This window comes from Arenibaculum pallidiluteum (assembly GCF_017355985.1).
Taxonomy (GTDB): Bacteria; Pseudomonadota; Alphaproteobacteria; order Azospirillales; family Azospirillaceae; genus Arenibaculum; species Arenibaculum pallidiluteum.
In genome coordinates this window covers 55,198-97,617 of the sequence record NZ_JAFIQU010000021.1, presented here as the reverse complement: position 1 = coordinate 97,617, position 42,420 = coordinate 55,198, and the positions used below count along the sequence as shown (strand labels likewise).

Annotated in this window: 45 protein-coding genes (1 of these 45 only partly in view); 27 read left to right on the top strand and 18 right to left on the bottom strand. The window is 70.9% G+C overall.

The annotated features are described in order from the left end of the window. From JUB13_RS27735 to JUB13_RS27670, 14 genes are all read left to right on the top strand, one after another. The coding region (locus tag JUB13_RS27735; protein ID WP_207485136.1) for a methionine adenosyltransferase domain-containing protein at positions 1-342 on the top strand (342 nt) is incomplete at its 5' end. Between the two features lie 4 nt (positions 343-346). Further along, on the top strand, positions 347-1,066 hold the full coding sequence (gene trmB, locus JUB13_RS27730; protein ID WP_207485134.1) for a tRNA (guanine(46)-N(7))-methyltransferase TrmB: 720 nt from the start codon (positions 347-349) through the stop codon (positions 1,064-1,066). Further along, positions 1,063-2,304, top strand: a complete 1,242-nt coding sequence (locus JUB13_RS27725) for an MFS transporter (RefSeq protein WP_207485132.1) — start codon at positions 1,063-1,065, stop codon at positions 2,302-2,304. The genes trmB and JUB13_RS27725 overlap by 4 nt, the downstream gene beginning before the upstream one ends. A 193-nt stretch (positions 2,305-2,497) precedes the next feature. Then, positions 2,498-3,064: a ribosome maturation factor RimP gene (gene rimP / locus JUB13_RS27720; protein WP_207485130.1), complete on the top strand. Its 567-nt coding sequence runs from the start codon at positions 2,498-2,500 to the stop codon at positions 3,062-3,064. A 52-nt stretch (positions 3,065-3,116) separates the two neighbouring features. After that, positions 3,117-4,628 (top strand): transcription termination factor NusA, encoded by a 1,512-nt coding sequence (gene nusA, locus JUB13_RS27715; protein WP_207485128.1) that lies wholly within the window; start codon positions 3,117-3,119, stop codon positions 4,626-4,628. Positions 4,629-4,642: 14 nt separating this feature from the next. Further along, positions 4,643-5,344, top strand: coding sequence for an RNA-binding protein (locus JUB13_RS27710; RefSeq protein ID WP_236025264.1), 702 nt, complete (start codon positions 4,643-4,645; stop codon positions 5,342-5,344). A 10-nt stretch (positions 5,345-5,354) separates the two neighbouring features. After that, positions 5,355-8,093, top strand: a complete 2,739-nt coding sequence (gene infB / locus JUB13_RS27705; protein ID WP_207485124.1) for a translation initiation factor IF-2 — start codon at positions 5,355-5,357, stop codon at positions 8,091-8,093. A 22-nt stretch (positions 8,094-8,115) separates the two neighbouring features. Beyond that, complete coding sequence (locus tag JUB13_RS27700; RefSeq protein WP_207485122.1) at positions 8,116-8,406, top strand: antibiotic biosynthesis monooxygenase family protein; 291 nt, start codon at positions 8,116-8,118, stop codon at positions 8,404-8,406. Between the two features lie 25 nt (positions 8,407-8,431). Next, the gene (rbfA, locus tag JUB13_RS27695) at positions 8,432-8,935 is read left to right on the top strand and encodes a 30S ribosome-binding factor RbfA (RefSeq protein WP_207485119.1); all 504 of its coding nucleotides are present in this window, start codon (positions 8,432-8,434) and stop codon (positions 8,933-8,935) included. Beyond that, a complete protein-coding gene (truB, locus tag JUB13_RS27690) occupies positions 8,925-9,866 on the top strand; it encodes a tRNA pseudouridine(55) synthase TruB (RefSeq protein ID WP_207485117.1) in 942 nt (313 codons plus the stop codon). Before rbfA ends, truB begins: the two co-directional genes overlap by 11 nt. Positions 9,867-9,881: 15 nt before the next feature. After that, a complete protein-coding gene (rpsO, locus tag JUB13_RS27685; protein ID WP_207485114.1) occupies positions 9,882-10,151 on the top strand; it encodes a 30S ribosomal protein S15 in 270 nt (89 codons plus the stop codon). 275 nt (positions 10,152-10,426) lie between these two features. After that, complete coding sequence (gene pnp, locus JUB13_RS27680) at positions 10,427-12,541, top strand: polyribonucleotide nucleotidyltransferase (protein WP_207485112.1); 2,115 nt, start codon at positions 10,427-10,429, stop codon at positions 12,539-12,541. 191 nt (positions 12,542-12,732) lie between these two features. Further along, positions 12,733-12,984 (top strand): hypothetical protein, encoded by a 252-nt coding sequence (locus JUB13_RS27675; protein ID WP_207485110.1) that lies wholly within the window; start codon positions 12,733-12,735, stop codon positions 12,982-12,984. A 479-nt stretch (positions 12,985-13,463) separates the two neighbouring features. After that, the gene (locus JUB13_RS27670; RefSeq protein WP_207485108.1) at positions 13,464-13,991 is read left to right on the top strand and encodes a PAS domain-containing protein; all 528 of its coding nucleotides are present in this window, start codon (positions 13,464-13,466) and stop codon (positions 13,989-13,991) included. Positions 13,992-14,045: 54 nt separating this feature from the next. Here the strand turns inward: JUB13_RS27670 and JUB13_RS27665 are convergent, their stop codons facing one another. Both JUB13_RS27665 and JUB13_RS27660 read right to left on the bottom strand, forming a co-directional pair. Beyond that, entirely contained in the window at positions 14,046-15,035 is a 990-nt protein-coding gene (locus JUB13_RS27665) for a pyridoxamine 5'-phosphate oxidase family protein (RefSeq protein ID WP_207485106.1), read from the bottom strand. A 7-nt stretch (positions 15,036-15,042) separates the two neighbouring features. After that, positions 15,043-15,690: a glutathione S-transferase family protein gene (locus tag JUB13_RS27660; protein WP_207485104.1), complete on the bottom strand. Its 648-nt coding sequence runs from the start codon at positions 15,688-15,690 to the stop codon at positions 15,043-15,045. A 118-nt stretch (positions 15,691-15,808) separates the two neighbouring features. On the opposite strand from JUB13_RS27660, the gene JUB13_RS27655 reads away from it, so the two are divergent. Beyond that, positions 15,809-16,735 carry a LysR family transcriptional regulator gene (locus tag JUB13_RS27655; protein WP_207485102.1) on the top strand — a complete coding sequence of 309 codons (927 nt, stop codon included), beginning with the start codon at positions 15,809-15,811 and terminating at the stop codon, positions 16,733-16,735. A gap of 64 nt (positions 16,736-16,799) precedes the next feature. Here the strand turns inward: JUB13_RS27655 and JUB13_RS27650 are convergent, their stop codons facing one another. Continuing rightward, complete coding sequence (locus JUB13_RS27650; protein WP_207485100.1) at positions 16,800-17,654, bottom strand: LysR substrate-binding domain-containing protein; 855 nt, start codon at positions 17,652-17,654, stop codon at positions 16,800-16,802. A gap of 98 nt (positions 17,655-17,752) precedes the next feature. On the opposite strand from JUB13_RS27650, the gene JUB13_RS27645 reads away from it, so the two are divergent. Further along, the gene (locus JUB13_RS27645) at positions 17,753-18,166 is read left to right on the top strand and encodes a tautomerase family protein (RefSeq protein ID WP_207485098.1); all 414 of its coding nucleotides are present in this window, start codon (positions 17,753-17,755) and stop codon (positions 18,164-18,166) included. A gap of 7 nt (positions 18,167-18,173) precedes the next feature. Here JUB13_RS27645 and JUB13_RS27640 read toward each other — a convergent pair whose 3' ends face one another. The 7 genes from JUB13_RS27640 to JUB13_RS27610 form a co-directional block, all read right to left on the bottom strand. After that, positions 18,174-18,536 carry a hypothetical protein gene (locus JUB13_RS27640; RefSeq protein WP_207485096.1) on the bottom strand — a complete coding sequence of 121 codons (363 nt, stop codon included), beginning with the start codon at positions 18,534-18,536 and terminating at the stop codon, positions 18,174-18,176. A gap of 20 nt (positions 18,537-18,556) precedes the next feature. Continuing rightward, positions 18,557-19,120 (bottom strand): carcinine hydrolase/isopenicillin-N N-acyltransferase family protein, encoded by a 564-nt coding sequence (locus JUB13_RS27635; RefSeq protein ID WP_207485094.1) that lies wholly within the window; start codon positions 19,118-19,120, stop codon positions 18,557-18,559. A 98-nt stretch (positions 19,121-19,218) separates the two neighbouring features. Then, complete coding sequence (locus JUB13_RS27630; protein WP_207485092.1) at positions 19,219-19,968, bottom strand: sulfite exporter TauE/SafE family protein; 750 nt, start codon at positions 19,966-19,968, stop codon at positions 19,219-19,221. Continuing rightward, complete coding sequence (locus JUB13_RS27625) at positions 19,968-20,381, bottom strand: antibiotic biosynthesis monooxygenase family protein (protein WP_207485089.1); 414 nt, start codon at positions 20,379-20,381, stop codon at positions 19,968-19,970. The genes JUB13_RS27630 and JUB13_RS27625 overlap by 1 nt, the downstream gene beginning before the upstream one ends. A 35-nt stretch (positions 20,382-20,416) precedes the next feature. After that, positions 20,417-20,965, bottom strand: a complete 549-nt coding sequence (locus JUB13_RS27620) for a Fur family transcriptional regulator (protein ID WP_207485087.1) — start codon at positions 20,963-20,965, stop codon at positions 20,417-20,419. 38 nt (positions 20,966-21,003) lie between these two features. Continuing rightward, the gene (locus JUB13_RS27615; protein WP_207485085.1) at positions 21,004-21,312 is read right to left on the bottom strand and encodes a hypothetical protein; all 309 of its coding nucleotides are present in this window, start codon (positions 21,310-21,312) and stop codon (positions 21,004-21,006) included. Between the two features lie 105 nt (positions 21,313-21,417). After that, complete coding sequence (locus JUB13_RS27610; RefSeq protein WP_207485083.1) at positions 21,418-21,594, bottom strand: hypothetical protein; 177 nt, start codon at positions 21,592-21,594, stop codon at positions 21,418-21,420. A gap of 227 nt (positions 21,595-21,821) precedes the next feature. Here JUB13_RS27610 and JUB13_RS27605 point away from each other — a divergent pair, with 227 nt between their 5' ends. Then, the gene (locus JUB13_RS27605; protein WP_207485081.1) at positions 21,822-23,558 is read left to right on the top strand and encodes a catalase; all 1,737 of its coding nucleotides are present in this window, start codon (positions 21,822-21,824) and stop codon (positions 23,556-23,558) included. Between the two features lie 93 nt (positions 23,559-23,651). Here the strand turns inward: JUB13_RS27605 and JUB13_RS27600 are convergent, their stop codons facing one another. The 3 genes from JUB13_RS27600 to JUB13_RS27590 all read right to left on the bottom strand — a co-directional run bounded on the left by JUB13_RS27600 (position 23,652) and on the right by JUB13_RS27590 (position 26,274). Beyond that, complete coding sequence (locus tag JUB13_RS27600) at positions 23,652-24,599, bottom strand: c-type cytochrome (protein ID WP_207485079.1); 948 nt, start codon at positions 24,597-24,599, stop codon at positions 23,652-23,654. Continuing rightward, positions 24,596-25,054 carry a c-type cytochrome gene (locus tag JUB13_RS27595; protein WP_207485077.1) on the bottom strand — a complete coding sequence of 153 codons (459 nt, stop codon included), beginning with the start codon at positions 25,052-25,054 and terminating at the stop codon, positions 24,596-24,598. The genes JUB13_RS27600 and JUB13_RS27595 overlap by 4 nt, the downstream gene beginning before the upstream one ends. Positions 25,055-25,185: 131 nt before the next feature. Beyond that, entirely contained in the window at positions 25,186-26,274 is a 1,089-nt protein-coding gene (locus tag JUB13_RS27590; protein ID WP_207485075.1) for a lysine-2,3-aminomutase-like protein, read from the bottom strand. 101 nt (positions 26,275-26,375) lie between these two features. Here JUB13_RS27590 and ugpQ point away from each other — a divergent pair, with 101 nt between their 5' ends. From ugpQ to JUB13_RS27575, 3 genes are all read left to right on the top strand, one after another. Next, complete coding sequence (gene ugpQ / locus JUB13_RS27585; protein ID WP_207485073.1) at positions 26,376-27,110, top strand: glycerophosphodiester phosphodiesterase; 735 nt, start codon at positions 26,376-26,378, stop codon at positions 27,108-27,110. Positions 27,111-27,265: 155 nt separating this feature from the next. Then, positions 27,266-28,663, top strand: a complete 1,398-nt coding sequence (locus tag JUB13_RS27580; protein ID WP_236025263.1) for an NAD(P)H-dependent flavin oxidoreductase — start codon at positions 27,266-27,268, stop codon at positions 28,661-28,663. A gap of 144 nt (positions 28,664-28,807) precedes the next feature. Continuing rightward, entirely contained in the window at positions 28,808-29,629 is an 822-nt protein-coding gene (locus tag JUB13_RS27575; RefSeq protein WP_207485071.1) for a universal stress protein, read from the top strand. A 43-nt stretch (positions 29,630-29,672) separates the two neighbouring features. Here JUB13_RS27575 and JUB13_RS27570 read toward each other — a convergent pair whose 3' ends face one another. Together JUB13_RS27570 and JUB13_RS27565 are read right to left on the bottom strand one after the other, a co-directional pair. Continuing rightward, positions 29,673-30,368, bottom strand: a complete 696-nt coding sequence (locus JUB13_RS27570) for a CBS domain-containing protein (RefSeq protein ID WP_207485069.1) — start codon at positions 30,366-30,368, stop codon at positions 29,673-29,675. Positions 30,369-30,465: 97 nt separating this feature from the next. Beyond that, positions 30,466-30,879 carry a hypothetical protein gene (locus JUB13_RS27565; protein ID WP_207485067.1) on the bottom strand — a complete coding sequence of 138 codons (414 nt, stop codon included), beginning with the start codon at positions 30,877-30,879 and terminating at the stop codon, positions 30,466-30,468. Positions 30,880-31,330: 451 nt separating this feature from the next. Between JUB13_RS27565 and JUB13_RS27560 the strand changes: the two genes are divergently transcribed. From JUB13_RS27560 to JUB13_RS27545, 4 genes are all read left to right on the top strand, one after another. Continuing rightward, on the top strand, positions 31,331-33,082 hold the full coding sequence (locus JUB13_RS27560; protein ID WP_207485065.1) for an ABCB family ABC transporter ATP-binding protein/permease: 1,752 nt from the start codon (positions 31,331-31,333) through the stop codon (positions 33,080-33,082). A gap of 154 nt (positions 33,083-33,236) precedes the next feature. Continuing rightward, positions 33,237-33,656, top strand: coding sequence for an iron response transcriptional regulator IrrA (irrA, locus tag JUB13_RS27555; protein ID WP_207485063.1), 420 nt, complete (start codon positions 33,237-33,239; stop codon positions 33,654-33,656). 13 nt (positions 33,657-33,669) lie between these two features. Then, positions 33,670-34,209: a DUF3501 family protein gene (locus JUB13_RS27550; RefSeq protein ID WP_207485061.1), complete on the top strand. Its 540-nt coding sequence runs from the start codon at positions 33,670-33,672 to the stop codon at positions 34,207-34,209. A gap of 34 nt (positions 34,210-34,243) precedes the next feature. Further along, positions 34,244-35,650, top strand: a complete 1,407-nt coding sequence (locus JUB13_RS27545) for a M20/M25/M40 family metallo-hydrolase (protein WP_207485059.1) — start codon at positions 34,244-34,246, stop codon at positions 35,648-35,650. A 74-nt stretch (positions 35,651-35,724) separates the two neighbouring features. Here the strand turns inward: JUB13_RS27545 and JUB13_RS27540 are convergent, their stop codons facing one another. Next, a complete protein-coding gene (locus JUB13_RS27540; protein WP_211115655.1) occupies positions 35,725-36,246 on the bottom strand; it encodes an SH3 domain-containing protein in 522 nt (173 codons plus the stop codon). Positions 36,247-36,431: 185 nt separating this feature from the next. Between JUB13_RS27540 and JUB13_RS27535 the strand changes: the two genes are divergently transcribed. The 3 genes from JUB13_RS27535 (at position 36,432) to JUB13_RS27525 (ending at position 39,317) form a co-directional block, all read left to right on the top strand. Next, complete coding sequence (locus tag JUB13_RS27535) at positions 36,432-37,421, top strand: 2-hydroxyacid dehydrogenase (protein ID WP_207485057.1); 990 nt, start codon at positions 36,432-36,434, stop codon at positions 37,419-37,421. A 44-nt stretch (positions 37,422-37,465) separates the two neighbouring features. Further along, positions 37,466-37,765, top strand: coding sequence for a hypothetical protein (locus tag JUB13_RS27530; protein WP_207485055.1), 300 nt, complete (start codon positions 37,466-37,468; stop codon positions 37,763-37,765). 139 nt (positions 37,766-37,904) lie between these two features. Next, positions 37,905-39,317 carry an FAD/NAD(P)-binding protein gene (locus JUB13_RS27525; RefSeq protein WP_207485053.1) on the top strand — a complete coding sequence of 471 codons (1,413 nt, stop codon included), beginning with the start codon at positions 37,905-37,907 and terminating at the stop codon, positions 39,315-39,317. A 47-nt stretch (positions 39,318-39,364) separates the two neighbouring features. On the opposite strand, the gene JUB13_RS27520 is transcribed toward JUB13_RS27525, so the two are convergent. Then, positions 39,365-42,061, bottom strand: coding sequence for a bifunctional acetate--CoA ligase family protein/GNAT family N-acetyltransferase (locus JUB13_RS27520; protein WP_207485051.1), 2,697 nt, complete (start codon positions 42,059-42,061; stop codon positions 39,365-39,367). A gap of 207 nt (positions 42,062-42,268) precedes the next feature. Next, positions 42,269-42,420, bottom strand: partial view of a response regulator gene (locus JUB13_RS27515; protein WP_236025273.1) — the 3' portion only. 217 nt of this gene lie beyond the right edge of the window; 152 of the gene's 369 nt are visible here — the last part of the coding sequence; its start codon lies off the right edge, out of view; its stop codon occupies positions 42,269-42,271.

Sequence of the window (42,420 nt, the reverse complement as noted above, 5' to 3'; positions counted from 1 at the left end):
GCGGCCTATGCGGCGCGCTATCTCGCCAAGAACGTTGTGGGGGCGGAGCTGGCGGACCGCTGCACGATCCAGGTCGCCTATGCGATCGGCGTCTCGAAGCCGCTGGCGGTGTACATCGACACCCACGGCACCGGCCGGGTCGACGAGGACAAGCTCTCGGCGGTGCTGCAGGAGCTCGTGAACCTGAGCCCGCGCGGCATCCGCGAGCATCTCGGCCTGAACAAGCCGATCTATGCCCGCACCGCCGCCTACGGCCATTTCGGCCGCGCTCCCGAGATCGACGGCGGCTTCTCCTGGGAACGCCTCGACCTCGTCGACCAGCTCAGGTCCGCCTTTGCCTGAGCGCATGCCCGGCCGGCGCGAGGACGCGCCGGCCGGTCCCCTCGAGAAGGTCTATGGCCGCCGGCGCGGCCGCCCGCTCCGAGTCAACAAGTCCCGCCTCGTCGAGACGGTCCTGCCCCCGCTGCGGATTCCGCGGCCGGAACGCGGCACCGTGCTGGACCCGCGCGGCCTGTTCGACCCGCCGGTCTCGGAATGCTGGCTGGAGATCGGGTTCGGCGGCGGCGAGCACCTCGCATGGCAGGCCGCGACCCATCCCGGCATCGGACTGATCGGCTGCGAGCCTTTCGTGAACGGCGTCGCGAGCCTGCTCGAGCATGTGGAGCGGCAGGATCTGGGCGCGCGCGTGCGCATCCTGGACGATGACGCGCGGCCGCTGCTCGACGCCCTGCCCGAGGCCAGCATCGGCCGCTGCTTCGTCCTGTTCCCGGACCCCTGGCCCAAGGCCCGGCACGCCGAACGCCGCTTCATCGGCCCAGCGAACCTGCCGCGCCTCTCCCGCATTCTCCGGGACGGCGCCGAGCTGCGCCTTGCCAGCGACGACCCCACGCTGATCCCCTGGATGTTCGAGCACGCCTGGCGCCACCCCGATTTCGAATGGCTCGCCCGGGGGCCCGCCGACTGGCGCGAGCGTCCGTCGGACTGGCCCGAGACGCGCTACGAGCAGAAGGCCCGGGCCGCCGGCCGCAAGCCGGTCTTCATGCGCTTCCGGCGGCGCGCGCGATGACGGCGCAGGCGGAAGAGGTCCGCCGCCCGGGCGCGCTGCGGCACCGGTCCTTCCTGCTGTTCTGGCTGGCGCGCCTGTGCGCGACGCTGGCGGTCCAGATGCAGGTGGTCGCCATCGGCTGGCACCTCTATTCGGTGACCGGCAGCGCCTTCGCTCTGGGGCTGGTCGGGCTCGTCCAGTTCGTCCCGAACGCGCTGCTGCTGCTGGTCTCCGGCACCGTCGCCGACCGCTTCGATCGGCGGGTGATCCTGCGGCTCTGCTACCTGACCGAGGGGGTCGGGATGCTGATCCTGCTGGGGCTGGTGGTTTCCGGCGACACGCGGACATGGCCGATCTACGCCGTCGTCGCCCTGCTGGGGGCGGCGCAGGCCTTCGTGATGCCCTCGGCCTCGGCGCTGGTGCCGAACCTGGTCCCGGCGCGCGACTTCCCGAACGCCGTGGCGCTGAACTCCTCGGCCGTGCAGGGCGCCAGCATCGCGGGCCCGGCGCTGGGTGGCCTTCTCTTCGCCTTCGGGGCGGGCACCGTCTTCGGCCTGTGCGCGCTGCTGCTCCTGGGTTCGGCGCTGCTGGTCTCGCTGATCCGCATGACGCCCCAGGTCATCGAGCGGCGCCCCGCGACCTGGAGCGAGCTGGTCGCCGGCATCGCCTTCGTGCGCTCCAAGCCGGTCGTGCTGGGCGCCATCTCGCTGGACATGATGGCGGTTCTGCTGGGCGGGGCGACCGCGCTGCTGCCCATCGTGTCGGCCGAGGTGCTGCACGCCGGGCCCTTCATGCTGGGGCTGCTGCGCAGCGCCCCGGCGGTGGGAGCCCTCGCGGTCGGGCTCTGGCTCGCGCGCTTCCCGCTGCGGCGCCGGACCGGGCCGCTCATGTTCTCGGCCGTGGCGGTCTTCGGCGTCGCGACCATCGTCTTCGGCGTCTCGGAATCGGTCTGGGTCTCGATGGCGGCGCTGACCGTGCTGGGCGCCGCCGACATGGTCTCGGTGGTGATCCGCCAGACGCTGGTCCAGCTCGCGACGCCGGACGTGATGCGCGGACGGGTCTCGGCGGTCAACGCGCTGTTCATCGGGACTTCCAACCAGCTCGGCGAGTTCGAGTCCGGCGCCACGGCCGCCCTCTGGGGCGCGGTGCCGGCCATCGTGGTCGGCGGCATCGGAACGCTGGCCGTGGTGGCGGCCTGGATCGCGATCTTTCCGTCCCTGCGCCGCATCGACCGGCTGGAGCCGGAATCCCTGGCCTGATCCCCCGCAGGAACGCACCGCTCCGCGCAAGAGTGGGGGATGGTGGAATTGCCTTGCTCCGGGACCGCGAATGACTATATTTCCGGTCCGTGATCCCATACGACCCGCCGGACTGAAAAGTTCGGACGGCGGTGTCGCTTTGCGGGTGGGCCACTGGCCCACTTTTTTATTTTCAGCAGGTAGCCCTGACGGCATGGACGCAACAGACCGGCTAGAGAAGCTCATCACGCCGACGATCGAGGACATGGGGTTCGAGATCGTGCGGGTGCAGATATCGGGTGCGCAACGCCCGGTGCTGCAGGTGATGGCCGACCGGTCCGACGGTGCGCCGATGACCGTGGACGACTGCGCGGACATCAGCCGTGCCCTCTCGGCCCTGCTGGACGTCGAGGACCCGATCAGCGGGGCCTACACCCTCGAGGTCAGCTCCCCCGGAATCGACCGCCCCCTGACCCGGCTGAAGGACTTCGCGCGCTTCGCGGGGTTCGAGGCGCGGGTCGAGATGCGCCTGCCCGTGGACGGGCGCAAGCGGTTCCGCGGCATGATCCGCGGCGTCGAGGGCGAGAACATCCTGTTGGACATGCCCGAGGGGAACGTTCTCCTCCCCTGGGTCGAGGTGCAGCGGGCCAAGCTGGTTCTGACCGACGCGCTGATCGAGGCCGCGAAGAAGCGGTATGCGGCACATGCCGGCGACGGGGCTGACGACGGGGCTGACGACGGGGCGGATGACGGGACCGAGGACGGAACCGGGCCCAACTGAGGCCGGCCGGAAGGCCGGAACGAAACGAAGGACAAGGCTGGGAAGCGCTCTGATGGAACTCCTGACTGTAGCCGACGCGGTTGCCCGCGAGAAAAGCATCGACCGGGAACAGGTCCTGGAAGCGATGGAGCAGGCTATCCAGAAGGCCGGCCGGTCCAAGTACGGGCACGAGCACGACATCCGCGCGCGGATCGACCGCAAGACCGGCGACATCCGGCTGATGCGCTTCATGGAGGTCGTGGAGCAGGTCGAGAACGAGGCGACCCAGCTGACGCTGGACCAGGCGCGCCGCATGAAGCGCGACGCCGAACTCGGCGAGTTCCTGATCGACGAGCTGCCGCCCATCGATTTCGGCCGCATCGCCGCCCAGACCGCCAAGCAGGTCATCGTCCAGAAGGTCCGCGAGGCCGAGCGCGAGCGCCAGTACAACGAGTACAAGGACCGCGTCACCGAGATCGTGAACGGCCTGGTCAAGCGCGTCGAGTACGGCAACGTGACGGTGGACCTCGGCCGGGCCGAGGCGATCCTGCGCCGCGACGAGCTGCTGCCGCGCGAGAACTTCCGCAACGGCGACCGCGTCAGGGCCTACATCTACGACGTCCGCAAGGAGGCGCGCGGCCCGCAGATCTTCCTGTCGCGGACCCATCCCGGCTTCATGGCGAAGCTGTTCGCCCAGGAAGTCCCGGAGATCTACGACGGCATCATCGAGATCAAGGCGGTCGCCCGCGACCCGGGCTCGCGCGCCAAGATCGCGGTGGTCAGCCACGACAGCTCCATCGACCCCGTCGGCGCCTGCGTCGGCATGCGCGGCAGCCGTGTCCAGGCCGTGGTCGGCGAGCTGCAGGGCGAGAAGATCGACATCATCCCGTGGTCCCAGGACGCCGCCACCTTCGTGGTGAACGCCCTGGCCCCGGCCGAGGTGTCCAAGGTCGTGCTGGACGAGGAAAACAACCGCATCGAGGTCGTGGTGCCGGACGACCAGCTTTCGCTGGCCATCGGCCGCCGCGGCCAGAACGTGCGGCTTGCCAGCCAGCTCACCGGCTGGGACATCGACATCATGACCGAGGCCGAGGAGTCGGAGAAGCGGTCCGAGGAGACCCGGACGCGCAGCCAGCTCTTCATCCAGGCCCTGGACGTTGACGACGTGATTGCCCATCTGCTGGTGGCCGAAGGCTTCACCACGGTCGAGGAGATCGCCTTCGTCGACACCGACGAGCTCGCCGAGATCGAGGGCTTCGACGCCGACGTGGCGGCCGAGCTCCAGGAGCGCGCCCAGGCCTGGCTCGCGGTCCAGGACGAGGAGATGACCGAGCGGCGCAAGCAGCTCGGCGTCAGCGACGAAGTGGCGGAGCTGGTGGACGGCAAGCTGACGCCGACCATGCTGGTCAAGCTCGGAGAGAACGGGGTGAAGACCCTGGACGACCTTGCGGACCTGGCCGGCGACGAGCTGCGCGACATCGTGGGCAAGGATGCGGTATCGCCCGACGAGGCCAACGAGATCATCATGGCCGCCCGGGCGCACTGGTTCGCCGATGACGGCGCCGGGACGGGCGCCACGGCCTGATGCCGGGATCCGGAATGGACCCGGCCGGCGACGGACCGGGGCCCGAGGGCCCCGAGGACGAGCCGGAGGCGGTCGGTGGAAGGAACAGTCCCCTGCGGCGCTGCATCGCCACGGGGACGGTCCAGGCGAAGGACGGCATGGTCCGCTTCGTCGTCGGGCCCGACGGCACGGTGGTGCCGGACGTGGAGGAGCGGCTTCCGGGCCGCGGGTTTTGGATCACCGCCGACCCGGCGCTGATCCGCAAGGTTGCCGACCGGGGTGGCTTCTCCCGGGCGGCGCGCCGGACGGTTCGGGCGGAGCCCGATCTGGCCGAGCGGGTAGGGAAGCTGCTCGAGGCCCGTTGCCTCGCGCTGCTGGGCATGGCCCGGCGGAGCGGACAGGCGCTGGCGGGGTTCGAGAAGGTGCGCGAGGCGCTCCGGGCCGGCGAGGCCGCGGTGCTCCTTGCGGCCAAGGACGGAGCGGAGGACGGCAAGGCCAAGCTCCGGGCGCTCGCGGCGAACGCGGCACCCGGAATCGCGCTGGTCGAGCTGTTCGAGGCGGCGGCCATCGGGGCGGCATTGGGGCGCGACATCGCGGTCCATGCCTGCGTGTCCCGCGGCAGGCTGGCCAAGGGGTTCCTGGCGGATTGCCGGCGCTACGCCGCCTTCGCCGGGGGCCGCGTGGACATGGTGATGCCGGGTCCGGTGACCGGGCAGCGGGACGAAACGACCAATTAGTCGGATACAGATGACGGACCATAGCGATCAGGACCGGAAGACCTTGAGCCTCGGGAACCGGGGCAAGCTGGAGCTGAAGAAGCCCATGGACGCCGGTTCGGGATCGGTGCGCCAGAGCTTCTCGCATGGGCGGTCCAAGACCGTGACGGTCGAGGTCAAACGCAAGCGCACATTGGAGAAGGGCGCCGTCCCCGGCATCGCGGACGGCGGCGCCGCCGCGCGCCGTGCGGCCGAGGGCCTGCCCGCGCGGCCCGCCCAGGGCCAACGCGGCGGCCAGCGCGGCCAGGCGCCTGCGCGCCAGCTCACCAGCGAGGAGCGCGAGGCGCGGATCCGCGCGCTGCAGGACGCCGCCGCGCGCCGCAGCGAGGAGGAGGTCCGTCACCACGACGCCGAGCTGGCCATCGAGGACGTGCTCGAGCACGACCTGGTCGCCGAGGAGGCCGCGCCCGTCGTCGAGGAGCCGGTGATCCTCGACGCCGAGGCGCTGCGCAAGCGCGAGCTCGACGAGCTGCGCCAGATTCAGGACGAGCAACGCCGCGCGGCCGAGGAGGCCGAGCGCCGGCGCCAGGAGGAAGAGGCCAAGCGGCGCGAGGCCGAGGCCGCCCGTCGGGCGGCGGACGGCGATGCGCGCCGTCCCGACGGCGCGCGCCCCGGTGGCGTCGCGGCACGTCCGGGTCAGCCGGCCCGCCCCGGCGCCCCGGCCCGCCCCGACGACGTGGCGGCCCGCCCGGCTGCGGCCGTTCCCGGCCGCGCCGTGGAGGACGAGGACGAGGACAGCCGCCGCAAGCGCGGACGTGGCGGCGCGCCGGCCAAGGCCCCGGCTCCCGCCAAGCCTCCGGCACGCGGCGCCGACAAGCGCCGCGGCGGCAAGATGACCGTCACGCAGGCGCTCTCCGACGAGAGCGAGCGCCAGCGTTCCGTCGCGAGCTGGAAGCGGCAGCGTGAGCGCGAGCGGCTGCGCATGGCTGGCCGCCAGGAGACCCAGAAGGTGACTCGCGACGTCGTTATCCCCGAGGCCATCACGGTGCAGGAGCTCGCCAACCGCATGGCCGAGCGCGGCGCCGACGTCATCAAGGCGCTGATGCGCATGGGCGTGATGGCCACCATCAACCAGACCATCGACGCCGACACGGCCGAGCTGGTGGTGACCGAGTTCGGCCACCGCATGCGGCGCGTCTCGGAGGCGGATGTCGAGCTCGGCATCGGCGGGGACGAGGACGTCGCGGAGAACCTGATCCCGCGGCCGCCGGTCGTCACCATCATGGGCCACGTCGACCACGGCAAGACCTCGCTGCTCGACGCGCTGCGCCAGACCGACGTCGCCTCCCGCGAGGCCGGCGGCATCACGCAGCACATCGGCGCCTACCAGGTGACGCTGGAATCCGGCGCGCGCATCACCTTCATCGACACCCCCGGCCACGCGGCCTTCACCGAGATGCGGGCGCGCGGCGCCAACGTCACGGACGTGGTCGTGCTGGTGGTGGCGGCCGATGACGGCATCATGCCGCAGACGGTGGAGGCCATCCACCACGCCAAGGCGGCCAAGGTTCCGATCATCGTCGCGATCAACAAGTCCGACCTGCCGACGGCCAACAGCGCCCGCGTGCGCCAGGAGCTGCTGCAGCACGAACTCGTGGTCGAGGAGCTCGGCGGCGACATCCTGGCGGTCGACGTCTCGGCCAAGACCAAGCTGAACCTGGACAGGCTGGAGGAGGCCATCCTCCTGCAGGCCGAGCTGCTCGAGCTGCGCGCCAACCCGGACCGCGCCGCCCTGGGAACCGTGATCGAGGCCAAGCTGGAGCGTGGCCGCGGCTCGGTCGCGACGGTGCTGGTCCAGAAGGGCACGCTGCATGTCGGCGACACCTTCGTGACCGGGTCCGAATGGGGCAAGGTTCGCGCGCTGATCAACGATCGCGGCCAGAACGTCACCGAGGCCGGCCCGGCCACCCCGATCGAGGTGCTGGGCCTGAACGGAACGCCGCTTGCGGGCGACGACTTCACCGTCGTCGAGAGCGAGGCGCGGGCCCGCGAGATCGCGGAGTTCCGCCAGCGCAAGAAGCGCGAGGTCGCGAACGCGGCGACGCGCGGCACGCTGGAGCAGATGTTCAACCGCATCCAGGCGGGCGAGGCGAAGGAGCTGCCGGTCGTCATCAAGGGCGACGTGCAGGGCTCGATCGAGGCGATCGCCGGTGCGCTGGAGAAGCTCACCAGCGACAACACCGAGGTCAAGGTCCGCGTCCTGCACAGCTCGGTCGGCGCCATCAACGAGTCCGACGTGACGCTGGCCAACGCGTCGAAGGCGATGATCATCGGCTTCAACGTGCGCGCCAACCCGCAGGCCCGCGACATGGCCAAGCGCGACGGCATCGAGATCCGGTACTACTCCGTGATCTACGACGTCATGGACGACGTGAGGGCGGCGCTCACGGGCATGCTCTCGCCGATCCTGCGCGAGCGCTTCCTGGGCCATGCCGAGATCCGGGACGTGTTCAACATCACCCGCGTCGGCAAGGTGGCGGGCTGCTTCGTCACAGATGGCGTCGTCAAGCGCGGCGCCGGCGTCCGCCTGCTGCGCGACAACGTGGTGATCCATACCGGCACGCTGAAGACGCTCAAGCGCTTCAAGGACGAGGTCCGCGAGGTGCGCGAGGGCTACGAGTGCGGCATGGCCTTCGAGAACTACGACGACATCAAGACCGGCGACGTGATCGAGGCCTACGAGATGGAGGAGGTGGCGCGCGAGCTCTGAGGCTCGCCGCCCACCCCATCGCATGATCCTCGAGATCGCGATCCTGCAGGTCGTGCCCGGCCGCGAAGCCGCCTTCGAGGCAGCCTTCGCCGAGGCACGGCCGCTGATCGCGCGACAGAAGGGTCATGTCCGCAACGCGCTGCTGCGCAGCGTCGAAAGCCGCCCGGGACGCTACCTGCTCCAGGTCTGGTGGGAGACGCTGACGGACCACACAGAGGGGTTCCGCGGCTCCGCGGACTACCAGGAGTGGAAGCGGCTCCTGCATCATTTCTACGACCCCTTCCCCGAGGTCGAACACTACGCCCTGGACTGACACCGGGCGCGGACGAGGGATACGCATGGCGACGAAACGGGGCACCGGCCATCAACATGGGCCGTCCCAGCGCCAGCTGCGCGTCGGCGAGGAGATCCGGCACGAGCTGGCAGACCTGCTTCGGCGGGGCGATTTCCGCGACCCCGAGCTGGCCAGCCTGAACGTCACGGTCACCGAGGTGCGGATCAGTCCGGACCTGCGCAACGCGACGGCCTTCGTGACGCCGCTGGGCGGCAGCGGCGCCGAGGCCGCGGTGAAGGCGCTCAAGCGCGCGGCGCCCTTCCTGCGCGGCCAGATCGCCCGGTCCATGCGGCTGCGCATGGCCCCGAACCTGTTCTTCGAGGCCGACACCTCCTTCGACTACGCCAGCCACATCAACGACCTCCTGCACGACCCGGCGGTCCAGCGCGACCTGCGCGACGGCCCGCCGGCCGGTTCCGACACGGAGGCGGAGGATGCCGGGGCGGATGAGGATGGCGCGGATGGGGGCGGCGCGGACGGCGGCCGCGGGGACAAGCTTGGCCCGTAAGCGCCGCGGCCAGCCCATCCATGGCTGGCTGGTGATCGACAAGCCGCTGGGCGTTACCTCGACCCAGGCGCTCGCGCGGGCGCGCCGGATCCTCGACGCCGAGAAGGCCGGGCATGGCGGCACGCTCGACCCGCTCGCGACGGGTGTCCTGCCCATCGCCCTGGGCGAGGCGACCAAGACGGTCGCCTGGGCCATGGACGGGGCCAAGACCTACCGGTTCCGCGTGAAGTGGGGCGAGGAGACCACGACCGAGGACGCCGAGGGCATGGTCTGCGCCACCTCGCCCGTGCGCCCGGACGAGGCGGCGATCCGCGCTGCGATCCCCGCCTTCGTCGGAGAGATCGAGCAGGTGCCGCCGCGCTATTCCGCGATCAAGCTCGACGGGGAGCGGGCCTACGATCTCGCCCGTGGGGGCGAGGTCTTCGAGCTGGCGTCCCGGCGCGTGCGCATCGACGCGCTGCGCCTCGTCGGCATTCCCGACGCGGAGCATGCCGAGTTCGAGGTCGACTGCGGCAAGGGCACCTATGTGCGCTCGCTCGCGCGGGATATCGGCAGGGCGCTCGGCGGCTGTGCGCATGTGGTCGCGCTGCGGCGGCTCTCGGTCGGGAAATTCACGCTTGAATCGGCGATTCCTCTGGACGATCTGGCCGCCATGGAGCAAGGTGCGGCCGTCGAAAGACACCTGCTTCCCATCGAGACCGCGCTGGACGACATCCCGGCGCTGGCCCTGACGGAGCAGGAAGCGCAACGGCTGAGACTCGGACAGACGGTGGCGTTGCTGCGGCGCCAGGATCGGGAACGGCTCGACGAGCTGAACCAGGTCCTGACGGACGCGGGCAGCGTCGCTTTGGCCATTTCCGGCGGCAAGCCGGTGGCACTCGTCCGTGTCGAGGGCGCGGAGATCCGCCCGATGCGCGTTCTCAACATCTGACACCAGGAGACTGCGATGTCGATCACGCCTGAGCGCAAGACCGCGCTCGTCGAAGAGTACCGGACCAAGGAAGGCGACACCGGTTCGCCCGAGGTGCAGGTGGCGATCCTCTCGGAGCGCATTCGGAACCTGACCGAGCACCTGCAGACCCACAAGAAGGATTTCCACAGCCGCCGCGGCCTGCTGATGATGGTCGGCCAGCGTCGTCGCCTGCTGGACTATCTGAAGCGGAAGGACAACGGCCGCTACGAGGCGATCATCAACCGCCTGGGCCTGCGTCGCTGACCGGCCGGACCCCCTTGTCGCCGAGGCCGCACGACCGAAACGGTTCGTTGCATGGCTCCCTTCCCCGTTCGCGGGGAAGGGCGGCGCGGGGGGTCGCCCCCGGGGCGCGACCAGCGCCCCTCCGTCCTGTTGCACATTGGATTCGACTTTCGTGCCGGCCGGCCTGCGCATCGCGGGCGCGGCCCTTTTGTCATTTTCACGCGGGGTAGAACGACATCAGCCCCGGCCCATCCCTCAATCCGGAGCGGACGGGTGTCGGAAGGAAGGAAACGACGATGTTCAAGGTTTTTCGGAAGGAACTGGACTGGGGCGGGCGCAAGCTGGTCCTCGAGACCGGCAAGATCGCGCGGCAGGCCGACGGGGCCGTGATCGCGACCTATGGCGAGACGACGGTCCTGTGCACCGTTGTCTTCGCGAAGACGCCCAAGCCGGGGGTGGACTTCTTCCCCTTGACGGTGAACTACCAGGAGAAGGCCTTCGCCGCCGGCAAGATCCCCGGTGGCTTCTTCAAGCGCGAAGGCCGGCCGACCGAGAAGGAGACCCTCGTCAGCCGCCTGGTCGACCGGCCGATCCGCCCGCTCTTCGCGGACGGCTTCAAGAACGAGACGCAGGTCATCTGCACCGTCCTCAGCCACGACCTTGAGAACGACCCCGACATCGTCGCCATGGTCGGCACCTCGGCGGCGCTGACCATCTCGGGCGTGCCCTTCCTGGGTCCGATCGGCGCGGCGCGCGTCGGCTACAAGGACGGCCAGTTCATCCTGAACCCGACCGCCGACCAGATCGAGGGCAGCGCGCTCGACCTGGTGGTCGCCGGCACGACCGAGGGCGTGCTGATGGTCGAGTCCGAGGCCAAGGAGCTGCCCGAGGACGTGATGCTCGGCGCGGTGATGTACGGCCACCAGCACTTCCAGCCGGTGATCCGCGCGATCATCGAGCTCGCCGAGATGGCGGCCAAGGACCCCTGGGAGATGCCCGAGCCGTCCTACGACGCGCAGGCCGTGAAGCGCCGCGTGGTCGAGGTCGCCGGCGCCGACATCCGCGCGGCCTATACCGAGACGCTGAAGCAGGCCCGTCACGAGAAGCTCGGTGCCGCCAAGGTCCGCGCGCTCGAGACCCTGATGGCCGAGGGCTTCGCGCCCGAGGCGATCGGCGCGCAGTTCAAGGAGGCCGAGGCCGACGTCCTGCGAGGCGCCGTCCTCGACACGCAGAAGCGCATCGACGGCCGCGGCACGGCGGACATCCGCCAGATCGTGGCCGAGGTCGGCGTGCTGCCCCGGACCCACGGCTCGGCCCTGTTCACCCGCGGCGAGACCCAGGCGCTGGCCGTGACCACGCTGGGCACCGCCCAGGACGAGCAGATCGTGGACGCGCTCGAGGGCGAGTACCGCGAGCGGTTCATGCTGCACTACAACTTCCCGCCCTACTCCGTGGGCGAGGCGGGCCGCATGGGCTCCCCCGGCCGGCGCGAGATCGGGCACGGCAAGCTCGCATGGCGGGCGATCCGTCCGCTGCTGCCGAGCAAGGAGCAGTTCCCCTACACGCTGCGCGTCGTCTCCGAGGTCACGGAGTCCAACGGCTCCTCGTCCATGGCGACGGTCTGCGGCACCTCCCTCTCGCTGATGGATGCGGGCGTACCCCTGCCCCGCCCCGTCGCCGGCATCGCCATGGGCCTGATCAAGGAGGGCGACCGCTTCGCCGTGCTCTCCGACATCCTCGGCGACGAGGACCATCTCGGCGACATGGACTTCAAGGTGGCCGGCACCGAGAAGGGCGTCACCTCGCTCCAGATGGACATCAAGATCACCTCGATTACCGAGGAGATCATGCGCATCGCCCTAAACCAGGCCAAGGACGGCCGGATGCACATCCTGGGCGAGATGGCCAAGGCGCTGACCGGCGCCCGCGAGGCGGTGAACCAGAACGCCCCGCGCATCACGGTCATCTCCATCCCCAAGGAGAAGATCCGCGACGTGATCGGCTCCGGCGGCAAGGTGATCCGTGAAATCGTCGAGCAGACCGGCGCCAAGATCGACATCGAGGACGACGGCACGGTGAAGGTCGCGGCGGTCGACGCCTCGGCCAGCCAAGCCGCCATCGACTGGATCAAGGGCATCGTCGCCGAGCCCGAGGTCGGCGAGATCTACAACGGCAAGGTCGTCAAGATCGTCGATTTCGGCGCCTTCGTGAACTTCCTGGGATCCCGCGATGGCCTCGTCCACATCTCGGAGCTCAAGAACGAGCGTGTGGCCAAGGTCTCGGACGTGCTGAAGCAGGGCGACACCGTGAAGGTGAAGGTCCTCGGCTTCGACGACCGCGGCAAGGTCAAGCTGTCCATGAAGACGGTCGACCAGGAGACCGGCGAGGACCTCAGCAAGAAGGCGAGCTGACCTCCGGGACAGGCTCGCGTGCTGCGGCGGGGACCCTTCGGGGTCCCCGTTCGCTTTCCAGGGCTCCGTTCAGCAGATTAGTACAGATAGACTAATCCATTGGATTGATTTGCTTACCCGGATGCAGGGCGCTGCGGGCGTGGCGACGGCCTACCGTTACGGCTGAAGCAATGCTGCCACGGGAGGTCGCCATGGGCATCCGGATCGTTCATGAAGCCGAGCCCTACCGCATGATCGCCGATGCGCTGGGCCGCTGCGCGGTGATCGAAGCCCGCAACGGGCGGGTCTACTCGCTGGACTGCCCCGACCGCCGCGAGGCCGACGACACGCCGGAAGGCATGGCCCTGGTGGCCGCCGGCGCTTGGCGCAGCCACGAGCAGGCCGCGGAGCGCTTCCTGTTCATGGCGCGTGGCGAGAAGCACTACGCCGAGACCCTCTGGTAGGATCGGGCAGGGCGGAAACGGCACGGGCGCCGGTCTCGTTTCACGCCGCGAGGATTGCCGCCGGGCCGTCGTCAGGACGGCTCCGGCATGGGCGGAGTTCCGAGATCCTGCCGCCCTGGCGCTGCCCGTCATTCCCGCCGCCCGGCCGACTCATCGATGCGACTCGGCACGCCGTTCCTCGCCATGAATACCTCTGAGCCCTATGCCAAAATGTCGGCATTGACCTCGGACTAGGCAGAAAATTGCGCCGCAGCCCGCGAATCTCGGGCCGGATGGTGTCGGACCGGGCTGATTCCGCGTCCGGGAGCCCGGCTTTTCAATTCCAGCTTGCAGCCGATCGCGCGTCAGGGCGTTCTATGGATGCGCCGGATTGCAGAATGATCCGGACGGTTCGGCAGCGAGAATGAGTTGCCGCACCGGCGCGACGCTCCCGCATGGGATGTCGCGGCATTTCGAGCGTCCGATGGAGAAGCCGGACAATGGTGCGAGATTCGATGTTCTCGCGGATCCATGGGATTCGCGAGGAGACGGTTGGTGCCGACACGGCTTTCCTGACGCGGAAGGCTGGCCGGCTGCATTCATGGTGGCACCGCACGGCGGCGGGGCGGCTTCCGCTGCGCCGTGAATTCGACGTACTGGACCACTGGGACATGGCCCCCAACCTCTTTCTGGTCGAGGCGCTGCCCGGCGGGCAGTTCCTGATGCGCCTGCAAGGCGAATCCGTGATCAGCCTTTTCGGCGCCAACAGCACCGGGCAGCTGATTTCCGAGGCTGCAGCGCTGGGGGAATTCGGCCAGGCCATCCACGAGCACTATAGCGGGACCGCGACGCGGTCGACGTGCCGCCGTTGCGTAGGAACCCTGGAGCGCGTCGGCGAGCGGTCGTGGATCTCGTTCGAATCCCTGGACTGCCCCCTGTCGCGTGACGGGACGGGGACGGACTTCATCCTCGGCGTCGTCGAGGTGATCGAGCAGACGACCCGCGCTCCACGGCTGACCGGCGATTGAGCCCGCATGGCCACCGGCCTCTGCCGCAAAGGCCGGTGGCGCGTACCGCAGGGCCTACCAGATGCCGGTGGCGAGCGTGGCAGGGGAGAACTCGGCGAGGTCCCAGCGCAGCGGGATCGCCGCGCGGCGCCGGATTGCGCCGTGAGTCTCGAACCGCCAGAACCGCTCGGCGCCTGTGGGAAGGCCAGGTGCGGGGGCCCAGTCGGTGGAGACCCGGCCGCGCAGATGCAGAAGGTCGCCCGTGCCGAAATCCACGAACAGCAGCCCCGCCCGCGGATCGGCAAGCAGGTTGCCGAGCGTGTTGTAGAAGCGGTTGCCGCGGAACTCGGGGACGAGCAGGTCTTCCCCGGACACCCGGACGAAGCCGGGCCGCCCACCCCGGTGCGAGACGTCCATGCCGCCATTGGCCGTGGCGCCGGAATGGCCCGACGCGGCGAAGCCCGATGCGACGAAGCCCGATGCGACGAAGCCCGATGCGACGAAGAAGGTGTCGGCGCCCCGGATCAGGGCGACGGCCTCGGCATCGAGCCCGGACAGCGGCTCGACTGCCCCGGCCCCCGGCCCGAACTCCGACCCCGGTCCCGGCGCGGCTGTTTCCCGCAGACTGCGCGTCTGGATGTATTTGGGACAGTTGCCGAAGCTCTGCGTGACCGCGACGCGGAACCCCGCGCCATCCGCCTCCATGACCGTTCCGTTGGCGCGGTTGCGCCGCCGCGTCGCGAAATCGAGCCCGAGCAGGCCGACAGGGCTGCCTGGGCCGATCCGGCCGGCGGCAGGGTCGCCGGGGCGGGGCGTCGCCGCGATATGCAGGGTGGTGGCATCGGGGCTTGATACGAAGCCGCGGGGTCCCGTCAGCATGGTGGCGACGGGCCACCCGTCCGCGTCGGGGATCCCGACGAGGATCATGGGCAGCAGCGCGAAGAAGTCGCGGTGCTGGTCCGGCATGAAGGTCCGGATGGCGGCTCCGGAAGGCCCCCCGCCGGCCAAGGCCTGCGCGCGACGCTCGCCCTGGTGGAATGGCCCTTCGCCGTACGGCACGTCCATGGCGGCCTCACGCCCGCTCCGCGAGCGGCTCGAGAAGCGGTTCCGGCAGCGGCGAGGCCGGCATCGCCTGGAACCAGGGCTGCGCCTCCACCATGCTGATCCACTTCCGCACGAAGGGATAGGGCGACAGCGGAATTCCGCCTTCCGGCGCGTGGGCGACGTAGGAATAGCAGGCAAGGTCGGCGAGCGTGACGTGGTCGGCAGCCAGCCAAGTCCTTCCCGACAGGTGCTGGTCCATGAAGGCCAGGAGGCGCCTGGCGATGCCCGCGGCGGCCACCGGGTCGCCGGGCCCTCCCCATTGCAGGGTGATCCGCGCCATGGAGGGGCCGTAGCGGACCTCGCCCGCCGCGATGGAGAGCCAGCGCTGGACGGACGCCGCCGCCGCCGGCTCCTCAGGCAGCCAGGACGAGTCCGGCGCGTAGCGCCTGACGAGATAGACCAGGATGGCGTTGCTGTCCGCCAGGATCAGGCCGCCGTCCTGCAGCACCGGGATCTGGCCCAGCGGGTTCAAGGCGCGAAACTCCGCGCTGGCGCGGCGGGCCCCATCCGCGACCTCGAACCGGTAAGGCAGGCCGAGCGCCCGCAGCAGTAGCACGACGCGGTGCGTGTGCCCGGACAGTTCGGTCCCGTGCAGGACGATTGCGCTCTGGTTCATCGCATTTCCTCCGTTCCGCGGGACGCCCCGCTGCCTCTGCACCGATCATCGCCCTTGCACGGATCGACGGAAACGGGACAGATCCGAAGACAGAATTTCGCAAAACGGAAGGATGGCCATGGACCGCATCGACGAGCTGGAGATCCTGGTCGCGGTCGTCGAGACAGGCAGCCTCGCCGGTGCGGCGCGCCGGCTCGGACGCTCCGCGCCGGCCGTGACCCGGGGGCTCGCGGCGCTCGAGCGGCGCGTCGGCCTGCGCCTGGTCGAGCGCACGACACGGCGCCTCGCGCCCACCGAAGCCGGACGGGAGCTGGCGGACCAGGGGCGCCGGCTCGCGTCCGAGTACGAGGGCGCGATCAGCGCCGCGTCGTCCGCGCCCCTGCGCGGCCTTCTGCGCATCACGGCGCCGCTCGCTTTCGGGCGCCGGCACGTGACGGCTGCCGTCGCGTCCTTCCTGGACCTTCATCCCGGGATCGACGTCGAGCTCAACCTTCACGATCGCAACCTGGACCTGATCGAGGAGCGGCTGCATATCGCGGTCCGCATCGGGAGGCTCTCGGATTCGGGCCTCGTCGCGCGCCGGGTGGGATCGGTCCGGCGGGTGGTGGTGGCCGCGCCGGACTATCTCGCGCGGCGCGGCAGCCCGCAGGCGCCGGAGGACCTTCTGGGGCACGACACCATCGTGGCGACCGGGGTCACCACGGTCAGCGAATGGCGTTTCGGCCCCGGAGCGGATATCGGCGCCGCCCTCGGCAAGGGAGGCCGCTCGGTCCGGCTGGCCCCGCGCCTGCGCGTCAACGACGTGGACGCGGCGCTTCAGGCCGTGCGCGCCGGCCGCGGCATCGCCCGGGCGCTGTCCTACCAGGCAGCCGAGGATCTAGCCGCCGGCCGCATGGTCCGCCTGCTTCGGGCCTTCGAGCCCGACCCGCTGCCGGTCCAGGTCGTGGTGCCCAGCGGGGGAGCGCTGCCGCCGAAGGTGCGGGCCTTCCTGGACCATGCGGTCCGCTGCTTCGAGGCCCTGCCCGAGATCCAGGACGAGGGTTAGCGCGGAGCCGCCGCGCCCAGCCCCGCGTCCAGATCCGCGTCCAGATCCGCGTTTGGACCCGCGCTCAGACCGGCCGGCCGTTGAGCGCGCGGCGGGCGATCTCGACGAGGTCGTCCAGGGCAGCCCCGCCGGCCGAGGCCGGGCGGTAGGCGGCGAAGGCGACCGTCGGCAGGGCCGGCAGGCCCGCGACCTCGGTCAGCCCCGGGGCCAGGAAATGCGCGGTCCGGGCGGTGACGCCGAGCCCCGCCGCCACTGCCGAGCGCAGGCCCGGCAGGCTGGGGCTGGTGAAGCGGATCCTGTAGTCCCGCCCGGCGCGGGACAGGGCGTCGAGCGCCGCCGCGCGGAAGCTGCAGGGCGCCTCGAAGAGGACCAGCGGCAGGCCGGATTCCGGCTCCGGCCGCCCCTCGCGCCCGATCCAGAGCATCGGCGCCTCCAGGAGCGTCTCGCCCAGCGTGGCGTCCTCGCGGCGGATCGCAACGGCCAGGTCGAGCTCGCCCCCGTGCACCCCCGCGATCAGGGCGGCGGAGCGGTCGACGCGCAGGGTCAGCTCGACCCGCGGATGCTCGCGCGCGAAGCGGCCCAGGATGTCCGACAGGATGCCCTCGGCGAAATCCTGGGTGATTCCGAAGCGGATCGGCCGGTCCTCGGCCGACGGGCGGAAGCCCGCAACCGCCTCGTCGTTGATCCGGACGAGGCCGCGGGCGAGGCCGAGGAACCGCTCGCCGGCAAGCGTCAGGCTGGTCTCCCGGTTGCTGCGGAACAGCAGCCGGGCGCCGAGATCCTCCTCGAGCCGCTGGATCTGCAGGCTCACGGCCGAGGGCGAACGCCCGACGATATCAGCGGTCTCGGCGAAGCTGTGCCCGCCCGCGATCAGCAGGAAGGAGCGTACCATGCCGATGTCGAGATTGCGTGTCGCCATGCGTTCAGAATATCTCAATCACATCTTCTGATAAACGAGTTTTACAAAATCACGACAGGCCCGGCACCGTTTGCCAGTCCAAACACTGGAGGCCTGTCATGCCCATCCTGAACGTGAAGATCTCGGCCCGGCCCACTCCCGACCTCGCGGCCGCCATCGCCCGCGGTCTCGTCGAGATCACCGCGCGCGTGCTCCGCAAGAACCCCGCGATCACCGCCGTCGCCATCGACCACGTGGCCCCGGAGCACTGGATCGTCGGCGGCCGCTCGCTGGCCGAGCAGGGCAAGCGCAGCTTCTGGCTCGACATCAAGGTCGTGGAGGGAACCAACACCAAGGACGAGAAGGCGGAATACCTGCGCGAAGTCTTCGCCTTCATGGCCGGGACGCTGGGCGAGCTGCACGAGGAGAGCTACGCCTACGTGCACGAGGTCAGGGCCGACGCCTACGGCTATGGCGGCGTCACGCAGGAGCATCGCTACGTGGCCGGACGGCTGCAGAGCCGCGCCGCCTGACGGCGGCTCAACGCGGCAGGTCCCTCTCCCGCGCGCCGGGCTCGAAACCGTCCATGGAGAAGGACCAGCCGCCCTCCGGCCACAGGAAGTCCGCCCGGCCCCCTTCAGGCCGGTAGGCCGCGGTGTACAGCGTGGGACCGGCGCCGTGCAGGAGCGGCGGGCGGAGGAACGCGGCGATCAGCGCCGCCCCGTCCGCCGGTGCGGCGAGGGCCTCGGCCATGGCGGCCTCGCGCAGGAAGCTGGTCGTCGCGCCGTAGCCGGCCGGCCCGTCCGGCCACTGGTGATTGGCCGCCGTCGCAGCCTCGCGCCAGACGGTCCCGCGGTCCGGCGACAGATACGCGACCCCATGGCGCCCCGTCCCATCCAGCACGGCGACGTTCTGCGGGGTCCTTACGGGAACCCGGCGAAGCGCCGCCAACGCTCCGCGCAGGTGCCGCAGGTCTCCAGCACATAGCGGGCGACCAGCGGGATCGCGAAGCCCTCGCCCAGCACCGGCCGCCCGCCATAGGTGATGGCGATGGCCAGCCCCGCCTCGTTGACGCCGTCCAGGGTTCCCCAGGCGGCCTCGACCATGGCGATGACCCCGTGGCCGCTCCATCGGCCGCGCAGCACCGTTCCCTCGAAGAAGTCCGGGGTGAAGTCGTAGTTGCGCACGAGCAGCGGCTCGCCCTGGGTCTCCACGGCGACGCTGCATCCCAGCGGCAGCGGCGGCGGGCACCATTGGGTCAGCAGGCGGTGCGCGAGCGGGTCGTCGCCCGCGAGACCGCACAGCGTGCGGTAGAGCGGGACAAGCTCGGGCATGTGTCTGGCCAGGGCGCGCGCGCAGGCCGCAGGCGACGGCGGATCGGCCTGACCGGCGAGCCAGCCGCGAAAGCGCGGGAACACCTCGCGGAACCGGACTGCCCAACGCGCGCCGGGCCGGTCCTCGTCGATCGCGACGAACCGCAGCCGCATGCCGCCCTCCGCTCGGATGCCCGCATCGAATGCCCGCGGTGGAGCATACGGCGCCGCGGCTTGATCGCGCTTGCGATCCCGCGCCCGGACGCCGGGGGTCAGCTCCGCGCCTGGAGCAGCAGGTGTCCGCCGAGGGCGAGCAGCCCCAGGAAGAAGCACAGGCGGAAGGCGCGCTGGCCGATGCGGCCGCGGATCCGGCGGCCCAGCGCCATTCCCGCGAGCGCCGGCGCGAGGGCCAGCAGCGACATCCCGGCCTCCGGCAGGCGGAAGGCCCCTTGCCCGGCCAGGCTCGCGGCCAGCGCCACCGTCGACACGGTGAAGGACAGCCCCAGCGCCTGGACCAGCGCGTCCCGCCCGAGGCCGAGCGCCTGAAGGTAGGGCACGGCCGGAACGACGAAGACGCCGGTCGCACCCGTGATCGCGCCGGTCGCGGCGCCGACCGCGGGGGAGAGCCAGGGCTCGAGCCGCGCGGGAACCGAGAAGCGCGCACCCGAGAGGCCGAGCAGTCCATAGGCCGCCAGCGCCGCGCCGAGCCCGCCGATGGCGAGCCGGCCGTCACCGGCCAGCCAGCCCGCACCGATGGTTCCCGCACCAAGGGTTCCCGCGACGATCGCCACCATCATGGGCCAGAGCCGGCGGAGCAGCGGCACGAGGCCCGGCCCCGCGAGCTGCCAGGCATTGGTCGCAAGCGACGGCAGGATCAGGACCGCGGCGGCCTGCGCCGGTGCCATCACGAGAACGAGCAGCCCGATGGCGATCGTGGGCAGGCCGAGGCCGATCACGCCCTTGACGAAGCCCGCCAGCACGAAGACGAGCGCCGTCGCAACCAGGTCCGGGATCGGCGGCATCAGCGGCCGGTCTCCAGGGCCTCGCGGCTGTCGGCAGGCGCCTGGTCCCGCGCCTCCATGCCATAGTCGCGCAGGACGGCCGCGACCCGCAGGCGATAGTCCACGAACACGCCGCCCCGTCCGCGGGCCTGCGCCACCCGGTGCGCGGCGCGGCCGCGCCACCGCCGCACCGCATCCTCGTCGCGCCAGAACGACAGGGACAGCAGCTTTCCAGGGTCCGACAGGCTCTGGAACCGCTCGACCGACAGGAACCCGTCGATCTGCTCGAGCTCGGCGCGCAGGTCGGCGGCGATGTCGAGATAGTCCTGCATGTGCCCCGCGGCGGGCCGGACCTCGAAGATCACGGCGATCGCCCGCGAGACGCCGGCGTCGGGTCCGGCGCTCGGGGCGCCGGCGGAAGGTGATTGGCTCATGGGTCCTCCGCGGTCCGGGTTGGAACGCGGCGATCCTAGCGCCGATCGGCAGGCTGTTGTTTCGGGGGCGGCCGAAGCGTGACGGCGGCCGGCGGATGGTCGGCCGGATGGCCATCTGGAGTGTCAGACGAATTCAGGGGGAGGGCCGCGGCGTGGCCGGGGGGACGGGCGCCCGCCTTCAGCCGGATCAGGACGTCGACCCGGTCGGCCGGCGGGGCGCCGAGCTGCTCCAGCAGCTCGCGCAGGGCAGGCAGGTCGTCGTCGAGATTATGCAGCGTGCCGCTGTCCTCGCAGTAGAGATGACAGCTGTGCGTGGTGTTGGTGTCGAAATAGGTGCGCTCGGCATCGACCACGATCGCCCGCAGCAGCCCGTGCTGCGCCAGGGCATGCAGCGTGTTGTAGACCGTCGCCCGGACGACGGCGATCCCGGCAGCGCGGGCCTCGCGGTACAGGGAGTCGGCCGTGACGTGCCGGTCCGCCCCGCCGAACAGCAGGGACAGGAGCGCCACCCGCTGCTCGGTCGCCCGCAGGCCGATCTGGTGGAGCTGGTCGGCCGTAGGGCCGCTCCGCCGCCTATGGGGCATGGGCAGCCCCCCGTGCGAGCCCGCTGCTTGCGGGGCGGCTAGGCGTGAGGCGCATCGGCGGCCCGCCCGGCACGCGCGGACACATCGTCGATCCGGTCGACCGCGTCGATCGCGACATGCGGGCGCGAGCGCAGCGCATAATGGCCGAGGTGCAGCCTGCCCGCGCGGCTGAGCCAGGCGACGGCGGCCTCGACCCGTGGCCGGGCCGCGGCGGTCTGGTCCATGATGTGCTCGATCGGAACCGGATCGCGGGGCCTTTCCAGCAGGCGCCGCCGGCAGACATCCGCCACTTTCTCGGCGAAGGCCTCGACCTCCCGGTGGGCATTGAGGGGAATCAGCTGAGCCATCGGCGGTCCTCCCTTGGAACCTCGCCAGGCGTTGGCTATGGTGATAATCAGCCTAACGAACGATCTTGCCGCAGCAAGGGAACGTTCGGATAGGAACACGGTTCATCAGCCGTGCAGGGCGGTGGTCTCGGACAGCAGGCGTTCGAGCCGCCGACGGTGCCGGTGGACCTGCATCAGCAGGCGGCTGGGTACGGAGCCACGGATCGTGAGACGGCCCTCGTCCATGGCGAGCGAGCCGCCGGACGCTTCGATGCTCTGGATCAGACGATTAAGGATGGCCATGGCGATCCTCCTTGACACCCCCTTCTTAGAATCATTCTAATTCCAAGGCAAGCCGCTTCGACGGGCCGCGCGGGCCGCGGAGCCGGATCGAGCCCTAGCACGGTGGAGAACCGCATCCGTGCCAGATCGGCCGCAAGGCCGGACCCGACCTTCCCGGGTGCGTCCATGGACGCCCGCCGGCCGGGTGCCGCTTTCATGATTGCCAAGAACACCTAAGGGAGAAAGCAATGGACAAGGATCTCAGCGAGTCCCGCTCGGGCGCGAGCGGCGCACCGCGGCCGTCGGAAGGCATCCTGACCACCCGGCAGGGGCATCCCGTCAGCAACAACCAGTCCCAGCGCACCGTCGGCAGCCGCGGTCCGGCCACCCTCGAGAACTACCATTTCCTCGAGAAGATCTCCCATTTCGACCGCGAGCGCATTCCCGAGCGCGTCGTGCATGCCCGCGGCTTCGTCTGCTACGGCGAGTTCGAGGCGACCGGGAAGATCGGCGACGAGCCGGCCTCCAAGTACACCCGCGCCAAGCTGTTCCAGCAGGCCGGAAAGAAAACCCCGCTGGCGATCCGGTTCTCGACCGTGATCGGCGGCCGCGACTCCTCCGAGGTCGCCCGCGATCCCCGCGGCTTCGCGGTCAAGTTCTACACCGAGGACGGCAACTGGGACCTCGTCGGCAACAATCTCGCGATCTTCTTCATCCGCGACGCCATCAAGTTCCCCGACGTCATCCACTCGCTGAAGCCGGATCCCATCACGTTCCGCCAGGAGCCAAATCGGATCTTCGACTTCATGAGCCAGACGCCGGAATCCATGCACATGCTGACGCATCTGTTCAGCCCGCGCGGGATCCCGGCGAGCTACCGGCACATGGAGGGCTTCGGCGTCAACACCTACAAGATGGTCAACGCCCAGGGCGAGACCGTGCTGGTGAAGTACCATTTCCACCCGCGCCAGGGCATCGCCAGCCTGACCGCCGAGGAGGCGGCCAAGGTGCAGGGGCAGGATCTCGGCTCGGCCTCCAAGGATCTGTTCGAGGCGATCGAGCGGGGCGACCACCCGAAGTGGGACCTTTTCGTTCAGATCATGGAGGACCACGACCATCCCGAGCTGGACTGGGATCCGCTGGACGACACGAAGATCTGGCCGGAGAAGGACTTCCCGCTGCGCCATGTCGGCGTCATGACGCTGAACCGCAACGTCGAGGACTTTTTCAACGAGAACGAGCAGATCGCCATGGGCACCGGCGTGCTCGTGGACGGACTAGACTTCTCCGACGACAAGATGCTGGTGGGCCGGACCTTCTCCTATTCCGACACCCAGCGCTATCGCGTCGGCCCGAACTACCTGCAGCTCCCGGTGAACCAGCCCAAGGGCGGCAAGGTCGCGACCAACCAGTCGGGCGGCCAGATGTCGTTCTACCGCGACAAGGCGCCGGGGCAGAACCCGCACGTGAACTTCGAGCCGTCGATCCACAACGGCCTGCAGGTCGCCGAGGAGCAGCCCAACAACCCGCCCGAGATCCGCGGGCGGCTGACCCGCAGCGTGATCGAGCGGCGCAACGACTACGTCCAGGCGCGCGGCCGGTACTGCACCATGATGGACTGGGAGCGGGACGACCTCGTGCTCAACATGGGCACGCTGCTCGGCCAGTGCGAACGCGACGTGCAGGAGCGCATGCTCTGGCACTTCTTCCTGGTCCATGACGACTACGGCCGCCGTGTCGGCGAGATCCTGGGCATGACCGCCGACGACGTGCGCAAGCTGCAGCCCCTGCCCAAGCAGGTGCTGACCGAGGAAGACCAGCGCCGGCTGCAGAACCTCGGCAACAACGGCGACAAGATCGACACGACCGTCTGGGGCCAGTGGACGAGCTCGGTGAAGAACTACAGGGCCAGCGCCGAGGAGGTCCTGGGCGGCATGCGCAAGCCCATCGTCGAGGGCGGCTCGCAGAGCCAGGCCGCCGAGTAGGCGGGCGGCCGAGCTGAGCCGGAGCGGGCGGGGCGGCGACGGGCATCGCCGCCCCGTTCTCGTTCGGAGCCGGGCCGGAGCGCCGGCCCGCCGCTATTTCGGCGTCGGCAGCGCCGGGATGTCCCGCAGATAGGCCACGATGGCGCGGCGGTCCTCGGCGCTCAGCTTCGAGGTCTGGTTCTGGACGACCTCGTTCATTCCGCCGCCGACGAAGTCGCCATCGGGCAGCATCCCGATTTCCAGCACCGTCGCGATGTCGCCCGCGGACCAGTCGGCGAGCCCGTCTGCATGGGGGGTCAGATTGGGGATCGGCTTGCCCTCGGGCCCCTTGGCCGCGCCCGCCAGCAGCTCGCCGCCATCGGTGACGCCGAGGGTGTTGCGCGGCGTATGGCATTCCCCGCAATGGCCGAGCACGCGCACGAGATACTCGCCGCGGCGCCATTCCGCCGGCCTCGCGGATTGGTCCGGCAGCGGCCCGGAATCGAAGAACAGGGCCTGCCAGGCCGTCATCAGGAACCGCCAGCCGAAGGGGGGCGACAGCTCGTGCTGGCGGTTCGGCTGGACCGCCGCGGGCTGGGCCATGAGATAGGCCCAGAGGTCGCGGACGTCCCCGTCCGTCATGGCGGTGTAGGACGTGTAGGGAAAGGCCGGGTAGTAGGCGGATCCGTCCGGCGCCCTACCCTCGCGCAAAGCCCGGGCGAGGTCGCCCTCCGTCCAGCGGCCGATCCCGGTCCCCGGGTCCGGCGTGATGTTGGGGGCGTAGAAGGTGCCGAAGGGCGTTTCGATCCCGCGCCCGCCGGCGAGGCGCTGGCCGTCCTTAGCCGTGTGGCAGCCCACGCATCCGGCGGCGTTGAAGACATAGGCGCCGCGCTCGACCGCGGCGGCGTCGGCCGCGGTGGCGTCGACTGCGGCGCCCGGCGTTGCGTCCGGCTTGGCACCGGGCGCCACGTCCTGAGCGGCCGCGATGCCGACGAAAGCCGTGCCGACGCCCGCGGCAAGCGCGAGCGTCAGCAGGGCGGCGGAAAAGGGCCGGCCGGTCACTTCTTGACGCGGAAGGCCTCGTGGCACGTGCCGCAGGTTTTTCCGGTCGCGCCGAAGGCCTGGGCGATCTGCGCGTCCTGGCCGGCATTCACGGCCTGGACGAGCTGGGAGCTGGCCTGCTGGAAGTCGGCCGCGGCCTTCTTGAACTGGGCTTCCTGCGACCAGATCTCGGGACGCGCCGCGCTGTCGCCGATGCTGCCGGCCGGGAACAGCGTCCAGACGGGACCCGAGGCCCGCTCGTTCAGGGTCGTCGCCGCCTTCTTGGCGTCGTCCAGGCTGACGCCGCCTTCCTTCTTCACGTAGTTGCCGAGGGTGCGCATCGCGCCGCCCATGGCCTTCATGTGCTCCTGGCGCTCCTTGATGGTGGCGCCCGAGCTCGAAACCGACTGGGCTCCGGCGACACCCGCGCCGGCCAGCAACAGCCCGGCCATGGCAGCGGCAGCGAAGATCCTCATCAACACAAGCCTCCGATCGTTCCGCGGCCATCCGGCTGCTCCCGGCAGGGATCGCCGCCCCGGGCAAGCCTGTCGTCGGATAATGAAATCTGCAACCGGTAAGTCGCCGCGTTTGCGACGAATTGTTGCCCTTACGACAACACTTCGTCCACAGGCCCACAACTCCCGTTCCCGGGCTCGCCGCAGGGCGGGTATGCGTGCCGGCGGCCCTGCCAGTCCTCCGCGGCGAAGCGTCCCTCCCCGTCGGGCACGAGGTGCGGGCGCGCGGCGGGGACCTTTCCATGGCCGCCCGGCAGGTCGAGCACGTAGGTCGGCTGGCAGAGCCCGGAGACCCGGCCGCGCAGGCCGGCGACGAGGTCCCGGCCGCGCGCGAGGTCGACGCGGAAATGGCCGGTGCCCGGCGCCAGGTCCGGATGGTGCAGGTAGTAGGGCTTCACCCGGTTGCGCACCAGGGCGCGGAACAGGGCCTCCAGCGTCGCCGCATCATCGTTGACCCCGCGCAGCAGCACCGTCTGGGACAGCAGCGGGATCCCGGCATCGGCGAGCCGGGCGAGAGCCGAGCGCGGCTCGGGGCCGAGCTCGTCCGGGTGGTTGGCGTGCACGGCGAGCCACACCGCCTTGTCGCGACCGCGCAGGGCGGAGACCAGCTCGGGCGTCACCCGGGCCGGATCGGCCACCGGGACGCGGCTGTGGATGCGCACCACGCCGAGATGGGCGATGCCGTCCAGCGCCGACAGCACGGCATCGAGGCGGCGGGGGCTCAGCGCCAGCGGGTCGCCCCCGGTCAGGACCACCTCCCACACCTCCGGGCGCTCGCGGATATAGGCCAGCGCGGCTTCCAGTGCGGGACCGTCCAGCGCGTCGCCGCCCGGCCCCACCATCTCGCGCCGGAAGCAGAAGCGGCAGTAGACCGGGCAGGCATGCAGCAGCTTCAGCAGGACGCGGTCGGGATAGCGGTGCACGATGCCGCGGACGGGGCTGTGGGCCTCGTCGCCGATCGGGTCCGCGCGCTCCTCGGGCGCGGTCTCGGCCTCGGCGGCGTCGGGGATGTACTGGCGCGCGAGGGCCGCCGATCCGGCGGCGATGCGGTCGAGCAGGTAGGGCGTCACGGAGATGGCGTAGCGCTCGGCCACCCCGCCGAGGCCGGCTGCGCGCTCGGAATCGAGCACGCCCGCCGCCACGAGGGCGTCCAGGCCGCGCGCCGGTCGGGCGTTGTCCATGGGATCGAAGGGGACCTGGCTGCGATCTGACCGGGGCTGATCGGATGCGAACCATATGGTATCGGTCCAGCCCCGTCAGCGATCATTCCACGAAGGCTTCCATGCTCGAGCTTCCCAGGGTTATCGGTCACCGCGGCGCCAAGTCCCACGCGCCCGAGAACACGCTGGCCTCGATCCGGCTCGCCCATGCCCAAGGCGCGCGCTGGGTCGAGGTCGACGTGAAGCTGACGGCGGACGGCGCCCCGATCCTGATGCACGACGACAGGGTCGAGCGCACCACCGACGGGCAGGGCGCGGTGCGCGAGATGACCCTGGCCGAACTCCGCCGCCTGGACGCCGGGCGCTGGTTCTCGGCGGAGTACGCGGGCGAGCGCGTGCCGACCCTGGAGGAGTTCCTGGACCTCGCGGCAGGGCTCGGCCTCGGGATCAACCTGGAGATCAAGCCCTGCGCCGGGCGCGAGGGCGAGACCGCCCGCACCGCGCTTGAGACGGCGCGCCGCTACTGGCGGGGCGGGCTGCCAGTGCTGGTGTCCAGCTTCGCCGTCGAGAGCCTGGAGGCGGCCATGGCCGTGGCGCCCGACTGGCCGCGCGGATACCTCATGGACGAGGAGGCGCCGGACTGGCGCGCCGTGGCCGACCGGCTGGCGGCCGCCACCATCAACGTGAACGCGAAGCGCCAGACCGCCGAGACGGTGGCGGCCTACCGCGCCACCGGGCGCCCTGTGCTCTGCTACACCGTGAACGATCCGGAGCGGGCACGGGTTCTGCTGGACTGGGGCGTCAGCGCCGTGTTCACCGATGCGCCACGGGAAATGCTGGCGGGCCTGGGCGCTTGACGCTACTGTCCGCAAAATTGCGGCCGGGGGACTCTTCCCGGCCGAATCCCCGACCTATATGCGTTCCGAGGGGGGCAGGCCGACGCCGTTCCGGTGCGACATCCGGAGCGTACTCGGCCTATGCGGCGTTCGTTTCGTAGTCCTGGAGGTTAGCGTTGAAGGCTCTGAAGCCATTGGTGATGTCCGGTCGCGAGGTCCTTCCCGTGGTCGAGGGCGGCAAGGGCATCGCCGTGTCCAATGGCGAGAGCTCCGGTGCCTGGGCAGCGGCCGGCGGCATCGGAACCTTCTCCGGCGTGAACGCCGACAGCTTCGACGAGGAGGGTTGCCTCGTCGATCAGGTCTACCACGGCAAGACCCGGCGGGAGCGCCACGAGGAGCTGATCGCCTACGGAATTGCCGGCGGCGTGACCCAGGCGCGCATCGCCCACGAGGTCAGCGGCGGCCAGGGCCGCATCCACATGAACGTCCTATGGGAGATGGGCGGCGCCGAGGACATCCTGAACGGCGTGCTCGACGGCGCGAAGGGCCTGATCCACGGCGTCACCTGCGGCGCCGGCATGCCCTACAAGGTCGCGGAGATCGCGGTCCGGCACGGCATCGCCTACTACCCCATCGTGTCCTCGGCCCGCGCCTTCAGGGCCCTGTGGAAGCGCGCCTACCACCGCTTCCCCGAGCATCTCGGCGGCGTGGTCTACGAGGATCCCTGGCGCGCGGGCGGGCACAACGGGCTTTCGAACAGCGAGGATCCCGAGATCCCCGAGGATCCGTTCCCGCGCGTCCTGGCGCTGCGCCAGATGATGAACAGCTTCGGGCTGGACCGCACTCCCATCGTGATGGCGGGCGGCGTCTGGTTCCTGCGCGAATGGGAGGAGTGGCTGGACAACCCCGACCTGGGCCCCGTCGCCTTCCAGTTCGGGACCCGCCCCCTGCTGACGCAGGAGAGTCCGATTACCGAGGCCTGGAAGCGCAAGCTGCTGACGCTGAAGCCCGGCGACGTGATCCTGAACAAGTTCTCGCCGACGGGCTTCTACAGCTCGGCGGTGCGCAACAGCTTCCTGGAGGAGCTGCAGGCCCGCTCGGCACGGCAGGTCGCCTATTCGCCCCATCCCGTGGGCGAGCACACCGCCGAATTCCCGGTGGGACCGCGCGGTCGGCCGGTCTACCTCACCGAGCACGACCGCCGCATGGCCTTTGCATGGACCGAGGCCGGCTTCACCACCGCCATGAAGACGCCGGACGGCACGCTGATCTTCGTGACCCCCGCCAAGGCCGATCAGATCGTCACCGACCAGATCGAGTGCATGGGCTGCCTCTCGGCCTGCATGTTCAGCAACTGGGCGCAGAACGAGGAGGGGACCACGGGCAAGAAGGCCGACCCGCGCTCCTTCTGCATCCAGAAGACGCTGCGGTCGATCAGCCATGGCGGCGACCCCGACAACCAGCTGATGTTCGCCGGGCACAATGCCTACCGGTTCGCCGAGGACCCGTTCTACGCCAACGGGTTCATCCCGACCGTGCGCCAGCTCGTCGAGCGCATCGCGACCGGCGACTGAGCCCCGCCGCCGCGGGCGGCTTGACCTGGCTCAAGGCGGCGAGGCCCGGCGGCGGCAACCCTTCCGGCGTGGGCGGCCCCATGGCCGCGATGACCCGTCCCGCCGGGACCGGCGGGACGGGACCTCAGGCAAGGGGGACTCGGCATGGCGCTCAGGGACATTCTCTTCGTGCTCGGCAGCGACACCGGTAATGCGGCGATCGAGGCCGGCGTCGGCCTCGCGGCCCGGCACGATGCTCGGCTGACGGGGCTGTTCGTGCAGCCTCCTCCCCTCTGGATGTTCGCGGAGACCACGGCCGAGATGGTCGATGCGCAGCGGTCCTGGCTGCAGGAGAGGACCGAGGCGACCGCGGCCCGGTTCCGGCGCTGCGTCGAACAGGCCGGCGCCGGCAGCCGCGCCGTCTGGCAGGTGCGCGCGGGCGACCCGGCGGATATCGCCGCCACCGCGGCCCATTCCGCCGATCTGTGCGTGGCGATGCAGCCACGGGACGCGAGCTGGGGCGAAGTGACGCCCGCCCGCCCGGACGAGCTGCTGTTCGGCAGCGGCCGCCCGGTGCTGATGATCCCCCACGCGGGCCAGTTCCCGAGCCTGGGCAACCGGGTGCTCGTCGCCTGGAACGGCAGCCCCGAGGTGGCCCGCGCCGTCCACGACGCGCTGCCGCTGATGAGTCCCGGCGCGCGCGTGGACGTGCTGACCGTCGCCCGCCGCGACGGCGCGGAGGAGCGGAGCCCCGGCGCCGACATCGCCCTGCACCTGGGCCGGCACGGCTTCGAGGCCAGCGCGCACCGGCTGGTCTCGGCGGACGTGCAGCCCATCGACCTGATCCTGGACTTCGCGGCAGACCGCGGCGCCGACCTGCTGGTGATGGGTGGCTACGGCCATTCGCGGCTGCGCGAGCGCATCCTGGGCGGCGTCACGGCGGGCATGCTCGCCACCGCGACGCTCCCCGTCCTGATGTCGCACTGATCCCTGGGCCCCGCCCCCGTGGGCGCGGGGCCCGGCCCGGTCCTCAGAGAGCGGCGCCGAAGGGCAGGATGGGCGGAACGGTCGCGTGCACCTCGACCCGCTTCACGCCTTCGATGCTGTCGGCGACGGCCTGCAGGGCGCGCTTCTCCTCCTCGGAACCGACGCCCCCCCAGAAGCGGACGACGCCATCCACGACGTCGACGTTGCGCTCGCCGAGCGCGGTCCAGCGCTGCCCCTTGAGCTTGTCCAGGATCAGCGTCCGGATGGCGTGGTCGCTGTCCAGGCGTTCGGGGGAGGCGGCCGAGGCGGCGACGGCCCGCAACAAGTCGGCCCGGCTGACGACGCCCACCAGGACCCCGTCCCGCACGATTGGAACCCGCTTGATCCGGTGCCGGTCCAGCAGCGCCGCGACCTCGCCCAGCGTCGTGCCGGGCTCGACCGAGATCACCGGGGTGGTCATGACGTCGCGAACCTTGGTGCCGCGTGCCTTGGCGTAGTCCTCCGCCAGCGTGGCATTGTCCACGAAGGCCTGGAGCCACCAGGGGCGGCGGCGCTCGGTCTGGATCTCGGGACGGTGGACGAGGTCGCCCTCGCTGACCATGCCGACGACCCGCCGCGCCTCGTCCACCACCGGGACGGCGCTGATCCCCTTGTCCAGCAGCAGCTTTGCGACATCCTTCACGGATGCCTGGGGACCGATGGTGACCACGTCGGTGGTCATGACGTCCATCGCCTTCATGACGGCCTCCTGGAAAGAACGATTGATGGGCAGACCAAGTGTCGCGCCGGAACCGCGGGAATCCCTTGACCTGCATCAAGATGCCGTCCGTTCGCTGTCACAGGTCGGAGGTGCCGACGAGCAGCCTCAGAAGGGTCGATGCCGCCATCGCCTCCAGCAGGAGGTGCCGGTGCTCCGCGGCATGGGGCGCAGCCTCGGGCTCGCGCAGCGCGAAGACGAGAAACGCCCAGTAGCGGTTGTGCGTATCGAGGAAGATCGCGGTCTCGCCGCGGAGCAGGTTGGGATCCACCGCAGCGATCACCTCCAGCCCGGCAGCCAGGATCGCCTCCGGCGGATGCGACCAGGGATTCTCGAGGACGGCGCAGCTCGCGGCCAGCGCCACGGAGCAGCGCGGCGCGATCCGCGCCCGCCGCTCGGCGAGCTGCCAGATCCGCGCCTCGCGGGCGCTGGGAACCCATCCGCCTTCGCCGGAAATGGCGGGGATCTCTGCCGCCGGCGGGGCAGATGGCACCTCGGGAGGCGCTCCTTGGGGCAGGCTATGGCCGCAGGCGCCCGGAAGCGCCAGGACCAGCGCAAGGAGCGCCCGCCGCAGGCGCCATGATGGCCTTCGCGGGATCGGCACGGATGCCGGAGGGGAGGTTGGGCCGGGAAGCCGGGCCATGGTCGCGTCTCCGATGCGTGCGGGCCCGACGACCAGAAGCCACGCCCTCCTCTGCCGAGGATCGCCGACAGGGTGGCGGAGACTCCGGGCCGGGATCAAGTGCCGTCCCGGCCGGCATCGCCCTGTCGGAGGCCGGTCCTGCGCCGATCGTGCATTGCCACGGCGGGGCGGAGCCACCACCCTCTGGGCCATGACCTCGACCGCCTCCCAACCGACCGAGGCGCCACCTGGGGCGCCACCTGGGGCGCCGGCCCCGTCGCCGGTGCCCTCCGGCGCCGCGTGGGACCGCCGCGCGATCCGCATGCTGCTGCCATTCCTCTGGCCGTCCGGCGATCGCGCGCTGAAGGTGCGGCTCGTCGGATCGGTCCTGGTACTCGGGACGACGGCACTGCTGAACGCCGTCGTCCCCATGCTCTTCGCCAGGGCGGTGGACGCGCTGTCGGTGCCCGCCGATGCCCGGGCTGCCGTCCTGTCACCGGTCGCGGTGCTTCTGGGCTACGGCGCGCTGCACTGGCTGTCGAAGGTCGGCAACGAGCTGCGCTGGACCCTCTACGGGCCGATCGAGCAGAGGGTGCAGCGCAGGGTCGGGCTCGCCGTCTTCGCCCATGTGCACGAGCTCTCGCTGTCCTTTCACCTGGCGCGCCGGACCGGCCAGCTCTCGCGCGTGCTCGACAACGGCATGCGCGGCGTGCGGGAGCTGCTGTTCGACCTGGTCTTCCTGATCCTGCCGCTCTTCGCCGAGATCGTCTTCATCTGCGCGATCCTGCTGGGACGGTTCGAATCCGTCTTCGCCGGCCTGACCATCACGACGCTGTCGCTCTACGGCGCCTGCCTGGTCGTGGGTTCGGAATGGCTGCGCAAGTTCCAGCGCAGGGCCGTGGCCGAGGGGGCCGAGGCCCATGGCCGCGCCGTCGACAGCCTGCTGAACTACGAGACCGTCAAGTATTTCGGCAACGAATCCCATGTGGTCGAGCGCTACGACCGGGCGCTCGCGCGGGTCGAGGCCCTGACGGTCCGCTCCACGATGTGGCGGAGCCTGACGGGGGCGCTGCAGGTGTCGATCCTGGGGGCCGGCCTTGCCGCCATGGTGGTGCTCGGCGCCCAGCGCGTCGAGACCGGAGCGATGAGCGTCGGCGATCTGGTGCTGGTCAACACCTATCTGCTGCAGCTGATCCGCCCGCTGGACCGGCTGGGCCAGCTCTACCGATCCATCAAGCAGGCGCTGACCGACCTGGAGCAGATGATGGCCCTGCTCGACGAGCGGCAGGAGGTGCGGGACCGGCCCGGCGCGCGGCCCCTGCCGGCGGGCGCCGGCGCCCTGCGCTTCGAGGGCGTCGGCTTCGCCTATGACCCGCGGCGCCCGGTTCTGCGCGACGTCAGCTTCGCGATCCCGCCGGGTCATCGGCTCGCGATCGTCGGCGCGTCGGGCGCCGGCAAGTCGACCATCGGGCGCCTGTTGTTCCGCTTCTACGACCCGACGCAGGGACGCATCCTGCTGGACGGTGCCGACCTGCGCGAGATCACGCAGAAGAGCCTGCGCGCCGCCGTGGCGGTTGTGCCCCAGGACGCCGTGCTGTTCAACGAGACGATCCGCTACAACATCGCCTTCGGCCGGCCCGGCGCCACGCCCGAGGAGGTCGAGGAGGCGGCGCGCCTCGCCCGGCTGGACGCCTTCGTGCGCACGCTGCCCGACGGCTACGAGACCTTCGTCGGCGAGCGCGGGCTGAAGCTCTCGGGCGGCGAGAAGCAGCGCGTGGCGATCGCCCGTGCGATCCTGAAGCGTCCACGCCTGTTCCTTTTCGACGAGGCGACTTCCGCGCTGGACAGCCACACCGAGCGCGCGATCCAGGAAAGCCTGTCTGCGGTCAGCCGCGGCACCACCACGCTGGTGATCGCCCATCGGCTCTCGACCGTGGTCGACTGCGACGAGATCCTCGTGCTGGACGGCGGCCGGGTGGTCGAGCGCGGGCCCCATGCCGTGCTTCTGGCAAGGGGCGGCGCCTATGCCGCGCTGTGGGCCCGCCAGCAGGCAGGGCCGGAGGCTGCGGACTGACGCGGTGGACCGAGGCGTCGGGCCGGTCCCGGGGATGTCCGCGCGGGTGCCCCCGCGGCGGGATCTGCGCGCCCCCTTATCGCAAGGACTTGCAATGCGGCCTGGATTCGTTCCAAATCGGGATCGGACAAAGCCGCTGCCATACCTTCAGAGCATGACCCCGACCAGACCCTTCAAGCATACCCTGGATCGCCTGCAGCAGGCGGGACTGCGCCCGACCCGGCAGCGTCTGGGCCTGGCGCGTCTGCTGTTCGAGGGCAGCGACCGGCACGTGACCGCCGAGCAGCTCCATGGCGAGGCGGCGGGCGCGAACCTGAAGGTTTCGCTGGCGACGGTGTACAACACCCTGCACCAGTTCACCGATGCCGGCCTGCTGCGCGAGGTCGTGGTCGAGGCCGGACGCTCCTACTTCGACACCAACATCGACGACCACCACCACTTCTTCCACGAGGGTTCCGGCCGGCTGGAGGACATCCCCGGCGAGCAGGTCGCGGTGGCCGCGATTCCCGCGGCCCCCGCCGGGACCGAGGTGGCCCGCGTCGACGTCATCATCCGCCTGAAGCCCGTCGCCTGAGGCGGGCCGGCCTATGCTGCCGCCCCCCAGGAAGGAACTGCTGCGCCACGAGCTGCTGTCCGAAGCGGACTACGAGCTCGTGCGCGAGGCCCGGCTGCGCGAGGCCGAGGCGGCCGCGCGCGAGCGGAGCCTGCCACTCGGCCCCACGATCGCGCTGCGCTTCGCCTCCTTCGCATCCGCCTGGGTCGCGGCCCACGAGCGCCTGCGCGCGCGTGGCCGCTCGGAAGCCGAGCTGGTGGCGGCGCTGCGCGAGGCCAATGCCCTGATCCCCGACGGGCCCGAGCTGGTGGCGGCGGTGCTCCCCGCAGAGGCCGGAGACGCACCGGACCCGGCGGCGGTGGCCGCCGGCCTCGCCCTGGAGTTCGCGGGAGAGACCGTCCGAGCGGGCGCGGCGGTGCCGGGGATCGCCCGCTTCGCCCTCACGCCCGGCCAGGTCGAGCGCTTCCGCCAAGCCAACATCCAGGTGGTGGTGGCCTCGGAGGCTCCCGGCTGCGCGCTCCGCGTCGTCATGCCGGAGGCCACGCGCAGGGCCTTGTCCCGGGACCTGCCCTGATCATTCCCGTTCCCTGAGACACGGAGGTGTCCCCATGCTACCGGTCGAGCCCGTTCTGCGCCGCGTTGACGAAGGGTTCGAAGGGTCGGTCGGTCGGCTCTGCGAACTGCTGCGCATTCCCTCGGTCAGCACCGACCCGGCCCATGCGGGCGAGGTGCGCCGCGCCGCGCAGTGGTGCGTCGACACGCTGAGCGAGCTCGGCTTCGACGCCTCGATCCGCGAGACGGCGGGCCATCCCATGGTGGTCGCGCATCACCCGGGGCCTGCAGGCAGCGGAAGCGAGGGCGCCGTGCCCCACGTCCTCTACTACGGCCACTACGACGTCCAGCCGCCGGACCCGCTGGACCTCTGGACCAGCCCGCCCTTCGAGCCGCAGATCGTCGAGGCCGAGCGCGGCCGGCGCGTCGTCGCGCGCGGCGCCGTCGACGACAAGGGCCAGGTGATGACCTTCATCGAGGCCTTCCGCGCCTGGAAGGAGGTCCACGGGACGATCCCGATCCGCGCGACCGTCCTGCTCGAGGGCGAGGAGGAAACGGGCAGTCCGTCGCTGGTGCCGTTCCTGAAGGCGAACGCCGCCGAGCTGCAGGCCGATTTCTGCCTGGTCACCGACACCAATGCCTGGGACGTCGACGCCCCCGCCATCACCACGCGCCTGCGGGGGATGCTGTACATGGAGGTCACCCTCGCCGGGCCCAGCCACGACCTGCATTCGGGCCTGTTCGGCGGCGCGGTCCCGAACCCCATCAACGTGCTGGTGGGGATCCTGGGGCAGATCCACGACGCCGAGGGGCGCGTCCAGTTCGACGGCTTCTACGATTCCATCCGCGAGCCCTCGGCCGAGCAGGCGGCGCAGATCCGCGGCCTGCCCTTCGACGAGGCGCGCTTCCTCGGCTCGGCCGGCCTCGCCCATGGCCAGGGCGAGGCCGGCCGGACGCTTCTGGAGCGGCTGTGGACGCGGCCGACCTGCGATATCAACGGCATCTGGGGCGGCTATACCGGCGAGGGCTCGAAGACCGTGATCGCCGCCAAGGCGTCCTGCAAGCTGAGCTGCCGCCTGGTGCCAGGTCAGGACCCGGCGGCGGTGGAGGCGTCAATCCGCCGCTTCTTCGAGCAGCGCCTGCCGCCCGACTGCAAGGTCAGCTTCCGCCGCTTCGGCAACTCGCCCGGCGTCGAGGTGCCCACGGACACGCCCTGGATGGGCGCCGTGCGCGCCGGGCTGAAGGATGCCACCGGCAACGAGCCCGTGCTGATCGGCAGCGGCGGATCCATCCCCATCGTCGGCTGGTTCAAGGAGCATCTGGGGCTGGACGCGGCGCTGGTGGGCTTCGGCCTCGACGACGACCGCATCCATTCACCGAACGAGAAGTTCGAGCTTCGCTGCCTTCAGAACGGCATCCGCAGCCATGCGGCGGTGATGGGCCGGCTGGCCGCGGGCCGCTGAGCCCGATCAGAGACGCAAGAGGGAAGACCGGCGACAGGGGCGGGAGCCGGGTGGACACCCGGCTCCCGCCCCTGTCAGTCGTCGACGGCCTCGTCGGGGTAGACGCCCCAGAACTCGGCGCGGTTCAGCCAGCCGCGATAGCCTTCGAGGTCGACCTCGCACCACTGGTCCTGGCACTTGCGCAGCGTGCCCATGACGCCGGGCTCGACCCGCGCCACCACCGCGGCGGTGGCACCGGGCGAGCGGCGCAGGCTGCGGACCTGGCCGGTCACGACGACCCCACGCTTGCCCGACAGCATGCTCTGGTGGACCCAGCCCTCGGTCCCCTCGGCGTCGCGGATGCGGCGCCAGGTGTCGAACTCGGTGGTGATCTCCACCGGCAGGTCCTTGCGCACGAAGACCCATTCGACGGGATACTGGGTGCCCGGGCCGGTCCGCACGTTGACCTCGGCCGAACGCAGGGTGACGAAGCGCGGCAGGGGGAGGCCGGACCGCTTGATGGCGCTCGCGCCGGCGCCGTCGCCCGCGCCGAGGGCGGCGGGTGCGGCGAAAAGACCGAGGATCAGGGTCGCCGCGAGGGCGATTCGGGTGGGCAAGGAGATCGGCTCCGCCGGAATGGGTAAATCTCTGCGCCGAAGGATTAGGTTCAGCGGCCCCGGCCGGTCAAGGCGCGGTGCGGGCCGCACCCCGGATTCCACAGGGGTGTTGCGCCGTGGCGCCGCTGGACAAGCCGCAGGAACGCTTGATAGGGAATCGACCGAGCCCTGGTGGAGCAGCCCCGATGTCCGAGAAGAAGAAGCCGCTGGTCGTGGTCACCCGCAAGCTGCCGGACGTGATCGAGACGCGGATGATGGAGCTGTTCGATACCCGCCTGAACATCGAGGACGCTCCGATGTCGGCGGAGCAGCTGATCGAGGCGGTCCGGGTCGCCGACGTACTGGTGCCGACGGTGACCGACCGGATCGACGCGCGGATTCTGGCGGAGGCCGGGCCGCAGCTCCGCCTGGTTGCATCGTTCGGCACCGGCGTCGACCATATCGACCTGAAGACGGCGCGCCAGCGCGGGATCACGGTCACCAACACGCCCGGCGTCCTGACCGAGGACACCGCCGACATGACCATGGCGCTGATCCTGGCGGTCTCGCGCCGGATCGCCGAGGGCGAGCGGCTGGTGCGCTCGGGCGAATGGAACGGCTGGGGGCCGACCACCATGCTGGGCCACCGGCTGTGGGGCAAGCGGCTCGGCATCGTCGGGATGGGAAGGATCGGCCAGGCGCTGGCGCGCCGCGCCCGCGGCTTCGGCCTGTCGATCCACTACCACAACCGCCGGCGCGTCCATCCCGAGGTGGAGGCCGAGCTGGAGGCGACCTACTGGGACAGCCTGGACCAGATGCTGGCCCGGATGGACGTCGTCTCGGTCAACTGCCCGCACACGCCGGCCACCTACCACCTGCTCTCGGCGCGCCGGCTGAAGCTGATGCGCCCGCACTGCTATCTCGTCAACACGGCACGCGGCGAGGTCATCGACGAGAATGCCCTGACCCGGATGCTGGAGAAGGGCGAGCTCGCCGGCGCCGGGCTCGACGTCTTCGAGCACGAGCCCGCCGTCAGTCCCAAGCTGCGCAACCTCGAGAACGTCGTGCTGCTGCCGCATATGGGCTCGGCCACGATCGAGGGGCGCATCGACATGGGCGAGAAGGTGATCATCAACGTGAAGACCTTCGTGGACGGCCATGCGCCGCCGGACCGCGTGATCGAAGCGATGCTCTGATCCACTCGTGCGGCAGGCGGGCTTCGGTCTATAATGCGGGACCGATGGACGAGCTGCGCCATGCCCCCCAGGCCCCCGAGGGCCAACGCGTCCGCATCCGGCGGCGCGCCGGGACGCTGTCGCGCGCGACCCTGGCCGTCCTGCTGATCGGGGGCACCATCGCGCTCGCGATCGTCCTGCACCTGAATGGGACGCTCCGGGACTTCCTGGACCGGCAGTCCAAGATCGGCATGATCATGGTCGTGCTGGTCCTGAATGCCATCGGCTTCGGCTACGTCTATCTCGCCTCGGCGGTCTGGAAGCAGGTCCGGCGCGAGATCTGGCGCCACCGCGACGAGGGCTGAGCCCCGGTTTCGGACGAGGCTCCGGGCGCGCGTCCCTTCGCGAATCCGGCATCCCCCGAAAGCACCTTTTCCCCGCAACGGCTTGTGAATTCCCGGCCCGGCACGTAGGCTCGGGGCCGGACACAACCACGGGACCCTCATGCCGCCATCAGCCTCGGCCGAACACCCTGCAGGCATCGCCGTCGTCGGGGCAGGCTTCAGCGGAACGCTGGCGGCCATCCATCTCCTGGACACCTGCGGTCCCGAGACCCCCGTCCTGCTGATCGAGCGCAGCGGCCGGTTCGGGCGGGGGCTCGCCTACGGCACGCCGAATGCCAGCCACCTTCTGAACGTGCCGGCCGGCAACATGAGCGCCTTCCCGGACAGGCCGGACCATTTCACGGCCTGGCTGCGCGCCCACCCGGCGGAGGCCGGGATGCTCGCGGGCACGGCCGATTCCCGCAGCTTCGCGCCGCGCCGGGCCTATGGCCGCTATCTCGAGGGGCTGCTGGCCGAGGCGGAGGCGCGCTGGCCCGGACGGCTGCGCCGCATCGTCGGCTCCGTGACCGACATCGAGCCGGTGGCGGGCCCGGGGACCAAAGGCGTCGTCCTGCACATGGAGGCCGGCCCCCATATCCTGGCGCATGCCGCGGTGCTCGCGGTCGGCAATGCCGCGCCGCAGCCGCTTTCGGCCCTGGCCGGGGCGGGCGCGGCCTATCGCAACGATCCCTGGGCGCCCGACGCGCTGGACGGGCTCGACGCCGATGCGCCCGTGCTCCTGGCGGGAACAGGGCTCACCATGGTCGACATGGTGCTCTCGCTCGAGGACCGAGGCCACCGCGGGCCCGTGCTCGCGCTGTCGCGGCGTGGCTTGGCCCCGCTGGCCCACACCGCGCGGGGCGATGCCGCGGGTCCGCCGCCCGAGGGCCTGGCCGCCGGCCCCGCCACGGCCCTGGTGCGGACGGTGCGGCGAGCCGTGGCCGAGCGGGGCGACTGGCGCGAGGTCGTCGATTCGCTGCGGCCACGGACCCAGGATCTCTGGCTCTCGCTGGATCGCGCCTGCCAGGACCGGCTGTTGCGGCACCTGCGGCCCTGGTGGGACGTGCACCGGCACCGGCTGGCCCCGGCCGTGGGCGAACGGATCGCGCGGGCGACGGCAGAGGGGCGGCTGCGGATCCGCGCCGGGCGCCCGGTCGCGGCCGTGCCCGGTCCCGGCGGCGCGCTGGTGACCTTCCGGCCCCGCGGGGCCGGCGCCCCGGAGACGGTGGCGGTCGCCCGCATCCTGAACTGCACGGGGCCCGCGGGCGACTGGTCGCGCCTTCCCGATCCGCTGCCCCGCGCGCTGGTGGCCCGGGGCCTCGCCGTGCGGGACACGCTGGGCCTGTCGGTGGCGATCGCCGCCGACGGCGCCCTGATCGGGGCCGACGGCCTGCCGTCGGACACGCTCTTCGTGGCCGGCCCGCCGACCCGCTCCCTCTACTGGGAGAGCACGGCCGTTCCCGACATCCGCCGGCAGGTCAGCGCCCTTGCCGAGCATATCGGCCGCCGGATGCCGCGCAGCGCCGTCGCCTGAGCTCCCGGCCAGTCGCGGCCGGAAGCCCCTGGGCGCGGCGGGGCGGGTCAGGCCGCCGGCCGGTCCAGGAAGACCTTGCGCACCTCGACGACGCCGGGCTCGTCGCGGTGCTCGCGCCGGGTGAAGCCGAGGTCGGCGCAAAGCGCCAGCATGTTGGTGTTCTCGCGCAGGACCTCGCCGAACACTTCCTGGATCCCGCGCTCGCGCGCGTAGTCCAGGATCGCGCTCATCAGCGCGTAGCCGAGCCCGAGCCCCTTCATGTCGGAGCGGACCATCACGGCGTATTCGGCCTTCTGGTTGTCGGGATCGGCCGCGATGCGCACGACGCCGTACATGACCTCGCCGCGGCCGTCCTCGGCGGGGGCGAAGGCGGCGAGCGCCATCTCCCGGTCGTAGTCGATCTGCGTGAACTTGGCGGCCATCTGGTGCGACATGCGCTTGATGGGCGCGAAGAAGCGCAGCCGCACGTCCTCGGGCGTCATCTGCTCGAACATCGCATGCATGGCCGGCTCGTCCTCGGGCCGGATCGGCCTGACCAGGAAGCTGCGCCCGTCGCGCAGGGACACGCGGTGCTCCAGCCGCTTGGGATAGGGGCGGATCGCCAGGCGCCGGGTCGAGGCGACCTTGGGGCGCTGCACCCGGATCCGCGCGTCCAGCGCGAGAACCCCCGCCTCATCGGCGAGAAGCGGGTTGATGTCCAGCTCCGCGACCTCGGCGAAGTCGGTCAGGAGCTGGCTGATCTTCACCAGGATCAGCGCAACCTGGTGGATGGCCGCGGCTGGCCGGCCCCTGTAGCCCTGCATCAGCTTCCACACCCGGGTGCGGCTCATCATGTCGCAGGCCAGATGCATGTTCAGCGGCGGCAGGCCCAGCGCCTTGTCCGCGAGCACCTCGACCGCGGTGCCGCCCTGCCCGAACAGGATCACCGGGCCGAACAGGACGTCGTCGGCGACGCCCAGGATCAGCTCATGAGCGTCGGGGCGCGAGGCCATCTCCTGCACGGTGAAGCCCTCGATCCGGGCATCGGGCTTGAGCTGGCGCACGCGCTCGAGCATGGCGTGGGCCTTGGCGCAGACCTCCTCGGGCGTCTTGATCCTGAGCGCGACGCCGCCGACATCGGATTTGTGGAGGATGTCCGGCGACATGATCTTCAGGGCCACCATGCCGCCGATCTGGCGGGCGGCCTCCATGGCCTCCTCGGGGGTGCGCGCCGTCAGCGTCTCGACCACTGGGATGCCGTAGGCCCTCAGGACCTGCTTGGCCTCGAACTCCGAGAGCCAGGCCCTGTCCTCGGCGAGGGCCGCGTCGATGATGGTCCTGGCCGCCGCCTCGTCGGCCGTGAACTGCTCGGGGACGCTCGCCGGCGTCTCCATCAGCAGCTCCTGGTTCCGGCGGAAGTTCACGAGGTGCATGAAGGCGCGCACCGCCTGCCCCGGCGTCTCGTAGCTCGGGATACGGTTCGCCGCGAAGAGCCGCCGCGCCTCGGCCGCCCCGGCCTCGCCGAGCCAGCTCGTCAGGACCGGGTGGCGGCGCCCCTTCATCGCCTGGATGCAGGCCTGGGCGGCCTCGGTCGAATCGGCGACCGCCGTCGGGCAGTTCAGGATCAGGATCGCGTCATTGCTGCGGTCGTCCAGCAGCGCGCCGAGGGCATCCGCATAGCGCTTGCCCGGGGCGTCGCCGATGATGTCGACGGGATTGCCGCGGCTCCAGGTCGCCGGCAGGACGGAGTCCAGGCGCTGCATCACGGCCTCGTCGATGCCGGCCAGCCGGCCCCCCGACTGGATCAGCGTGTCGGTGGCGAGCACGCCGATGCCTCCGCCATTGGTCAGGATCGCCAGTCGGTCGCCCTGGATCTGGACGCCCATGGCCAGGGTCTCCGCCGCGGCGAACAGCTCGCCCAGCCCGTCCACGCGCAGCACGCCCGCGCGCCGGAAAGCCGCGTCGTAGACGTCGTCTGACCCGGCCAGCGCCCCCGTGTGGCTGGACGCGGCCCTGGCCGCCTCGTCGGTGCGGCCGGCCTTGATCACGATCACGGGCTTCTGGCGCGCCGCGGCGCGTGCCGCCGACATGAACTTGCGCGCGTTTGTGATCGCCTCGATGTAGAGGAGGATCGCGCGGGTGCCGGGATCGGCGGCCAGGTAGTCCAGCAGGTCGCCGAAGTCCACGTCGGCCATGGTGCCCAGCGAGATCAGGTGGCTGAAGCCGATCCCGCGCGAGGTCGCCCAGTCGACGATGGAGGTGACGACGGCACCCGACTGCCCGACGAAGGCGATGTCGCCCTTGAGCGGATTCACGTGCACGAAGCTGGCGTTGATGCCGCGGCCGGGCACCATGATGCCCAGGCAGTTGGGGCCGCTGATGCGCAGCAGGTGCGGCTTGGCGGCGTCCAGCATTTCCTGCTGGAGCCGGCGCCCCTCCTCGCCCGATTCGCTGAAACCGGCGGTGATCACTACGGCGGCGCGCGTGCCCCGGCGCCCGAGCTCGTCGATCAGGCCGGGAACGGTCGGCGGCGGCGTGCAGATCACCGCCAGGTCCGGCGTTACCGGCAGATCGTCCACGCCCTTGTAGCAGAGCACGCCCTCGATCGACCGCTCGTGCGGGTTCACCGGCATGACGGGGCCGTCGAATCCCGCGTTGAACAGGTTGCGGGCAACCACCGCGCCGACGGATTTGGGCCGCCTGCTGGCGCCGATCAGCGCGATCGAGCCGGGCTTCAGAAGGCAGTCGAGATTTCGGATCGTCATGGCCTGCTCTCCGGACACCGATGGAGCCGCACCGGCGGATCGGACCCGCGGCGCCGTTCATGTGCGGCGCACCATATGGTGCGGGCAGCGACGCCCGCAATCAGGGGAGTCCCTAAGAGATTGGCCGGAAAGCCGAAGGAAACCCACAACTCTGGCGGGATAGCGGCCGGGATTTCCTGCGCCGGCGGCCGCCGCGCCCCGGGAGCCTCAGCTCCGGGGGGCGTCCGCGCCTTCGAGCACCCGCTGCAGGTCGCCGGGATCGAAGGGCTTGTGGATGAAGGCCAGGGGCCTTGCCCGCCGGGCGCGCGCCACGGTGGCGTTGTCGAGATTGGCGCTGATGAAGACCGAGGGGATGTCGC

Excerpts from the sequence above, each read along its gene's own strand:
- trmB (WP_207485134.1), top strand. The coding sequence starts at position 347 with ATGCCCGGCCGGCGCGAGGACGCGCCGGCCGGTCCCCTCGAGAAGGTC.
- JUB13_RS27725 (WP_207485132.1), top strand. The coding sequence starts at position 1,063 with ATGACGGCGCAGGCGGAAGAGGTCCGCCGCCCGGGCGCGCTGCGGCAC.
- rimP (WP_207485130.1), top strand. The coding sequence starts at position 2,498 with ATGGACGCAACAGACCGGCTAGAGAAGCTCATCACGCCGACGATCGAG.
- nusA (WP_207485128.1), top strand. The coding sequence starts at position 3,117 with ATGGAACTCCTGACTGTAGCCGACGCGGTTGCCCGCGAGAAAAGCATC.
- JUB13_RS27710 (WP_236025264.1), top strand. The coding sequence starts at position 4,643 with ATGGACCCGGCCGGCGACGGACCGGGGCCCGAGGGCCCCGAGGACGAG.
- infB (WP_207485124.1), top strand. The coding sequence starts at position 5,355 with ATGACGGACCATAGCGATCAGGACCGGAAGACCTTGAGCCTCGGGAAC.
- JUB13_RS27700 (WP_207485122.1), top strand. The coding sequence starts at position 8,116 with ATGATCCTCGAGATCGCGATCCTGCAGGTCGTGCCCGGCCGCGAAGCC.
- rbfA (WP_207485119.1), top strand. The coding sequence starts at position 8,432 with ATGGCGACGAAACGGGGCACCGGCCATCAACATGGGCCGTCCCAGCGC.
- rpsO (WP_207485114.1), top strand. The coding sequence starts at position 9,882 with ATGTCGATCACGCCTGAGCGCAAGACCGCGCTCGTCGAAGAGTACCGG.
- pnp (WP_207485112.1), top strand. The coding sequence starts at position 10,427 with ATGTTCAAGGTTTTTCGGAAGGAACTGGACTGGGGCGGGCGCAAGCTG.
- JUB13_RS27675 (WP_207485110.1), top strand. The coding sequence starts at position 12,733 with ATGGGCATCCGGATCGTTCATGAAGCCGAGCCCTACCGCATGATCGCC.
- JUB13_RS27670 (WP_207485108.1), top strand. The coding sequence starts at position 13,464 with ATGGTGCGAGATTCGATGTTCTCGCGGATCCATGGGATTCGCGAGGAG.
- JUB13_RS27665 (WP_207485106.1), bottom strand. The coding sequence starts at position 15,035 with ATGGACGTGCCGTACGGCGAAGGGCCATTCCACCAGGGCGAGCGTCGC.
- JUB13_RS27660 (WP_207485104.1), bottom strand. The coding sequence starts at position 15,690 with ATGAACCAGAGCGCAATCGTCCTGCACGGGACCGAACTGTCCGGGCAC.
- JUB13_RS27655 (WP_207485102.1), top strand. The coding sequence starts at position 15,809 with ATGGACCGCATCGACGAGCTGGAGATCCTGGTCGCGGTCGTCGAGACA.
- JUB13_RS27650 (WP_207485100.1), bottom strand. The coding sequence starts at position 17,654 with ATGGCGACACGCAATCTCGACATCGGCATGGTACGCTCCTTCCTGCTG.
- JUB13_RS27645 (WP_207485098.1), top strand. The coding sequence starts at position 17,753 with ATGCCCATCCTGAACGTGAAGATCTCGGCCCGGCCCACTCCCGACCTC.
- JUB13_RS27635 (WP_207485094.1), bottom strand. The coding sequence starts at position 19,120 with ATGCGGCTGCGGTTCGTCGCGATCGACGAGGACCGGCCCGGCGCGCGT.
- JUB13_RS27630 (WP_207485092.1), bottom strand. The coding sequence starts at position 19,968 with ATGCCGCCGATCCCGGACCTGGTTGCGACGGCGCTCGTCTTCGTGCTG.
- JUB13_RS27625 (WP_207485089.1), bottom strand. The coding sequence starts at position 20,381 with ATGAGCCAATCACCTTCCGCCGGCGCCCCGAGCGCCGGACCCGACGCC.
- JUB13_RS27620 (WP_207485087.1), bottom strand. The coding sequence starts at position 20,965 with ATGCCCCATAGGCGGCGGAGCGGCCCTACGGCCGACCAGCTCCACCAG.
- JUB13_RS27615 (WP_207485085.1), bottom strand. The coding sequence starts at position 21,312 with ATGGCTCAGCTGATTCCCCTCAATGCCCACCGGGAGGTCGAGGCCTTC.
- JUB13_RS27610 (WP_207485083.1), bottom strand. The coding sequence starts at position 21,594 with ATGGCCATCCTTAATCGTCTGATCCAGAGCATCGAAGCGTCCGGCGGC.
- JUB13_RS27605 (WP_207485081.1), top strand. The coding sequence starts at position 21,822 with ATGGACAAGGATCTCAGCGAGTCCCGCTCGGGCGCGAGCGGCGCACCG.
- JUB13_RS27595 (WP_207485077.1), bottom strand. The coding sequence starts at position 25,054 with ATGAGGATCTTCGCTGCCGCTGCCATGGCCGGGCTGTTGCTGGCCGGC.
- JUB13_RS27590 (WP_207485075.1), bottom strand. The coding sequence starts at position 26,274 with ATGGACAACGCCCGACCGGCGCGCGGCCTGGACGCCCTCGTGGCGGCG.
- ugpQ (WP_207485073.1), top strand. The coding sequence starts at position 26,376 with ATGCTCGAGCTTCCCAGGGTTATCGGTCACCGCGGCGCCAAGTCCCAC.
- JUB13_RS27575 (WP_207485071.1), top strand. The coding sequence starts at position 28,808 with ATGGCGCTCAGGGACATTCTCTTCGTGCTCGGCAGCGACACCGGTAAT.
- JUB13_RS27570 (WP_207485069.1), bottom strand. The coding sequence starts at position 30,368 with ATGAAGGCGATGGACGTCATGACCACCGACGTGGTCACCATCGGTCCC.
- JUB13_RS27560 (WP_207485065.1), top strand. The coding sequence starts at position 31,331 with ATGCTGCTGCCATTCCTCTGGCCGTCCGGCGATCGCGCGCTGAAGGTG.
- irrA (WP_207485063.1), top strand. The coding sequence starts at position 33,237 with ATGACCCCGACCAGACCCTTCAAGCATACCCTGGATCGCCTGCAGCAG.
- JUB13_RS27550 (WP_207485061.1), top strand. The coding sequence starts at position 33,670 with ATGCTGCCGCCCCCCAGGAAGGAACTGCTGCGCCACGAGCTGCTGTCC.
- JUB13_RS27545 (WP_207485059.1), top strand. The coding sequence starts at position 34,244 with ATGCTACCGGTCGAGCCCGTTCTGCGCCGCGTTGACGAAGGGTTCGAA.
- JUB13_RS27535 (WP_207485057.1), top strand. The coding sequence starts at position 36,432 with ATGTCCGAGAAGAAGAAGCCGCTGGTCGTGGTCACCCGCAAGCTGCCG.
- JUB13_RS27530 (WP_207485055.1), top strand. The coding sequence starts at position 37,466 with ATGGACGAGCTGCGCCATGCCCCCCAGGCCCCCGAGGGCCAACGCGTC.
- JUB13_RS27525 (WP_207485053.1), top strand. The coding sequence starts at position 37,905 with ATGCCGCCATCAGCCTCGGCCGAACACCCTGCAGGCATCGCCGTCGTC.
- JUB13_RS27520 (WP_207485051.1), bottom strand. The coding sequence starts at position 42,061 with ATGACGATCCGAAATCTCGACTGCCTTCTGAAGCCCGGCTCGATCGCG.